Origin of the sequence: Kandleria vitulina DSM 20405 (assembly GCF_000702065.1) — a bacterium.
GTDB classification, from domain to species: domain Bacteria; phylum Bacillota_I; class Bacilli_A; order Erysipelotrichales; family Coprobacillaceae; genus Kandleria; species Kandleria vitulina.
This window is the reverse complement of sequence record NZ_JNKN01000014.1, coordinates 1-49,587: the sequence shown is the minus strand read 5'-3', so window position 1 is coordinate 49,587 and position 49,587 is coordinate 1. Positions and strand designations below refer to the sequence as shown.

Below are 49,587 nucleotides of genomic sequence, written 5' to 3'. Positions count from 1 at the left end.
TAGTTCCACAAACTCTTCTCTAAGAATTTTACTTGTATATCCTTTTATTTGTCGCATAATGCCTGAAGGACTTAATGTTGGAGGACAATTCAAGAACATATAAGAATAGTCCTTATCACATTCGATTGCAATAATTTCAATTTCTAACTCCTTACATTTTATTTTGACCAGTTCTTTAAAGCGTCTTTCTACATTTGATATCAGAAAAATTTTACGCCTGTATCTTGGGCAAAAGACAAAATGGTAGTTTATCAAAGATACCGTTGTGTTCGTATGTCTATATTTATTTTCCATACATATACTATATCATAATATATGTACGCTTCCGTTATCTACATACACTTTTTTTATTTTATTCTATCCATCCCACACCTAAAGGAGTGGGCTTTTCGCACAGTCTTTTGTGAACGCAATGAGTCTTTCTTTATTCATTGATGTACCTCCTTTTTTTATTTTATTATTTTAAAGAAAAAAAGAAAAGCGCATTGCTTTTCCTTTTATAAAGTAGTGATATCTACAAGTGAAACGTCACCTTTGTGTTTACTTTCTAATGAATTGATTAACGCTTGAGCAGTATCTAATGAAGTATAGATTGGAATACCTGCTTCTACCGCAAATCTACGGATGCGGAAACCATCTTTTAAGTTGTCATTTCTTGTTGGGATATCAATGACAAGGTCCACTGTATCAGTAAGCATCAAGTCGAAGATTGTATTGTTCTTATCATTAATGCGATTAACCTTATGACATGGTACATCATGTTCTTTTAAGAAGTTATATGTTCCCTCTGTCGCATATAAGTCATAACCGAACATGTAGTACTGTTTTGCGATTGGCAAGAATTCTTCTTTTGAAGAATCTTTGATTGTACAGATGATATTCTTTTTCTTAGGAAGATCAAGACCTGTACCAATGAAGGCTTTGTACATAGCTTCATCCAAGTCTTCAGATACACCTAATACTTCTCCTGTAGATTTCATTTCAGGGCCAAGAGAGATTTCAGCACCTGTGATTTTTTCAAATGAGAAGACTGGCATCTTTACAGCGATTGTCTTCTTTTCTGGAGCTAATCCATAATCATATCCTAATTCCTTGATTGTATGTCCAATGATAACCTGTGTTGCCACATCTACTAGTGGAATACCTGTTACTTTTGAGATATATGGAATTGTACGTGATGATCTTGGGTTAACTTCAATAACGTAGACTTCATCTTCATAGACAATGAACTGGATGTTCATTAATCCCTTAACCTTTAATGCTTTAGCTAAACGTGTTGAGTAATCTACGATTCTTTCTTTCATCGCTTCACTGATTTTTTGAGGTGGGTAAACTGAAATTGAGTCTCCAGAGTGAACCCCTGCTCTTTCTACGTGTTCCATGATACCTGGAATAAGGATTCCGTTATCATCGCAGATGGCATCTACTTCACATTCTTTTCCAGCTAAGTATTTATCGATAAGGATTGGATGATCCTTGATATCAAATTCTTCTGTGATATGTGTGATGAAACGTTTTACATCCGCATCATTTAAGGCAATTTCCATACCTGATCCACCTAGTACGTACGATGGTCTTACAAGGACTGGATATCCTAATTCATTAGCGACTGATAATGCTTCTTCTACAGTAAAGACTGTTCTTCCTTTTGGACGATCGATATGACATTTTTCAAGGATTTCATCAAAACGTTCTCTATCTTCTGCGGCATCAACTGAATTAGCAGATGTACCTAAGATTGGAACACCCATTGATAATAGATCCTGTGAAAGCTTGATGGCAGTCTGTCCACCAAACTGTACAATGGCACCTTCTGGTTTTTCTAGTTCAATGATTGACTGAACATCTTCAGCTGTTAATGGTTCAAAGTATAATCTATCAGCGATATCGAAGTCAGTTGAAACTGTTTCTGGGTTATTGTTTACAATAATTGTTTCATATCCAGCTTTCTTTAATGCCCATACACAATGTACTGAACAGTAATCAAATTCGATACCCTGTCCAATACGGATTGGACCTGAACCAAAGACGATGATTTTCTTTTTATTATGTGTTGGCTGAATTTCATGTTCTCCTCCATATACACTATAGAAGTATGGAGTTTTAGCATCAAATTCGGCTGCACATGTATCTACTGTCTTGAAGGCTGCTGTAATATTGTTTCCTTTACGTAAGTAGTAGATTTCTTCTGTTGTTTTTCCTGTTAATTCAGCGATAACTAAATCCGGGAATTCTAGACGTTTTGCCTGTTTTAATAATTCAGGTGTTAATTCTTCTTCTTTTAATTTGTTTTCTACTTCAATAAGGTGTTTGATCTTATCGATAAACCACATATCAATCTTTGTGATTGAATGAATTTCCTGCATTGATACGCCTTTTCTTAATGCTTCTGCGATAACGAATAGACGTTTGTCATCTACTTTCTTAAGTTCAGCTCTTAACTCTTCAATAGTTAACTCGGCTAGTTCTTCATGATATAAGTAGTAGACATTCTGTTCAAGCGAACGCAATGCTTTCATAAGTGAACCTTCGAAGTTATTGCAGATGGCCATAACTTCCCCAGTGGCTTTCATCTGTGTACCAAGATTTCTTGATGCATCATAGAATTTATCAAATGGCCACTTTGGAATCTTACATACAATGTAGTCCAATGTTGGTTCGTAAGAAGCGTATGTTTTTCCTGTTACCGCATTGACGATTTCATCTAGTGTATATCCCAAGGCAATCTTAGCTGCTAATTTAGCGATTGGGTATCCTGTTGCTTTTGAAGCTAAGGCACTTGAACGTGATACACGAGGATTTACTTCGATAACACAGTATTCAAATGAATCTGGATTTAAGGCGAACTGTACATTACATCCACCATTGATGTTAAGTGCTGTAATGATATTTAAGGCAGATGTTCTTAACATTTGGTAGTCTTTATCTGATAAAGTCTGAGATGGCGCAACGACGATACTATCTCCGGTATGTACACCAACTGGATCAAGGTTTTCCATGTTACATACAGTGATGCAGTTTCCTGCACCATCACGCATAACTTCGTATTCTACTTCTTTCCATCCGGCAATTGATTTTTCGATAAGACATTCTGTTACTCGTGAAAGTCTTAAACCATTTGAACAGATATCGTGAAGTTCTTTTTCATTATGAGCGATTCCGCCCCCAGTTCCACCTAATGTGTAGGCTGGTCTAACAACAACTGGGTAACCGATTTTATTGGCAAATGCGATAGCGTCATCCACATAGTTGACAACTGTTGAAGGTGCGATTGGCTCATGAATACGTTCCATCAAATTCTTGAATTCAAGACGATCTTCAGCCATCTTGATAGTATCTGTATCAGTACCGATTGTTTCTACATTATGTTCTTCAAGGAACCCTTCATCTGCTAATGCCATTGCGATATTTAAGGCATTCTGTCCTCCAAGTGTAGGAAGAATGCAGTCTGGCTTTTCTTTTAGGATTAACTGTTTTACTACTGGTACAGTTAATGGTTCGATGTAGACATGATCAGCCATATCTCCATCAGTCATGATTGTGGCAGGATTGGAGTTGATCAGTACAACTTCCACTCCTTCTTCTCTTAATGCACGACACGCCTGTGTACCTGCATAGTCGAATTCGGCAGCCTGTCCGATAATGATTGGTCCTGAACCGATAACTAATACTTTCTTTATATCATTTCTTTTAGGCATTTTTAGATCCTCCCATCATTTCAATAAATGTATCAAATAAGTAGTTTGTGTCCACTGGTCCTGCACAAGCTTCTGGATGGAACTGTACAGTCTTAATATTTTCATTTAAGTATTCTAATCCTTCAATTGTGTCATCGTTGACATTCTTGAACCATACTTTTGCTTTAGAAGCATCAATTGAATCTTCCTTGATCACATAGTTGTGGTTCTGTGTTGAAATATACACACGATTTGTATGAAGGTCTTTTACTGGATGGTTAGCCCCATGATGACCATAAACCATCTTTTCAGTAGTAAAGCCATGTGCCAATGCCATTAACTGATGCCCTAGACAGATCGCAAAGATTGGCATTTTTGAATCGATAAGCTTCTTGATTTCTTCAATGATTTCTGTACATTCACTTGGATCCCCTGGCCCATTTGATAATAGGATACCATCATATTTTCCATCAAGGATAGCACTTGCAGGTGTTGATGCTGGTACAACTGTTACATCACATCCACGATTTGCAAGTTCACGTGCGATATTGCGCTTAGCACCAAAGTCATATAATGCCACTTTGTATCCGCCAACTTCTCCTACTCTGTATGGTTCATCACAGCTACATCTTGATACAACACCTGTTACCTTGTATGCCTTAAGCTTTTCGATAACTTCATCGATATCATATTTTTTAGTTGTGATCATTCCGTTCATGCATCCTTTATTTCTAATGATCTTTGTGATTGCACGTGTATCTACTCCTTGGATACCTGGAATGTTATTTTCTATCATGTAGTCATTAAGACTCATATTCATTCTAAAGTTTGAACCTAAACGTGAAAGTTCATTCACCACAAATCCTTCCACGAATGGATGTGCTGATTCCTGATCATCAAGTGGTACACCGTAGTTTCCAATTAATGGATAAGTCATAACGACACTCTGACCAGCATAAGATGGATCTGTCAATACTTCGACATATCCTGTCATAGATGTGTTGAACACAAATTCACTGATGACTTCCTTGACTGCACCAAAGCTTTCACCTTCGAATACATGTCCATCTTCTAGTATTAAATAAGCTTTCATTTTATGCCCCCCTACAAAAAAAGACACATCAATAAATGATATGTCTTAAAATGAAATATTAAAAACAAAAGAAAGGGACGCCTGTGCAATTGTGTATGAAGTAATCATTGTTGTTGTCATGGCCATCACCCTTTCTTTTTTTCATAGTATACTTGAACTGCTCTTAAGAATCAATGATTTTTTATTACTTCTATGCAATTTTATCATTGAATTATTATTTACGGTCCTTATTAGCAGCTTTATAAGAATCATAAAGTTTTGTTACATAGTTTCCTGAGAAACATGACATACATAATGAATCACATTCAGCGTTATCTCTGACTGCTTTCTTTAGTCCTTTTTCTGAAATGAACGCTAATGAATCAGCTTTAATATAATCTCCTAACTCTTCTACATTCATACGATGAGAAATCAATTCTTCTACTGTTGATGTATCTACACCGTAGAAACATGGATACTTGATGGCTGGTGAAGCAATACGTACATGGACTTCAGTTGCCCCTGCTTCTTTTAATAAAGAAACAATACGTCTTGAAGTTGTTCCTCGTACAATTGAGTCATCAATCATGACAACACGTTTTCCTGCCACGATAGAACGTACAGCTGAAAGCTTCATACGTACACCCATTTCACGCAATTCCTGAGTAGGCTGAATGAATGTTCTACCTACATATTTGTTTTTAACAAGACCCATTTCATATGGAATACCACTAGCTTCAGCGTAACCCGTTGCGGCAGAAAGTGATGAATCAGGCACCCCGATTACAACATCCGCATCAGCTGGTGATTCTTCAAATAAGATCTTACCACAGCGTTTTCTTGCAGAATGAACATTGACTCCTTCAATATCAGAATCTGGTCTTGAGAAGTAAATATATTCCATAGCACAGATATTGTCGCTTGCTTCCTGATATTCATTCATATAGAAACAAGATTTAAGTTCACCATTTCTGACTCTTACCACTTCTCCTGGCTTTACATCCCTAATATATTTTGCCCCGACAATATCAAAGGCACATGTTTCAGAACTAAAGACATATGCTCCACTTGGCATCTGTCCAATAGATAATGGTCTAAGACCATAACGGTCTCTTGCGGCATATAATCCGCTATCCAATAAAATCAAGAAGGCAAAAGCTCCATCGATATGTTGCAAAGATTTGCAGACACGGTCAATGAATCGCCCGTGATGACGTTTAATCAAATGTCCTAATACTTCTGTATCACTTGATGAATTAAAGATTGATCCACGATCTTCTAATTCTTTTTTTAATACATTCGCATTAACAAGGTTCCCATTATGGCAGATTCCCATTTCTCCACTCAATGTCTTAAATAAGAAAGGCTGCACATTAAGAATACCTCCCCCACCAGCTGTAGAGTAACGTACATGTCCAATGGCTGCATCACCGCTTAATGCTTCAATCTTATCAGCATCAAAAATTTCAGTGACTAGTCCTTCTCCTTTATGAATGTGAAGATGATTTCTTTTTACAAGAATCCCTGCTGCTTCCTGTCCACGATGCTGCAAAGCATGTAAACCATAATATGTCAATCGCGCCGCGTTCGGATCTCCATAAATTCCAAATACGCCACATTCTTCATGAATTTCAGCTAAATCAGTTATTTTCATTTTCATTATATCCCCCAGTTTTACGAATACATTATATAGGGTAAAAGACATGCACGACAAGACTTTTTAAAAGTATTTTATCAATATGAGAATTCTTTATATTGTAGAAATGAAATATTACCCATAAATAGGGCAAAAAATATAGTCCCAGGGGCGGATAACCCTGGGACTTAAACGAAGAATATATTTATATGAAGCGTGTGAATATTTTGTTGCGGATATATAATTTTTATGGCTATTAATCTTTATCGTAATCTAATGCATCAACACCAGTTGTGTTTGATGAAATACGAACTACATCTTCTACATCGTAGATGAAGATCTTTCCATCTCCCATTTCACCAGTGTATAAAGCTTTCTTAGCCGCATTGACAACTGTTTCTGTTGGGATCTTAGAAATGATAACTTCAACTTTAAGTTTAGGTAATAATTTCATATCTACCTTAGCTCCACGATAGTATGTAGTTGAGCCTTTCTGTAAACCACATCCAGAAACTCGTGTAGCAGTCAAGCCGGCAACACCGATCTTGTTCATTTCATCTTTCAATGCACCAAAACGTTCTGGTTTAGTAACAATAACAACTTTTGTGATCTTGCCATCTTTCTTAGAGTAATCAGTTACTGGGACAGTATCTAATTTAACAGGGGCATAATCTTTTTCATCGTATACTTCACCATTACTTAATTCTGATTCAAAAGCAAAACCAGCATAAGCACTTTCTAGACCATGTTCTAACTTATCAAGACCAATGATTTCTTCTTCAGGTGTAACACGTAAACCAATTGTCTTTTTAATAGCAACGAATGTAATTGTCATAGTGATGGCTGTCCATACACCAATAGCAAGTAATCCAAGAATCTGAACTAATAATAATCTTGTACCTCCTCCATAGAAGAGACCAACAACTTTAGAAGCAGTATTGCATCCAAATAATCCAACACAGATTGTTCCTAAGGCACCGTTAGCAAAGTGAACTGGTACAGCACCTACTGGATCATCAATATGTAATTTGTAGTCTAAGAACCAAGTAAAGAAGCAAACGTTGAATCCTGAAAGGATTCCAATGATGAATGCTCCCATGACATTAACAACATCACAGCCAGCTGTAATAGCAACAAGTCCAGCAAGTGAACCGTTTAATGATAAAGCTACATCTGGTTTACCATACTTTAACCAAGTAAAGATCATGACTGTTACAGTAGCAATTGCTGGAGCAACAGTTGTAGTTGAGAAGATTGTCGCTAACATACGACCATTTGTAGCAGCGGCACCGTTGAATCCATACCATCCAAACCAAAGAATGAATACCCCTAATGCACCAATTGTTAAGTTATGACCAGGAATACCATTTGGAGTCTTGTCTTTGTTGAATTTTCCAATACGAGGACCAAGCAATGATGCACCGATCAAAGCTGTTAAACCACCAGCGTAGTGAATAACTGCACTACCAGCAAAATCATGGAATCCTAATGCTGTTAGGAATCCATCTGGACCCCATACCCAATGCGCTTCGATTGGGTAAACAACCAAACTAATAACGAAACTGTAAATACAATAAGAAATGAATTTTGTTCTTTCTGCCATAGCTCCAGAAACAATTGTTGCAGCTGTAGCACAGAACACTAAGTTGAATACAAATAATGACCAGTCAGTATTTGCAAAATCAAATAGTGGACCTTTTAAAATAGGTAACCACCCAATTAAACCATGTCCGGCATCATTACCACAAAGTAATGCATACCCCACAAATAAGAATGCGACAGTTCCTAAGCAGAAGTCCATCAAGTTTTTCATAATGATGTTCCCCGCGTTTTTCGCACGAGTGAACCCTGCCTCTACCATCGCGAAACCAGCCTGCATGAAGAATACCAATGCAGCACCGATCAAATACCAAATCGCAAATATTTCTTTAAGCATATTTTCTTTCCCCCCCTCTTGGTATGACTACATTATAATAGTTTTTTATCACTTTGCAATAATAAATTATTATATCAATAAATAATTATCTATTATAATTTGTATTTTTACCGATAAAATGGGGATATTTTAATTATAAATTTTTATCATTTTAATAAATATTATTGGTAATATAATAAAAAATTATCACTTATAATAAAAAAAGCGAAGCATTATGCTTCGCTTAATAAAATTATCTCATTGTAGTATAACCCATTAAATAGTCATCAACGCTCTTAGCGCAGCCTCTACCTTCTGTAATTGCCCATACGACAAGAGACTGTCCACGACGTCCATCTCCAGCCGCAAAGATTTTAGTGTCTCCGCACTGATAGTTATCTTTAGCGTCAATTGTATTACGTTTAGTGACATTTAAGTTGAAAGCTTTTGAAACATAGCCATTGATGCCGACAAATCCAGCCGCAATGATCAATAGATCACAATCCAATGTTTTTTCGCTGCCTGGTACTTCTACAATCTTACCTGCTTCAAAGCGTACCTGTACTGTAACGATTTTCTTGATTGCGCCTTTTTCTTCAATAACTTCCTTAACAGTAGTTTCATAGACACGAGGGTCGTGTCCAAAGACTGCAATTGCTTCTTTCTGCCCATAGTCAGTCTTCTTGACATTTGGCCATTCTGGCCATGGATTATCTGCTGTACGTTCTAGTGGTGGTTCTCCCATCATTTCTAGCTGTACAACGCTTTTGGCATGCTGACGGATGGCTGTAGCGACACAGTCATTTCCTGTATCCCCACCACCAACGATAACGACATGTTTACCTTTTGCTTCTGTGTCATCTTTTTTAGCCAATACGTTCTTTGTAGAGGCAGTAAGATAGTCTACGGCGTAATGTACACCTTTTGTCTTTAAAGAGACACCTTTAAGCTTACGTGGTTCTTTTGCACCTACGCATAATACGACTGCATCATAATCAACTAATAATGCTTTTACCTTTACATCTTTACCAACATTAGCTGAAGTAATGAAATGTACGCCTTCTTCTTCCATGATCTTAACACGACGGTCGATGACAGACTTATCAAGTTTCATATTAGGAATACCATACATTAATAATCCCCCAACACGATCTTCTCTTTCATAGACATCGACACTGTGTCCACGATGATTTAATTCATCAGCGCAGGCAAGACCTGAAGGCCCACTTCCGATCACAGCGACTTTCTTTCCGCTTCTCTTGGCAGGGATTCTTGGTTTCATTAACCCAGCTGCATAGGCTGATTCGATAATATAGTTTTCGTTATCATGAATAGTGACACTTTCTCCATCAACACCGTTTAAGCATGCTTTTTCACATAGAGCAGGACATACTCTTGATGTAAATTCTGGGAAATTGTTTGTCTTTAACAGACGAGATAAGGCATGGACAAGATGTCCATGATAGATTTCATCATTCCATTCTGGAATGAGGTTATGTAATGGACATCCGACCACTCTATTTTTTATTGACAAGGCAGACTGACAATATGGTACCCCACAGTCCATACAGCGTGCCGCCTGGTTCTTTCTTTCTTCACTATTTAAAGTTGAATGGAATTCAAAGTAATCTTTGATTCTTTCATCAATATCCCTTTCAGGATTTGCACATCTTTCGTATTCTAAGAAACCAGTTGGTTTTCCCATACTGACACCTACCCTTCTAAGCTTACTTTTTTGTAAGCTTCCATTAAGGCATTTTCATGCGAAATACCCTGTTCTTCAAAATGACCAATTAATTTAACGACCTTGGCATAGTCATTTGGCACAATCTTCTTGAAGTCAGTAATATAGTCATCGAAATGATCAAGAATTTCTTTTGCTTTTGGAGAATTTGTTTCTTTATAGTAGTCCTTAATCAAATCAAGTAATTCCTGTTTATCATATTTTTCTGTTACTTCGTACATTGTAACCATATCTTTATTTAATTTTAAGTAAAGTGTATGATCTTGATCTAATACATAAGCAATACCGCCACTCATACCAGCTGCAAAGTTCTTACCTGTATTACCTAAGATAACAGCTTTACCACCTGTCATATATTCAAGACCGTGGTCTCCGCATCCTTCGCTGACAGCGATAGCACCTGAGTTTCTGACACAGAAACGTTCACCAGCTACCCCTTCAAAGTATGCTTTACCGCTTGTTGCACCATATAAGGCAACGTTACCGATAATGATGTTTTCTGATGGTTCAAAGCTTGAAGATTCATCAGGTGTGATAACGATCTTACCACCTGATAATCCTTTACCTACGCCATCATTGGCATCACCGTGTAAGTTGATTGTTACACCATTTGGCAAGAAGGCACCAAGTGACTGACCTGCTCCACCGTAGGCATTGATCTTATAGAAATCTTCTGGTAATGATTTCTTGTATTTATTAGCAACCACTGAACCGAAATGAGTACCAAATGAACGGTCTGTTGATGTAATGTCTACATCAATAGTTAATGATGACTTGCGTTCAACAGCGTTCTTGAACATTGGAATCAATACTTTTTCATCTGCAGTTGTTTCAAGCTTGAAGTCGTATGCAGATTTAGGATTGAAGTGGTTGATTGAAGATGATGCATATGTATCATCCAATAATTCTTCAAAGTTCATCTGAGCAGCTACATCGTTAGAGAAACGTGGTTCTAAGAAATCAGTATGACCGACCATTTCATCGACAGTCTTGAATCCTAATTCTGCCATGATTTCACGTACTTCTTCTGCGATGAACATCATGAAGTTCATAACGTGTTCAGGTTTACCCTTGAAACGTTTTCTTAATTCTTCATTCTGAGTCGCAACCCCAAATGGACATGTATCTTTTGAGCAGACTCTCATCATCATACATCCCATTGATACTAATGCAGTAGTGGCGAAACCGAATTCTTCTGCACCTAATAATGCAGCGATCACAACGTCACGACCACTCATTAATTTACCATCAGTTTCAACGATGACATGATCTCTTAAGCCATTTTCTACTAATGCCTTATGTGCTTCCGCAACACCCTGTTCCCAAGGTAAACCAGCATGGTGGATAGAACTGATTGGAGCAGCTCCAGTACCTCCATCGTAACCTGAGATAAGGATAACCTGAGCACCAGCTTTAGCAACACCAGAAGCGATAGTTCCTACACCTGCTTCTGATACAAGCTTAACTGAGATTCTAGCTCTCTCATTGACATTCTTTAAGTCGTAGATTAACTGTGCAAGATCTTCAATTGAGTAAATATCATGATGTGGTGGTGGTGAAATTAATGATACACCCGGAGTTGAACATCTTGTCTTAGCAACCCATGGATAAACTTTCTTACCTGGAAGGTGTCCACCTTCACCAGGCTTAGCACCCTGAGCCATTTTGATCTGGATTTCAGAAGCACTATTCAAGTAAGCTGAAGTAACACCGAAACGTCCTGATGCAACCTGTTTGATTGCACTGTTTCTAAGTGTTCCATAACGATCTTCGTCTTCTCCACCTTCACCAGTGTTGCTCTTTGCATGAAGCTTGTTCATGGCAATAGCCATTGTTTCATGCGCTTCTTTAGAAAGTGAACCATAACTCATGGCACCAGTTTTAAATCTCTTAACGATTTCACTAGCACTTTCTACTTCTGTAATTGGGACAGGTTTTCTATTTTTCTTGAATGTAAGCTGAGAACGTAATGTATGAGGACGTTCAGGATCATCAATCATCTTAGTGTAATCCTTGAACTTCTTATAATCACCATTTCTTACAGCTTCCTGTAAAGTTGTGATAGCTTCTGGTGTATAAAGATGATCTTCTTTATCGTCACCGCTTCTTAATGAATGCATACCAATTGAATCAAGTGAAGCATCTACACCTAATCCCATTGGATCGAAGGCATGATCATGTCTTTCAACAACATCTTCTTCGATTTCTTTTAAGTGGATCCCGCCAACTTTAGATACGATACCTGTGAAGTATTCATCGATGACTTCTTGAGATAAGCCAACTGCTTCAAAGATATGTGCTGACTGATATGACTGTAATGTAGAAATACCCATCTTAGCCATAACTTTAACGATACCGCCTAAGATTGCATTATTAAAATCAGCAACTGCAGTATAGTAATCTTTATCTAATGTACCAAGCTTGATTACTTCTTCGATACATTCATGTGCTAAATAGGGATGAATAGCACGAGCACCGAAACCTAATAATGTTGCAAACTGATGAACATCTCTAGGTTCTGCTGATTCAAGAATCAATGATACAGCTGTACGTTTCTTAGTACGTACTAAATGCTGTTCTGCTGAAGATACAGCTAATAATGAAGGAATAGCCACATGGTTTTCATCGATGCCTCTATCACTTAAGATGATGATATTAAAGCCTTCATTGTAGGCTTTATCAATCTTAAGATTTAATGCATCAAGAGCTTTCTTCAATGAAGTGTGTTTATAGTAAAGTAAAGAAATAGTTGTAGTCTTGAAACCTTCCTGGTTTAATTTCTTGATCTTTAATAGATCAACACCAGTTAAGATTGGGTTATTTAATTCAAGAACACGACAGTTGTCGCTCTTTTCCTGAAGAAGGTTACCATCACTTCCGATATAGACTGTTGTGTCAGTAACAATCTTTTCTCTTAGTGAGTCAATTGGTGGGTTTGTAACCTGTGCAAAGAGCTGTTTGAAGTAGTAGAACAATGGCTGATGTTTCTTTGAAAGAATAGCTAATGGAATATCATGTCCCATTGAAGCAGTTGGTTCTTTACCATTCATAGCCATTGGGATAATGCCGTTCTTGACATCTTCATAAGCCCAACCGAAGACCTTATATAATTTATCTCTTTCTTTTTGTGTATGTGATGGCACCTTCTGATTAGGAATCTTAAGATCTCCTAAATGAAGAAGATGACGATCTAGCCATTCACCATAAGGTTTACGTGTAGCATAAGCTGTCTTTAATTCATCATCAGAGATGATACGTTTTTTCATTGTATCAACAAGTAACATCTTACCTGGTTCAAGTCTTGATTTCTTGATGATATGTTTTGGATCAATGTCTAATACACCAACTTCTGATGCAAGAATTAATCTGTGATCATCTGTTAAATAATAACGTGATGGACGAAGTCCGTTACGGTCAAGAGTTGCTCCTAAGATATCACCATCTGTATAAAGGATAGCAGCTGGTCCATCCCATGCTTCCATCATTGTTGCATAGTAATGATAGAAATCTCTCTTCTTAGATGACATGAATCTATTATGTTTCCATGGTTCTGGAATAAGTGTCATCATTGCTAATGGCAAGTCCATGCCATTCATATATAAGAATTCTAATGTGTTATCCAACATGGCAGAATCGGAACCTGTCTTATGGATAACTGGAAGAATCTTATCCATATCTTCAGTAAGATAAGAAGAACTCATAGTTTCTTCTCTCGCTAACATTCTATCAGCGTTACCTCTGATTGTATTGATTTCCCCATTGTGGGCAATCATACGATATGGATGGGCACGTTCCCAAGATGGAACAGTGTTAGTAGAGAAACGTGAATGTACTACAGCGATAGCACTTGTGTAAGATGGATCTCTTAAATCATCATAGAAGGCTCTTAGCTGGGTAACAAGGAACATTCCCTTGTAAACGATTGTTCTTGATGATAAAGAACAGATATAAGTATTTTCAGATGATTGTTCAAATTCTCTTCGTACAACATAAAGCAAACGATCAAATGCAACACCACGTTCTACATCGCTAGGACGTTCAATGAATGCCTGTTCAATAGATGGCATGCAGTTTAAGGCAAGATCACCTAAAATTTCAGGATGAACAGGAACTTTTCTCCATCCTAAGAATTTTAGACCATTCTTTTCTACAATGACTTCGAATCTACGTTTAGCAAAGGTATTTTCTAATGAATCTTCTGGAAGGAAGAACATACCAATACCGTAGTCTCTTTCATCTTTAATTGTGATTGTTGATTTCTTTAATGCTTTTTTGAAGAAGGAATGCGAAATCTGAAGCAATATACCAACGCCATCTCCTACTTTTCCGCTCGCATCTTTACCTGCTCTGTGTTCGAGCTTTTCTACAATGTGTAAGGCATCATCCAATACTTGATAGTCTTTTTTACCATCAATGTTGACGATAGCACCAATACCACAGGCATCGTGATCTTGTAATGTATACTTTCTATTCATCTCTCGTATTCCTTTCTATTTATCTTAATGAGAATAGTAATTCATCATATGTTGGGTAATTTAATGCTTCACTTGGAATCTTAGATTCAGCAGTATCCACTGGTGTTCTTAATAGATTCATATCTTCTAATATAACATCGTGATATAATCTTGCTTTTTCTAATGAATCATCAGTGTTTTCAGCCTTGATGACATCAGCTTCAAGTTTTTCTAAAGCTTCATCAATTGCAACTGAACAAGCATCTAATTCTTTTAATACACGTAATTCATATCCATGAACTGCGCCTAATAATTCTTTTTTCTGTAATAATTCTTTTTCTACACCTTTCATGTATTTAAATAATGAAGGAGTGAAATCACGTTTTACCATATCGATCATAGTTAATGCTTCGATATGAATTGTTTTTGCGTAGTTTTCTAGATAGATTTCATAACGTGAATCAATTTCTTCTTTTGTGAAGATGTGATATTTAGTAAATAAATCTACGTTCTTTGGATCTTTTAGCTGAGGTACAGCATCAGGCAATGATTTTAAGTTATATAAGCCTCTCTTTTCAGCTTCTTCAATCCATGCATCTGTATAACCGTTACCGTTGAATAAGATACGTTTATGTTCATCTAATGTTTTCTTTAATAACTTATAGATTTCTGCTTCCATATCTTCTTCTTTAACATCTTTTAATGTTTCATAGATATCTTCAAGAGTTGAAGCAACAGCAGTGTTTAAGATGATATTTGGATCAGCTACTGATAATGCTGAACCTGGCATTCTGAATTCGAATTTGTTTCCAGTAAATGCGAATGGAGAAGTTCTGTTTCTATCTGTAGTATCTTTTACGAAGTTTGGAAGAACAGTAGCACCAATTGACATTTCAGTCTTTTCAGTAGTTCCTTCAAATGTTTCTGTATCGATAGAATGTAGAACTTTAGCAAGTTCATCACCTACATAAATTGAGACAACTGCTGGTGGTGCTTCGTTGGCACCAAGACGATGATCGTTACCAGCAGAGGCAACAGACACTCTTAATAAATCCTGATAGTTATCTACAGCGGCAATTGTAGCCATTAAGAACACTAGGAATGTGATGTTGTGATATGGATCGTCTCCTGGATCTAACAAGTTAAGTTTTGTGTTCGTTACAATTGACCAGTTATCATGTTTACCTGAACCATTGACACCTTCAAATGGTTTTTCATGTAACAAGCAAGCGAAGTGATGCTTATCTGCTACTTTCTTCATGATTTCCATAGTCAACTGGTTATGATCACAGGCGATATTAGCTGTTTCAAACACAGGTGCTAGCTCATGCTGAGCGGGAGCCACTTCGTTGTGTTTTGTTTTAGCTGGTACGCCAAGTTTCCATAACTCTTCATCAAGATCATGCATAAATGCTGCTACTTTTGGTTTTAACACACCAAAGTAATGATCTTCCATTTCCTGTCCTTTAGGAGCAGGTGCACCAAGCAATGTTCTTCCTGTTAATAATAAATCCTTTCTTTTCTTGTAAAGATCTTTATCAATAAGGAAGTATTCCTGTTCACTACCAATAGTTGTATCGATATGTGTTACATCCTTCTTTCCTAATAAATGCAGCACTTTTACAGCCTGTTCATTTAAGGCATCCATACTTCTTAGTAATGGTGTCTTCTTATCCAAAGCTTCTCCACTATATGAGCAGAATGCTGTTGGAATATAAAGAGACTTATCTTTAATAAATGCTGGAGAAGATGGATCCCATGCAGTATATCCTCTCGCTTCAAATGTTGCTCTTAAACCACCACTTGGGAATGAAGATGCGTCAGGTTCACCTTTCACAAGTTCTTTTCCAGAGAATTCCATAATGATTTCTCCATTTGATCTTGGCGATACAAATGAGTCGTGTTTTTCAGCAGTAACACCAGTCATTGGCTGGAACCAATGAGTATAATGAGTTGCCCCATTTTCAATAGCCCAGTTCTTCATAGCTGCCGCTACTGTATTGGCAACATCTATATCTAAAGATGCACCATACTTAGTCGTTTTATGTAAAGCCTTGTAAACGTCACTTGGTAATCTTTTCTTCATTACCGTGTCGTTGAAAACGAGACTTCCATACATATCAGGTATTGATTTGTCCATGCTTATGCCCCCTCCTAAAGTGATAAGTATTTATCACTCATTAATTTTCTCTCATTATACCTGTATACTACCTCCTGTCAACTATAAATTGAGTTTTTTGTGCATCGATATTGGAATTTACTAAAAAAATAAATATTTGCTTGTTTATAATACAAAAAGACCTCCATCTTTTATAAAATGGAGATCTTTTCATCTTATTTTAACTCGGTGTCCTTTTTTAATAATTTTTTATCATTTTATCATATTTTCTCATTTGCAACTTTTTTCTTACTGGAAATGAACAGAGAAAAGCAATAATGCCTATGATTAGGCCATATTTTCCTTTTAGAAGAAAAATCAAGAGAATAATAATCATCCAGTAGATAAGCTTTGTCTTCCTATTATACTTGTTTAATTCTTCGATAAGATCCACTTCATCTTTCTTGTAAGGCGCTCCTTCAATATAATCTACTGCTTTCTTTACGCCTCCTGAGGATATGAAGTCTTGTCTATATTGCATGGCTGAAGATACAAATTGTGGGTTATGTAAAATCTTCATAGCTGAAGAATGAATATCATCATCAAGCATAATGCCTGCTCCTATCTCTTTTGTACGTCTTGCTACAGCACGCTGCTCTGCAGTCTGTGGACACAATAACATCGGTGTTGCCATATAGAGACTCTCAGACACACTGTTCATGCCACAGTGAGTAATAAACAGATTGGCTCTTGATAAGACTTCCAACTGATTAACAGATGGATAAATATGTACTTTTTCTTTATTGAAATGTAATTGTTCAATAGGAACATTGTTTCCTACTGAGATGATAATGTCTACATCTTCATCTTGAAGACAATCAATACATTTCTGATAAAAATCTAATCGCTCATTAATGATTGTTCCCATTGAAATATAGATCAGAGCTCTTTCATGATGTTTGTCTAATGTATAATGATCAAACAAGGATGGTCCTACAAATTGATAATGTGATGAAAAGCTTTCTGCAAATGGCTGAAATGATTTTGAAGTATAGACCAGGGTATCTGTATGATTATCACTTGATACTAATGAAATTGCATTTTTGACATGGTATCCATACTGCTCTAGCTTTTTTAGTTCCTTTGATACTTTTGGCAAACCAAATATGATATCAGCAACTTCTTTAAATGATTGTTTCATATAACTGCTAGATAATTGATTGAAAGCAAAGGTGGTCGTTGAAACAACGTATGGGATCTTATATTTCATAGCACTTAGCTTTCCCCAAAAACATGCGGAATCGGTTATGATCAGATCTGGCTTTTCTTTCTTGAATTCTTCATTTAGAAAAGAATCCATTTCTATTGTGATATGAATAGATTGAATTGTCATCTCAGTAGTAGAGATATTCTTTAGCTTCTTTTCTTGTTTATTAGTAAGTGAAGATAGAAATCTATCACATGAAATATAGGTAGCTTTTGTACTTTCTATCTTTTCTTTAAAAAGATCAAATGAATAAAATCTTACATGATGACCACGTTCTACAAGTTCACGAGCAATGGGCAACAAGGGATTCGTATGTCCGAATGCTGGAATACAGAAGAATGCAATGTTCTTCATCAGCCTTCACCTTCTTCAAATGCTTTTTCAAACAGTGTCGCAAAAGCACCTTTTGGTGGTATCGCAATGCCTTTCTCTTCATCTCCCAATAGCAACAATGTGTCGCCTGGCTTAATCTGAAATAAATTTCTTGCCTGCTTAGGGATGACAATCTGTCCTTTTTCTCCTACAGTCGCAGTCCATGCGTATTTTCCATTCTTTTTCATATTTATCCCTCCAAAGTATGATTTGTATAACTAATTATACTTTTTATATTTAGAAAAGGCCAGTGATTCTCACTGGTCTAATTTTTTTATTGGATGACGTACAACCGTCTTGCGTTTTTCTTCAGCGACTCTTCTTGCATCGCTTAAATAGATTTCATGATGTCTGCGTTGATCATTTATGTCTAAAACATATTCATCTTTGATGAATTCATGCATCAATGATACGGTCGCAACTTCATCATCATAGGAACCTATGTGCATGCACTGAACACATAGTCCTTCTTCATAGTGAAAGAATTCTACCTTTGAGAAATCCATTTTCTTCTTTTTAGTGGCACTCTCTTTGGCCCACTCTACATCTTCTTTAGTAATAAAGTCTGGTAGACGTATCACTGAGATCCACTGCAATTGATCTTTTTTATTGTAATCCATGCCTTTTATATTTTCCTGCCACCAAAATCCTTCTAATGGTGGAACAACATAATCAAAGTAGCCTTCTATTTGATGATCTGTCTTCTTGCTCATCTTTAAAGTATAAGCTACACCATAAAGAAGCGTAATGGACTGTTTATATTCTCCATCTTCTTTATTGGGATCTCCTTTTCCTCTTACGGCAATATAATTCATTGGTGGTACTTCTACAATACTTGGCTTTTTTTGTGGCATGTAGAATTCTTTATATTCTTTTTTATAGTCAAATGGCATAATGTTCACCTCTTCTTTTATTATAAAGAAACGTGAGTATGAATCCAATTGTATCATTATGCTAATCCATCTAAAACATCTAAATTCACATTATAGTGGTAACTTCTTCCTTTTTTATCACATTCTACATATCCTAATTGCTCAAGCTTTTTTAGTTTAATAATAAGAGTTTTATTTGAAATATTTGATACTTCCCATGCCTGAAGGCAGGGGGAGTGTCAAGTACAAATAAATAACTTATAGAAAAAAATTTCATATTAATAGAGCACCTCGCGTTTCAAATAATTACATAAAACTTTATTTCAAAATCTTCTCCATCAAATAAAACTCACCCATATGCCAATGTGCATGACCTCTTTTTACAAAACCGTTCTTCTCATAAAGATGTCTCGCATAAGGATTAAGTGAAAAGACATCTAATCTAATGGCATCATAGCCCATGTCTTTTGCTTGTTTTTCAATTTGTGATAATACTGTTTTACCAATCCCTTTTCCTTGTCTATTAGGAGATACACATAAGCGATGAAGAACACAATAGTGATCTGTACTCCATTTAAATTGATTATAGTCTTCGTCACATTCTTCATTGATTGAATAAACTGCGAGTAGTTCATCTTCTTCTGCTAGATAGAGATTATTATTCTTTATGTCTTCTTCAAAATCATTCTTATGTGGATAATACTCATTCCATTGATATATACCCTGTTTTCTCATTAATGTTTTTGCATCTTCAATTAGTATACATATACTAGGAAGATCCTGTATTGTTGCTTTTCTATAATTCATATTTATCCTCTTATTCTATGATATTTTATTTATCTTAGTTACATTCCGTAAGTGCTGATTCGAGAGATATTCTTTCTAAATCTTATATGTATATATTTAATCTCCAGCAATGAAAATATTATAATACAACAAAAAGCAATTCAGCTTTCTCACTACTCGTATATTAACATATATCACAGGAAACCATAGAACCTCTATACTAAAAAATAAGCTTTATTATTCATATAGGCATAAAAAATGTCTAGTTTTATTTTAAAGGAGCACATAATCATGAGTGCTCCTTCATAAATTAAATTGTCATTATTTTCTTGTAAGCTTCTACTTCTTTATCTCTGAAGCCACAGAAATAGATATACATTTTTGTATCTTTATGTTCATCAATCCATGACATGACAGCTTGATAAGATACCTGAGCAGCTTCTTCAATTGGATAGCCGTAGACACCTGTAGAAATGCCAGGAAAAGCAATGCTTTTACATTTATTGTCTAAGGCGAGATCTAAACTTTTCAGATAGCACGATCTTAAAAGCTGTGCATCATCACTACTGCCACAATAGATTGGACCTACAGTATGAATAATATAGTGTGCATTTTTAATATTATAAGCAAAAGTAATCTTAGCCTCTCCGCACTCACAGCCATGAAGGCTGCGACATTCTTTTAAGAGCTGAGGGCCTGCTGCGCGATGAATCGCGCCGTCTACGCCCCCGCCTCCTAACAGCGTGCTGTTAGCCGCATTTACGATAGCGTCGACAGGCATGTCGACAACGCTGGCTTTAACGAGTGTTATGGTGGAGAGATGTTGTTGTTTTGTTAAGATGATATCCATGATCTCACTTCCTTGTAAGAATTATATCATAGAAAAAGATTCATAGGTCGTACATTATAAATACCTATCGTGTTTAATTTTATTTCAATTAGTAATTGAAATAATAATGTTATTTGTGTTTCATTAAAAACTATAAAAGAGCACTTTTGAGTGCTCTTTTATGAGTAGATCATCATAATCTTAGTAACATAACCTTTTTTAACGACTACGATCAATCCACAATTCCAATCTCCAGACTTACGGATATCTTTAATAGTACTTGTGATCTTCTTATATTTGATTCTTTGTGTATAGGTAGAATCAAATAATCTTCTTCCATCTGAAGAAACTGATGTTAAATAGTATTTACATTTCTTGCTTACTTTAAACACTTTGTATCTACCGACTTTTTTCATTCTATTAATATTATTTGTCTTACAATACTCAATCGATCTTCCTTTTACGTTTTTAACATACAACTTTCTTCCTTTTTTCTTGAAAGTTGTACAAACTGAAGTATCAGTGGAGTAGTATCCTGATGCTGTTTTAGCATTTGTGTTTTTTGCAGTTAATGTAAATAACATCATCATACATAATGCCATTGTGACAATTTTTAAAGATAGTTTTCTCATATTTCCATTTTCCTTTCTTATAATTGTAGTTTTATAGTCTTATGATTTATTTTTCTTCATCCCTCCCACCAGCAAGCTGTTGTTTGCTTATGTTTACTACAGTCTCATCATATTAAAATAGTGAGACACTAATAGTGTCCCACTAAAATATTAATTAATATTTTGTTTAAGAATAAACCATCATAATTTTTGTAACATATCCTTTTTTACCTTGAAAAGAACCACAAAATCTCCAGAATCCAGATATTTTATCACATATCAAACAGTATTTTTTATGTCAGTAAATGTCAATTTTTCTAACCTTTTTGTATCATAAAGCTTAGTAGTCCCAGAAATAGTTGTATAATACTTACACTTCTTACTTATCTTAAACACTTTAAATCTACCTATATATTTCATGGTATGATGATTATTTTTCTTATAATATTCAATAGAAGATCCTTTTATTGTTTTTACAGACAACTTTTTCTTAAAGGTCATACAGGCAGAAACATAAACAACATAATAACCAGATTTTGTTTTTGCATTAATACTGCTTAATGTCAATGCAAATAAAAGCATTACGATTAACACTATCGTCATTAGCTTTGCAAAATGTTTTTCATAATTATCACTATTTTAATATAATCACACACTTAACTCAGAAGAAGGATTATACTTAAGCTTTCCTTTTCTCAATTTTGCTAAAGTTTTCAAATTTGCATCTTCGTATGTATTCCATACCATTTGTGAATCTTCATATAGATATTCATCTTTATAATACCAATTCTTCGCATCAAAATATCTTTGAATAGAAGGATTCTTAATAAATGAATAACCATGTCTTGCATAGATTTCATTAATAGCAATTCTTAATTGAGTTGGTGTCTTAATTGAAGATAACTGTGAGGCAGTTAAATATTCTGAATCACTATTTTCAAATACATACCCATCAGCATCTCTAATTCTCTCATCTACTGTTTGTCCATTCACTCTTGCTTCATATTTACTTGTGTCATAATTCACTACAAATGATTTTTGTCCAGTTACAGTATAATCATCTTCATCAATATTTATTGTAACAGTAACTTCTTCACCATTTTTCAATCCTGTAGATTTACTATACTTAAAGTATTCATTTTTAATATTATTTATGATTTCTTGAGATTTTGTACCATCGCTATCCGTACGCCAATGAAATTTTGTTTTTGTATAATCAATATCAGCATTGTTTTCATTTACAGTGTATGCTGGTTCAACAGCAGATAAAGTAATATGAATTTTATCATCACTCTTTGTTTTTACAGTTGATGTTAAAGATGAAGATTTAGTTTTAGTAGTGTCACTCTTTTTATTTAGAAAATAAAAGCCACCTGTAAATACACCTACTGCTAATACAAAGCACAATGCTATCAGTAAGGCTTTCTTCGTTTGCTTAGAACTTTCTGGAGAACTATGATTATTAGTATTCTCTTCAGAAATAGTCTCTTCTTTATTTTCTTCCTCTACTGAATCGTTTGTATCATCAAATTCAAATTTCTTATTTGAGTTTTCATCTTCATTTTGAACATTATCATCTATAGCTTCTGATAAATCATTTTCTTCAATTATCTCTTGATCATTATCTTCTTTTTGATCTTCGTCTAACTCAACTTTATCGTTTAATGCAGCACTATCTAAATCGACTTGATCTTCATCCTCGATAGAATTCTTTTCCATCTCTTGATTATCATCAATAACGCTTTCTTCTGATTTGTGATTATCGTCATCATTTAATAGATCTTCAGGTAATTTGTAACCACAATGGCCACAAAATACTGACCCTTCCATTAATGGTTTACCACAATTTGGACAAAATCTCATATTAATTCCTCATTTCATTTAATATATTAATCAGCTTGAAGTATTCCTATTTTCATAATTGTTTTATTTTTGACATATACAGATATTTTTTCATCCATATAAACAGTTCTTTTTAATTGTTTTTTTAATTCATGTCCATCTAACCAATACACATACCCAATTTTCTTTTTATGTTTAAAATATAAAGAAACTTTTTTTAAAAATTTTTTCTTAGAGATTCGTTCTATAAATTTGCCTTTATAAAAACATTTCATATAATACTTCGTTTTCTTATTGATCTTATAACTATATGTCTTTCCAATTCCCACACGATCTGCATCGTCATAACCATCCAAAACACACTCTGCAAGTTTTCTATAATACAATCGATTACCTTTAATCCTTACAAAAGCAACATCCCTATAAAATGTACGTGCATACGTTTTCTTTTGTTGTGTTACTAAAACAGTAAATATCATTAAAATAGCTACAAATACTTTTAATACTCTTTTCATTGTTTCATCTCCTTTATTATTAATCTACTTCGATAACATCTTCCGTAATTTCTGAATTAATATTATGTAAAGAAGATGCTATATCATCATCTCTTTTAATGTATTCATCTTCATTATCTTTCAGCATTGACTTATATGTAGAATAGTTACCAAATGTTTCATTATTTAAATCAGAATTTACATTCGTGATTTCATAGTAGTAATAATCTGTAGAAGTCGTTACTGTGTCATAATAATCTTTTGAAGTATGATTATCTTTAAATACCGCTACAAGTGAATCTTTCTTGTTATATTTCACAAGGTATGTTCCACAATATGAGAATCGATATGTTTCATAGTAATCATTTGTATACTCATTCTTTAGATATGTTAAAGCCTTATCTTTAATTAGTGCGATAGTATCCTTTGGAACTTCTTTTGCTTCTTTGAATCTATGAATAAGATTTTCAACTTTAATCACTTTTGAAGCACTTGTGACATGTAACTTTAATTTATCAGCAGTATCTTTATTGTAAACAGTAGTAACAGTAACACTGTCTCCGTTTTCCAAGTTCTCATCTTTTGAATAGTTATACTCGATACTATTAACAAAATCAGCAATTTCCTTATTGCTTTTATCATATTCAACATTATTAGTCACATCATCAATATAAGCTTCTCCAGATATTCCTTTATATGACAAGTTGATATTCTTAGCTAGATCAATATTGGTATAATTTAAATAATCATCCCATATGTAATAACCAATACCCATTGCCAATAATAATCCTATAACTAAGCAACCAATTGTTTTTTGTTTTCTTGTAAAACTAAGGGTGTCTTTTTTATTAGCGGCATTTGTTTTCTTCAATGAATTCAAAGAAATAGTCTCATATGTTTGTTGCTCTTTCTTATAATAAGTAACAAATAGATAAATAGAGTAAGCGAGAATAACAGCCCCAAACCCTAATGCTAAAATAAGAGAATTTACAGTTTCTTCCGGATTTTTTAAGATATTATAGGCATCCGAGACTAATCCTGATGATATTTTTCCACTAAATACATCTGATAAATCCAACGATAGCAATGATTGAATTGTGCTTATCGTTTTAAAATTAATAATAAGCAATAAAACATTAATACCGCTTAATCCTGCTAATATTGTAGTCTTGATATCTTTATGTTTTCTCGTATTAATAATTGAAAAAAAACAAACATAAAGACAAAGTACCATTGCTATGTAATAACAAGGTGGTATTAATTTTAATGATTGAATAGCTGAAGAAATACTACTCATACTATCAGAAAGAGAGTTAGAAGAAATGGAACCACTAATTCCTTTTAAATAGACAATGATAAATAATAATAAAGCACCTACTATCATCCCACATATTGATAGCTGCTTTACATTGCTAAACTCTCTCACCAACGAAAATTTTTTTGTTTCCTTTTGCTGATCATTATTAATAGACTTGTTTTGCTTTTCTACTTTACTACCGCAGTAGGGGCAAAAATTAGTAGACCCATTAAACTCCTTTCCACACTTCGCACATTTCATAAAAATCACCCTCTCTTTTATTAAAAAATATAATATTCATTTCCTTGATATACAATTAATACTTGCTCTTTAAAGCAAATTTGATTGGTCTTGTTCCCTGATCCACTTCATATGATGCAATACATACATAAACCTTATGACCATTAACATAAAACTGAATCTTATTAGGATGACTAATATAGTTTCTTATACTTGAACCATTTATTCCCTCTTTGAGAAGAGCATTTTTAATACTTACTAAAACACACGCTTTTTTCCCTTTTGTAACATCAAAAAGCTTTAATAATTTTCCTTTCTTATTAAATGTATATCCATAGTAATACCTATTGGCTACTCCTCCAAAGTGAGAATCATTTGTTCGACAAATACTGAAAATAGACTTTGTATTCTTTGTAACTCTAACATTGCTTTTATCCCACCAGTCATACGAGTCTTGTCTAAATTCAGCATTGCTCATTGATTTATTGACTTTAGTCTGATCTCTTTTATCAATTTTCTTTAAGTATGCTCTGATCTTTTTAATTCTCTTTGAGTGTCCTTTTACCAATACTTTTGTATAGTATTTTGTAAAAGTTCTTCCGCGATAATGATACGTATAATCTATCTTTTTATATTTATAAGATAATGCATTCACGTTATTCATAGATAACGTCATCATTAACATAGATAAAATCACAATTAAATATTTCTTCATAAAACACACCTTCCTTAATATGCTCTAATACGCTTCTTAATCTTTGCTGCTGAAACAAATTTTCCTCTAATCTTTCTACTCTTTTTCTTATTAAATGCAGCTTTTAATTTCTTTTTATATGTTTTCTTAGAGACCTTTTTATTATTCCATTCATAATGTTTTAAAGTTGCTTCTTCACTATATGGATACATACCGCCAGTAACTTTAAACTTACCTTTTTTTACAGAAATAATGTAATCAAAGCCAATGAACTTATAAAAATATTGATTATAGATTTTATTCTTACCTGGAATATATCTAAGATCACTTATTAACAAATTAAAATATAGGGTATCGATTTTTTTATTATTACTCGTTACCACAATATCACTTCTTCTATAATCTGTAAGCCAAACATCATTTTCGATAAATAATTCAGGGATTGAATCCTTATTAATATCTAATAATAAATATCTTATTTTTTCAGTTGCATGTGTCTTACGTTTTTCATTTTCAATCTTATTAATAAATTTGATATACTCAGTCTTCCAATGATTACGTTTTGCCTGAACACTAGTCATACTTACTCCCATCATAAATATACAGACAAAACAAATAATTATCCTTTTTAGCATAATTATTTCTCCCTTCTTAAATTTATATTTGTACCCTTAACAAAAGTTTACCATTTTTTGACAGTGCTACCAAATAGTTGCGGTGTTTTTAAAAAAATAATTGAAATTCAAATATTTTATCATTGTCAAAAAACAGTCAAAATATTTTTTGCTACCATATGGTTGTTCTTGAATACCTGCGATTTTCTTGTTTATAATGACTTTAGGAAAGTATGAAAGGGATGAATTAATATGATGAAAAGAAGATTTTTTAGCTTCTTTATAGCAATTGTGATGACATGCTCACTAATAATAATGAATCAAGTGAATAATTCTCAAGCTGCTTCGGGGGTCTATAATAAACTTGAAAGTCTTAAATCAGCGTATCCTAGTGGAAGGTTCTGGAATCACAAGGTTACAAACTCAAGCAATACTGGTGATGCTTTAGTAAAAAACAGGAATGAAAGCTACGCAGACTCTGTTACAACAACTTGTTGCTATTCACATAAGATGTCCAATGTCCCATCACAAAAATACGATTGTAACTACTTTGATGGTGGTATGCAATGTGATGGTTTTGCAAAGAGAATATTCAATAGAGTATTTGGTCAAAGAGTTTCACAACTCGGTAAAAGAACGGATACCGCTAATCTTAGAGTAGGTGATTTCGTAAGATTTAATTTTGGACATTCAGCAATTGTGTATTCTATTAATGGTAATGCAATCAGAGTTGTAGAATGTAATCTAAGTGGATATGGTGCACATAGAAACTGTGAAATAAGATGGAATGGATTTGAAAAAAATTATTATAAAGCTAACATTTCCTATTTTAAACGTGCCAGCAATTATGACTCTATCAATAATACTGATACTACAAAGCCAGTTATTTCTAACGTAAAAATTACAAATATCACTTCTTCAAGCTATACTGTTTCATGTACAGCAACAGATAACGTAGGCATTGATCGCGTACAGTTCCCTACTTGGACTGGAAATAAAGGTCAGGATGATCTTGCTTCATCTTGGTGGACAAATACAAGTGTACGTGGTTCTAAGAACGGTAATACTTATAGTTTCACTGTTTATATTTCTGCTCATAACAATGAACGTGGAAATTATTACACTCATATTTATGCTTATGATAAAGCTGGAAACTATCAAGTTTATGGTTGTCCTATTGTAACGTTACATGAAGCACCTTCTAAATCGACATTATCTGTCAATGCAGGAACAAGTTATGAACCAACTCGCTTTAATTGGACTGCTACAAAGAATACCGGTCATTATGATTTACGTATTTATCTAGGTAAGAATCTTTATAAATATGAACATCATATCAAGAGTACTAACTATTCTATTACATTACCTGAAGGACAATATTCTGCTTTTATTTGCTCTGTGAATTTTGAACATGGAGAAAACTTTACAATGGGCAATTGGGTTAACTTCACTGTTGTCAAAGGTGTCCCTAAACCAAAACCGGTTGTTCCAAAAAAAGTATCTCCACAGACTTATACAATCAATTCTGTAGTTTGGCGTTTTGCAAAAGGTAAGAAAAAATCTATTAGTACAAGATGGAACAAAGTCACTAATGCAAAATATGAAGTCTGGTATAAACTAACTGGAAAGAAAAAATGGTCTAAGAAACGTTGTTCTAAGACAGCTTATACTATCAAAAACTTAAAAAAGAAAAAGAAATACCAAGTAAAAATCCGTGCCTACAATAAGAGTAGTAGCGCATTCTCTTCAACTAAGACCGTTAAGACTAAATAAGACTATAAAAGATCAATCAGTAAAGTAACTACTGATTGATCTTTTTTTATTGGGAATTATTCTTTTTACATTGAATATGTAGATAAATGCAATAGCCTAAAAGAATGAATCCAAAACCGAAAGCAATTGTTAAATCTTTCATCGCTTGCTCTGGATCTTGTATAAATCTACCAGCACTGTTAACTAAAGATGAAGAAATATCACCTTCCATTGCATCTGATAAATCTAATGAATACAATCCTGATATTAATTTTATAGTATTCATACTTCCTAAAAGCAACAGTGAATTGATACCTGTCACTAGAGCTAATATAAATACCTTTATCTCTATTTCCTTAAGTAAATTAACAATCGCAAAAATACAAACAAAACAACATGCAATTAAAGAGATATAGTAGACAACCGGTACAATCTTACATACATTAATAAAAGCTTTCATGCTTTCAAATGTAGATGAAATAGATTCCGTGCTCATAGCATTACTGATTCCAAATACCAAAACAAGGGTTCCCGATAATAGTGCACCTACTATAATACCGATTTTAGATAATAGTTTAACTTGAGTAAATAACTGCACATAGTAATTCTTAAAAAATGGACTTTCCTTAAACTTATCACCAGCGAACCTTATTGTATTATTCTCACTTTGTATTTCATACTTTTCACCACAAAATGGACAAAAGTTCATTTCTATATTAAATGCTTTATCACATTTTTTACAAAGCTTTTTACCATTTCTTCTTAAGAGTTCTTCTCTCATAGCTTGTGTATCTACAAGTTTCTTTACCCTCTCTGCCTTTTGCCCACAATATGGGCAAAAATTCATATCTTTTGCAAACTCTTTACCACATTTTTTGCAATAGTTTTTATGCTCTTCAATTGTTACTGGTTCTCCACATGAAGGGCAAAATTTCATATCCACATCTAATGTTCGACCACACTTTGCACAGCTAGCTTTACTATTCAGCTTTGCTTGTTCGCTTTTTAAATCTTCGTATTTATTAGATACTGTCTTTTGAATAGTCTCTAAATATTTAAAATTAAACTTTTCATACTTGTGAGGCTGATTCAAATAGAAAATGAACATAAGAACAGCAGCAATAAGAAAAAGTATTCCAAAACCTGCTTCTCCTTGAATACCTTGTACTAATCGATCTGGATTTTTTAAAAGTCTATAAGCAGACTCATTAGAAGAAAAGAAATAGAAAGAACTATATAATGATGATAAATCAAGATTCATAATCTGCTTTAATATACTGACTGTTTTTGAATTAATGATCAATACAAAAGCATTCAGTGCACTTAAAGATGATAACACAATATAATCTATTTCTTTTTTTCTAATTGCATTAACTAGTGAAACAACAAAAACATATATGCTTAAATATTTTGACCAATCAAAATATCTTGGTATAGAGCTAATGCTATTGGATGCTGCCTTTAACACTTTAAATGGTTCTGAGATTTCTTCTGTTTCAAGATATGATTGAAATGATGATACTTTGATAAATGACAACGCTAATAATCCACCAGCTACTACGCAAATAGCAGATAATACAGTTTTACTGCAAATAATATTGAGAATACGGTTAAGTGTACCACCATAATTATTATCCATCTCAATATTATCTTGTACTACATGAGACTTTTCTCCACAAAATGGACAGAAGTTTAATTTGTCATCATACGTCTTTCCACATTTTAAGCATTTCATATAATTCACTTCCCTTTTATTATCAATTTAATTATTACCCTTAATAAAAGTTTACCATTTTTTGACAATGCTACCAAACAGTTGCGATTTTTTCCAAAAAAAAGCAGAACATTTCTGTTCCGCTTATCATTATATTAAAACAGAGCTTGGGAAGGGGGGATTAGCTCCGTTTTAAGCAATTTAATTTATGCAGATACTGCAAGTACTTTAGTAACTACACCATTCTTTACTACAAATACAATTCTGAATTCCCAAGAATCGTACTGTCTAGCTTTAATAATAGATGATTTAATATTTGAGAAAGTCGTCTTCTTCATGTATTTCTTATCGTATAAACGATTATATCCTGCAATTGCAGCCCAATAATACTTACACTTTTTACTTAACTTAAACTTCTTTGAATAACCGACATATTTAACTTTTGCCATATTATTTTTTTTATAGTAGGCAATCTTATAATATTTTTTCGTTTTAACAGTCAGTTTGCGTCCGCTCTTCTTAAATGTCTTAACACCTTGATTCAATACTGAATAATATCTTGTAGAAGCAGCATCTACATTATTAACGCATACTGAAAGCATAAAGAGACAAACAATAACCGACATTACTTTTAATAGTTTTCTTTTCATATTATCCCTCATTTCTTATTGATCTTTTAATATGCCATGTCCCTTATCTATTTTTATTTTACTTAAATATGACGTTTCTTTCCATTAAAATTGTGTTTTAGAAAAAAATAATCTTTGAATAATACTTTACATAAGTTAAAAAATAAGTTAAATGATTTTCGAAATTCTCGCATAGATCGATTGTCAAAAAATAGTCAAATAATTTTATGCAACCATATGGTAGTTCTTGCTCCCCTACTTTGTTAATAGTTATAATAACTATAGAAAGGATGATTTTATATGATTAAAAGAAAGATTTTTAGATTATCTATAGTTATAATGATGTTATTCTCTATAACTCTCAATTCAAAAATAATTAGTGTTCATGCAACTTCTAAAACTGCTGATGAGGCTATTAATTGGGTGAAATCAAAGGTTGGACAAAAAGTAGGCACAGGTCAATGTGTAAGTTTAATTTGTTACTATTATGATTTTCTAGGTGTTTCACGTGTTCCTGGTAATGCAAAAGATTATGCAACAAATGCATTACCTAGTGGTTGGTCAAGAATAAAAGGTGCTGTTCCACAAAAGGGAGATATATTAGTTTATTCAGCAGGTCCAGGCGGATCATATGGTCATGTTGCAATTGCTGAATCTGCAAATATCAGTTATCATCAAAACTATAATAATGTGCAAATAGTACAAAAAAAGACTTTTGCATATAATAGCCCGAGCTATATAAATAATTATACACCTTATTGGGGTGTCATCCGTCCTAACTTCTCTTCAGGATCAACAGCTAAACCTTCTATAACAAATGTAAAAGTTACTGCTATATCTAGAGACGGATACACGGTTTCATGTACCGTTACAGGCGGCAATAAAATTAATAGAGTTCAGTTTCCAACTTGGACTGTTTATAAAGGTCAAGATGATTTAGCTTCTAACTGGTCTACAAATACATCAATAAGAGGTTCTCAAAGCGGAAATACTTGGACTTTCCGTGTAAAGGCGTCTGATCATAATAATGAAGAAGGATATTATTCTACACATATTTATGCTTATGATAATGCAGGAAATGTTGCATCATATCAGCCAGGAAGTCCATCTGCATATGTTGATAGAACAAATCCAACGGTATCAAACATTAAAATAAGTAATGTTTCTGAATCAGGGTATACAGTAAGTTGTACAGCTACTGATAGAAGTGGAATTGATCGAGTACAATTTCCTACTTGGACAAGCTATAATTTTCAGGATGATATTCAACCAAATTGGATGACAAATACTTCAGCAAGAGGAACAGTTAATGGCAACACATACAGTTACAGAGTAAATATTACCGATCATAAAAATGAATATGGAAACTACAATACTCACATTTACATCTATGATAAACAGGGAAATTGTACCTCAGCTACTGCTCCATCAACATACATTAATCCGAAAACTACAAAGAAATCTGATGGATGGACATATGCTCCAGTATTACCAACTTATGTAAATAAAAATCAATATACCATTGAGTATTTAAATAAAGAAGAAAAAATCTCGACGAGTTCTCCAGGGGCTAATTGGACTAATGCTGGTCTAGTAAAAACTGAATATGTAAATAGTGGTGGAACATATAGAAGCGATAATAAGCTAACTACATCTGAAACAAGAGTCCAGGTAGGATTTTATTATTTCCATTGGTGTGGGCCAACTGAAGGAATTTATTCAAACTATGAAAAAACAAGTAAATTTAATCATCGTGATGAAATTTCTACAAACATGACAGTCTTTAAAAGAGGAACAGATAATGGGCACGAATACGTATATTTGTATTGGCCTGGTACTACGAACTATGGAAAATGTATTCATGAATGTTGTGGTGACAGTAGCCATACTAGTCCTAGATCTTATGCATGGTACATTGGTTATATTTATCAAAATAAGAAAGCTGTTAATTATTATAAATTTACTAATTCAACAACTTGGTCATCTAATTCAAGTAATGCAATTCAAGTAAGATTTAAATTAAAAACTTCTCCTGTCATCTCATTTTCTAAAAAAAGAGCATCTATTCATGTAGAAAAAATATCAATCAGAAAAACTTCAGCCGGTAAAAAGAAGATCACTATTTCATGGAATAAAGCAAGTAATGCAAAAACATATAAAATTGCATATAAGCTAAAAAAATCAAAATCTTGGAAATACAAAACAACTAAAAAATTATCATTGGTTATCAAAAAACTAAAATCAAAAAAGAAATACCAGATTAAAGTATGTGGTGTTAATGGTAAAGTAAATGGAAACTGGTCAACTATAAAAACAGTTAAAGTAAAATAACACGAAAAAGATATGGGCCCACCCCATATCTTTTTTGTGTTATCTTTTTATGAGAAACAGCAAACCACTTTTGTAGCTACACCGTTCTTAACAACCAAAATGATATAGCACTCACCATAATCATTTTGTGCATCTTTTATAGAGTTTTTTATTTTTTTTAGTGATCCTTTTTTTACTGATTTTGGATTATATAGACGCATATGATTATCTACTTCAGCACTATAATATTTGATTTTCTTACTTAACTTAAATGTCTTTTTCTTACCTTTAGTCTTCCCTGTAAACAAACGATTCTTCTTATAGTAATCAATCGGACTTCTGACTTTTACAGTAAGCTTATTGCCTTTCTTCTTAAATACAGTCGTTTCTGATCCATAGAATCCATAATATACTGTTGTAGTCTTTGCATTAATGTTTGTTATTGCTATAGATATTATTGTAATAAAACATACTGCAATTGATACCAATCTCTTCATAATTCTTCTCCTCTCCTAAAACTCAAATGTAATGATCTTTCTTAATCATATTGTACTAAACTTACATATTTTTATCTAATAATTCAGTATATTCTAAAAAAATTATTCTATTGTTTAAATTACATATTAAAAATATATTTTTGAATGAGTTTAAAGATTAGAAGCTACTAAAAAAGTGGTTTATCAACCACTTTTTAAAGTTTACTATGTTTACGGAAGATAAAGACGGAAATTAAAGCCAAAAGAGAAATAGTAGCAAGGAGAATATACATAACAACATTTGTATCATCTCCTGTTTTTACATTATTATTAACAGATTTATTTGAAGAAACATAAAGAACACCAACAACGGACATATGAGCAAATTTTGCAGTAATTGTTTTATTTGCTAAATCAACAGATTCAGGTTTAACAATTGACCACTCTTCTGTCACTTTATCATAAACAAGAAGGTAGACATTCTTAGACATAAGATTATTAACTTCCCAAGTTATCATCATGTCAGTGTAGAACTTACCACTATCAGATCTGATTTCCTGTAATCTTGTTAATAATTTAAACTGTCCTAATGAATACTTTGTCGTATTATTAATTTTCTTTGAAGAGAATACTTTAGTTAAAGGTACACCCGAATTGATATCCTTGATTGTCGCGAGATTATTTCCTACCCCAGTAAAAGTATTTTTCAATCTAATAGTATCACCGGTAATTTTCTTTCCTCTTGAATAAGCAGAAATAACTCTTCCTCGTCTTTGAATACTATTAGCAGCTGTTACCGGTGTCGCTAGGAATGCAAGAGATAAAAACAAACATATAATTGTTTTGAAATATTTCATTTTTATGACCCCCTTAGTAACTATTTCAATATATCTTTATTTTACCTCTATTTTACTATTTTTTTCAATAGTAAATGAAAGCGTTTTAAAAAATATTTTTTCATTACTTTTTGATTCTTGAATTTATAATCTAAGTGCAACAAAAAAGTAACTCATAGAAAATCCGTTTTATAATGTGCTTGGGAATACAAATCATAAAGGAGGATTATTCTATGAGCCACTATAAACATCTTACACTAATTGAACGTGAATGTATAATGTATTAGGTCTTACTGTTACTGAAATAGCCAATATTTTAAATAGAGATAAATCTACCGTATCACGTGAATTACATAGAAACAGTATCGGTGAAGAATATCTTCCATACATAGCCCAGAAGCTTTATGAGAAAAGGGATCAGGTTTAACTGATCCCTTTAAAGTGGATTACAAGTTATAAACATTATTGTTTTTTCTTAAATTCTAAATACTTATTCAATGCATCCTCATAGGTACTATCTGGATTTTCGTCAAGCCATTTAATAAACTCTTCATCAAAGTTTTCACCAACATATTCTCTAAAGAAATCTCGGTTCTTATCTTCTAGTGTAAAGTTCTCTCCTAGCTTTTCACTGAAGTTGATTTCACTTATATCTGGCTCTTCATCTATGATAGGATCTATACGTCTTCCTGTCTTCAGATAATAGACGATGCGTTTTTCTAAATCTTCTTTTGTACCAATGGTTGATAAACCATGCATTTTGCAAAAGACAATGAGTTCTTTTTCATTTGGTAATTTTCTACGTAGAAATAGAAGATCACCGGTTAAATCCTTTGGCATTGAATGCCCCCTTTTCGTGAAGGACTTTACTTAATGTGATTAGAATTTCATTGTGTATTTCATTAAGACAATAAATATTAATACTGCTAATGAGAGAACTGCTGATAGAGTTAATTTCATTAGTTTTGTTTCATCACCTGTTTTTACAACTTTTATTGTTTTTGTAGGTGTTTCTTCTCCTTGATAAGTATTAGTGATTGTAAATCCATTTTTTGTATCTCCAGTTATTCTAGAAGAATAGTCTTCTACTTCTTCTTCATTAACTGAATAAGTGATTTCTTGTCCTTCTTCATCATACTTATCAAGATTTTCAAATGAGAACTGCCAGTTTAGTTTTTCTGATACAGTTGCACTTTGAACAACTTTTCCATTTGCGAGTAAGTTGACCGTAATTTCTTCTGGTCGTTTACCGCTCTGGTTATCTTTGTCGTTCCATACTTTCTTACCTTCTACAATAGTCTTTCCAGTTTTTGTATTAGTGAAGATAATACCACTTTCAATATCTCCTGTTTTTGATGAAGTATATCCTGCTACTTCTTTTTCTTCTACTGTATAAGTGATTTCTTTTCCATCCTGATATTTTTCAAGATCTTTGAAGGTATACTGCCAATCATTATCTTTTGATAATGTCTTAGTTTCTACTTCTTCTCCATTTGCATAAAGTATAATCTGTACTTCACTGGCTGCTTCACCTTTCCATATCTTAGTAACTGGAATGGATACCTTTCCTGAGATTGTGTTGGTAATTGTAAATCCATTTTCAGCACTGCCAGAAATACCTGTTGTATAGCCATTGATTTCTACTTCTTCAATAGTGTAGTTGACTTCATGACCATCTTTTTCATCATACTTATTGAGTTTCTCAAAAGTACCTTTCCAGTTATCTGATTCAGTAAGTGTCAAAGTCTTTCCACTATCCTTGCCATCTGCAAGTAATTTCACTGTGACAGAGTCAGTTGGTTTTCCTACCCATGTCTTAGTAACTGGAATATCGATTGTTTCAGTGTTTGTGTTCGTGATGATGAATCCACCGTTGCTGTCCTTTGTTACCTTTGAAGAATAGTTTTCAAGCTTATCTTCCTTGACTGTGTATTCAATTTCATTGCCTGATGTATCATATTGACGAACATCCTTGAATTCATCTTTCCAGTTATTATCCGCATTTAATACGACTGTCTTTCCTGTATCTTTTCCATCAGCATACAAATGTACAGTTATTGAATCTGCCTGTTTGCCTATCCATTTCTTTTCTACTGGAATATTGATTTTCAATGGTACATTGGTAACAGTTTGAATAGTAGCTTCTCCATCTTTTACTGTGACACTATACTCCTTTGAATCAAGTTCATAGCCTACCGGCGCAGTTATTTCTTTAATCTTATATTCACCAGCGACAAGCTTTTCAGAGACTGCTTCACCTTGTGCATCAGTTGTAAATTCGTATTCTTTGCCATCTGATACACGTGTAAGCTTGAATTTTGCCCCTGCTAATTTTGATTCATTATCATCCGCATCTACTTTTACAATCTTGATCTTATTGTTAAGATCTCCCTGACCTGTACCTGAAGATGAAGCATCCTTGTATGAGCTAGTTGTATGTTTTGTCTTTTCAGTAGTTTCTAATTCCACATTATTTCTAAGTCTCTTACCTGGTTCATAAGTTGTCTTATATTCAAGACGATACTGTTTGTTTCCTAAGTTGAGATCTTTTAGATTAATAGTGAACTCTGTATCATTGTTTTCAAATGTAACTCTATCGGTTAATGAGATAGGCTCTCCCCAATCAACAACGCCACCATTTTCATGGTATGTGACTTCCCACATCTTAAATGAATCTCGTATGTATTTCATACTACCGATATCATCATTATCTGCAGACAGCCTATCTGTAATAACAACATTTTCTAGATTGTTTTTCATATGATTAATACGCACAATCCATTGTACTGCATTTTCATCTGTATCGATGGCCTGTCCCCATTTAGCTACAAATTCATCATTAATACCAACTGGTCCAGAGACATTGACATTGGTTGTATAAGTGTTAGTACCTACCAATACTTTAAATGTGTTTTCTTCATTATGTGTTACATCAGAGAAAGTCGCTTGAAGGTTTAATGTTCCTTTAATATTTTGATGATTATTTACATAATCAGTAAAAGTCACTTTCACACTTCCACCATTCTTTTCTCCAGGACTGACAACTGCCTTAGCGACAACTGCTCCATCTGGTGACAATACATCAAAATGTGTAGCGCTATGTCCTACTGGGAACTTGAAGTTATCAGGAAGAGTGACATTAAAATAATCGCCTTCCTTGAGATCATCACCATAAGCACTTGCATCCCAAGTCAAGTGAAGTCTTAGCGTTTCATTGTAGGCATAGCTATCTTTTTCTTTCTCATAGTAATCTGTAATGGTAAAATCAGTAATCTTAATATCAGTCTTTTCTGTTGCATCAGCGGCCTTAGCAGCTGTCACATTTCCAATAGTCATCAATATCGCAATAAGTGAAACAAAAATAATTTTCAGCTTCTTATTCATAAATATTTCTCCTATTCTTTTTATTAATATTGCAGATGAATGATCTTTAAGTTGTTTACTCCTCCTTCCAGATTTTCATGCAATAAATGAAAAAAACGCATGAAAGCTGTTTCTTACTTATATATAACACAAGTATTTTGATATTAAAACTGTTTGACTTTCTTATAACCGAACTATTTTTGAAGCAAAAATTTATGTATCAAAATGTGACTTTTGCATAAAAAAGATGGAACATCTACAGATGTTCCATCAGATAATCTTTCTTGTCTTCATTGGATAATTGTTTTGTATTAATGAATTTCTCTTTGTTTTTATCTAGATATTCATTAACATCTTCAATGACACGAGCAGGAACGCCTACTGCAATTGAGCCATCAGGAATGTCTTTTGTGACAATGGATCCTACACCAATGATACAGTTGTTTCCAATGGATACCCCTGGCATAATAACTGCATTGGTACCAATATGGACATTGTCACCTACTTTAATTTTTCCAAAGAGATCGACATTCTTATATTTTCTATATTTATTTCTGATGACCCATACGCCACCATCATGAGTAACAAACTGAACACCCTCATTGATTCTCACATTGTTTCCTAAACTTATTAAATAGGGTTCCATAAAGTTTGCGGAAGGATAGATTTCACAGCCTTCTCCTATGTGAGCTCCTAATGAGCGTAAATACGATATTGGTCTTTTTCTCATTTGATATTTATTGATTATGCCTCTTATCACTCCCATGTATGATCTCCTTTATTATAATATATCATCACCTATATTATACATACTTAACGTCTTACAATAGTAAAATATAAAAAGGCATTATATGGCGACAGTCTTATACAAGTAAAATATATAAATAAATAAAAAAATACCGAATAAATCGGTATTTTTCGTTAAGCGTTAATCTTACTTACTGTTCTTCCTCTAAAGAGTGAATAGTTTGTGATATTAGATTCAATCATAGAAGCATCAGAGATCAATATATGATCTGTAGTCTGTAAGAAGTTTCCATATCCATAAAGATTGTTTCCAATAATACGCACTGACGTGTTTCCATTCCATACTTTTGAAGTGTTTTCATAGTTTGTATGCACTCCTGTTGTAGTGTAGGTATAGGCATAATAATGAACACTTCTGTTTGTAGCTTTATACAATAATGTTAAATCATATACTGCCACAACGTAATCTTTATCTGTAGATGATTTTAGAAGATACATGGAATGATATGTTGGTGTAACCTGCCATGTTGTACTATCAATCAAAGTGACCATCTGTTTCATTTTTTCATCCGCATCACTTTTCATCTTATTCGCAATTGTACTAGAGACCTTGCTGCCATCTTCAAATTTTTCACCTAAGCCTGATATAGTGATTTCTTTTTCTGCATTTGTCACTTTGACTTTGCATTCTTTTGCAAGAGATTCACTATATACAACTGTGACTTTGACTTTATCACCGTTTTTAATGGCCATATTTTTGCTTACTGAATATCTGATGCTATTGACAAATGTCTTTAATTTCTCATTTGATTTATCGTAGTCTACATTATTTCTTACATTGGAACTACTTAAAGTTGCCGTTCCAGATTCACCTGATAACTTTAATGAAACATTCTTGGCAAGATCAATTCTTGTATATCCAATGAAGTTGTTAAATCCCCAATAGACTAAACCAAGTATAAGAACTAATGAAAGAGCAATCGCAATAATGCCTTTGGTAGTCTTATAAAATGGCATATTGCCTTGTGGTGGAATATTTCCCCCATTATTGCTATAGGGATTCTGCTGATCATACTGATAAGCATTGTTCTGCTGAGAATTAGCATTGTAGCTTCCTGCCTGTGAAGCATTATAGCTACCATTAGAATTATTGTTAGAGTTAAACTGATTGTTATCCATACATTTTCCTCCATATCTGATTTTTCAATCATTTTCCATTTTACATGCAGAAAGTCGTATTATCGTAAAAAACAGAGCACCTTAAAAAATAAGCTTTGAATTTAAAAATACCAGCATTATTTTGCTGGTATTTTTAATGCCTATTAAACTGTTGGAATCGTGATTTCTACACGACGGTTTTTCTGCTTTCCTGCAGCGGTCTTGTTAGTAGCAATTGGTTTGCTTTCACCATATCCCTTTGTCGTAATTGTTGCACTTACTCCTTGAGATGCTAAATACTTCTTAACAGAATTTGCTCTATTTTCAGATAATGTCTGGTTGTGTGCTTCGCTCGCATCTGAATCCGTGTGGCCATCAATCTGGAAAGATTTGATGTCCGCCTTCTTTAAAATACCAGCTAAATCATTCAGCACTTTTTGAGCATCCTTGCGGATATTGTACTTATCTACATCAAAAAGTACACCTGCATCCAATGTGATCTTAATAGAATTTGCTTCTACTGCAGGAATGGCTGGAACAACCTTTAACTTAGGAAGCTTGCCATATGCATCTAAAGGATCCGCCTTCACTTTCTTTGTTTCACTTCCTAATGTGATAGTAGCTATTCCTTGTCCATCATTTTTAATGATTAATGATTTACTTGAATCAGTATAAGAACCTGTTCCATCACCATTATTCATGATAACTATATCTCCATGCTTATAGATAGCCTTATCACCTACTACTGTAATTGACTGATCCTTTTCTTCATTCTTGTATGATCCCTCACCAGTACTTGTTACCTGCAAAGAAATCCCATCTTTTTCATTATTGAACTGGCCAGAACCATCACTGATCACCTGCATAGTGATTTTATTTTTTGTATCAGAATACTGACCTGATCCATCTGGTGCCCTTTGAATAGTAACTGTTCCATCAGTGTACTGACCAGCACCGCTGCCATCAGTCTGTACTGACTTCTCATCATCACTATACTGGCCTTCACCATCTTCTCCTGTCTGTACTGTGGCACTACCAGAAGTCACCTGTCCATTCTTAATTCGTACAGGTGTTACAGTAATACCTTCAACAGAAGAAAGAGACTTTGTCATATCAAGAGTAATCTTCGCATCAGTACTTTCAACCAATCCTAAGCCCTTAATCTCAGGAATTGGGATTTCTGGAATCACACCTAACTTATAACCACTGACAATAAACTTATCATCTGCACTCTTAGAGGCAGTCGTACTGCTTGAACTTTTCTTCTTGGAATTACTAGAAGAACTTCCACAAGCCGTTAAAAACAAAAGACAACTAACTACAACTAAAAACATTTTTTTATTCATAGATCATTCTCCTTTTTCATAATGTCCCCACTATAACAAAATATTCTTTGAATATCAACGTAATTTCAATTTATCTAAAAAAGAAATAAATATTGTAATTTACACGTTAATTTCATTGTTTTTAATGACATACAAATAAGCAAAAAAGGACATGTTTCATGTCCTTTATTGAGATTTCAATTTCATTAAAATACGTTTCTTGAAGTTCATTAATTTATTTTCTTTATTGTTGGTAATAAGAACACCAATAAAAATCATGGCGATAGAGACACCTACACAAAATCCCTGAACAAATTCAAATATTGGACTTGGATCTGATGGTTCAATAAATAGTGAAATAAGATAAAACACATCAAGTATTAACGCTAAAATAAACCACACATGAATACGTCTCATATTTTTTATTGTTTCTTCATTCATATAATCCGCAACCTTTAAAACAGTTTCCTCTGTCTCTTTATTCATATGATCTCTTCTCCTTTCACCATCCAAAAGTTCACGAATATCCACTTCATAAAAATCAGCTAACTCTAAAAGAATATCTAAATCTGGCATATTGTTTCCTGTTTCCCAGCGAGAAACACTGCGACGAGAAACACCTACCTGACAAGCAAGCTCTTCTTGTGTAAGTGATTTTTCTTTTCTTAAAGTCTTTAAAAATAACCCAATCTTTTTTTGATCCATTGTTTATCTCCTTTCGCTTATACTTTATCTATTTCTCAATAACAATAACAGGACATATTACACGCATTATAGCATGAGACATCATTGTCTCATACAATAAAAGATGTAGCAGTCTGTGACTGCCACATCTTATTGGTGTTTGATCTTTAGTTTTGAAGAAATGAATGGAAGTACCATATATATCATGAAATAAACAACGATACCGATCGTAAATACGAACAATAAAATATTCAAGAAATATTCATATTTAAATTCCATTATACTTACAACCCATGCAATAAGAATATAGCCAAAATAGAGAATAAGCATAGCTAGGATTTCCTGAGATCTTTTGCTAATTTTTCCATGAGTTGTATTTCTTTGATCTGGATAAACAAATAGTATATCTAAAAAATAATCTTTAAATTTATAGGTTACTTTAGCTACTAATAATGCCAATAAAACGCCTGTCATGTTTAAGATGATATCATCAATGTCTACCATATGACTTGGTATTCTTGTGATAATATTTGTCATCATTTGTGTGAATTCTATTCCTATATCAATAATAAGACAAGTTATAAATACTTTTTTCACGGACATATCTTTTAATATTCTCATGCTATAGGCAAGCGGGAATAAAAAAAGAATGTTTCCAACATTCTGAAAGATTTGATACTACAAGAAGATCTAAGGATAGTTATCTAAAACAATAAGAAAGCTTATTTATAAAGCAATAAAAAATAATTCTTGTATACGATGGAAACTACTATCACATCCTTACACCATCTGTTTTTATCTTTAGATAATTAAAGACTTTACAAAAAAGGAGTTTTATATGTCATAGATTAATAGGCTTGCATTCTATTTTCTATTCTACTAATTATATAATAAGCAATTTGATGCTTCTTGTACCATTTAAAGTAAACGTGACAGTCTTATGACTGTCACGTTTTATCTCATACTGAATTTATTTAATTCTTCCATCATAGCTTTTCTATTTTTGTACATCTGTTTCCAGCTCGCAATAATTCTCATAACTGTATCTTCACTTTGATCTAATGTCTTTAGTCTTTCAAGTTGTTCTATTAATTCCACATATCGATCTCTACCTCGTACTAGATAAGCCATACGGTTTAATGTATCTTCATATATGTTCATAACTTCATCATGATAATTCTTCTGTAAGATTGATGCATATTCATTAATAAGAGAAAAATCTTCTGAATCTTTAATAACCTTGATAAGACGTTCATACAGTTTCTCTTCTGCGTATAGATGTGCTATTCCTGAATAATCATGAAGATCTAAGAATATATCTTCTCTTATATCTATCCACTCTTCAGGAGAATACTGATTCTTTAATTCCTTATAATACCTAATATCTCCGGCAGTATATTTCGTAATAAGATCATATAATTCTTTCTTATAAGCTTCTTTGTTAGATTGTGATAAGAAGATTTCTTTTTTCATATCACTATATTCTATTAAACTTAATTTATCATCTTTTTCTAAGTTCATACATTCATCTAATAATGGCAGTAAATGGTCATAAACCTTTAACTCTTTACAATAGTGAAGGAATTCATCTCTTATTTTCTTAATATCCCAATATGTTCTACAGAACTTTTCAATCTCATCTATTGAGACATGGCATTCTTCAATAATATGTATATAGGTAATAGTCCATTTAAGATAATATAAAAAGTTAGAATGAAAACGATTTAATGCTGGTGGAAATGTTGCGACCTTTTGTTTAAGAAATTCAGCTTTTCTATAAAGATATTCATCTTCATAGAAATTATTAAATACTATATCATATAGAAAATCTTCTGCTTCATCACGTGCATCATCTAATTCTTGAATTGCCCATGTAAATATACTATCTTTTAGATCTTCATCCGCAACTTCGATGATTTTTTCAAGATATTCTAATAACTCATCATATATAAAGAAGTCAGTATCATCTCTAAAAATAATCGCATATATTTTTTCATATATGTATTTTATAAAAGAGAAAGCTTCATCATAATGTTTATACTCTATTAATTTGAAAGCATCATCAACAGTGAATTCTGTTTCCTCAACGAATTCTGGCATGTAATAATCTTGAATTTGATCATCATAACTAGAATAATGTTCAAACACTTCATTAAAGCGTTCTATATATGGCTTTATACTTATATGTTTTTCATAATATCCTGTTAGAATATAAAAATTATTTTGTAGTCTGGAATCATTTAGTAGTATTTGTGCAAGGTAATCTTTTATTGTATGGTCATCTACTTCATCAAGATACTTGCGTATATCATTATAATTGTCTTCTTTCAAATGGCCTTTGCTATAGTGAAATAAGACTGCTGCCATGTGTTTACAGTTATAACCTCTTTTGGCATATGGACAGTTACATTCCATATCTTTTATTTTATTATTATCTAAATAAATATTAACTTTATAAACATTTTCTCCTATAACAGTAGAAGAAATTTGATCATCAGATATTTCCAAATTATTTACACGACCTTTTAAATAATAATCATAACCTCTCCCTAGAATCTGAGGAGCAAATAGTTTTTTCCAATCCATACTTTTCTCCTTTCGCCTTATACATTAGTTTACTAGAGAGAGTAAATATTGTCTAATAAAGCTAATAATTTAAGTTCATAACTATTTATAGAAATCAAAGTATTTTTCTAAACATTTGATGTAATCAAATTACTTAGTAGTTCTTCCGCAAATGATGGATCGTTAAGTTTATAAGCAAGTTCAAGTTTATCCTGGTATCCAAAGAACGAACTATTGCTTAGCCAAATTATCTTTTTATCTATAATGACTAGATTGGATGGATGTAATGTATGTCTTAAATGAACTCCTAGTGAGTGTAAATATGAAATAATTTCTTTTGTTAGTTCTATATCAGTAAAAAGGTGAACATGAATTCCTTTCATAACCAACCCTTCTATCATTTTATAGTATGATTTAATTCTGGAAAGATAGATAGTATTACAAGAAATGACGATTTCATTATGAGCAGCACATATATTATTGATCATGTTTTTCTGATATTCTTCATATTCATAAAGATAACGTTCAAGTGAAATGATTTTATTATTGTTAATTTGAATATCATATCCTTCACTTCTATAGACCTTTAATCTATTCTGATACATTCGTTTTAACATTTCTACATGTCGATCTACATAGTCATAGACTTTAATGACTTCTTTTCCTTCATGATTACGATGAAGTCTACCTATATACTGACTTGTTCTCCCTTTCCATGAGAATGGAGACGCCATGAACATTGTTTCTAGACTTGGTAGATCAAATCCTTCTCCTATCAACTTGTAGGAAGCAAGAAGAATATAGTTTTCATCTTTTAATCGATTAACTGTTTCGATGATTCTATTTTTCTCTCTTACTTTTGTTTTACCTGTTAATAAGAATGAATTTATTGTAATATGTTTTATCCGTTCATAAAGGTAATCCAAGTGTTCAATACGATCTGATAATACAATGATATTTCTTGATTTATTGTATTCATGGATAACATCTTGAATAATTTCATTGTTTCTTTTTTGATTGTTTACTAGTTTTTTTACAATATTAGTAAAGTCATGATCTTCATCGAGATAAGTAAATGTGGTATATCTAGGAATGAGAATCTGTTTGAAATGCCTTAATGTTTTAATGACTTCAAACGGTACTTCGCTTACGATTCTTCCTAGATACATGCTTACAATTTTATCTAGTCCATCTTGTCTTTCAGGTGTTGCGGTAAAGGAATAAATGTTTTTTGCAGGAATATTCTTTAATGTTTCTCTGTATGTCGTACTTGCACTATGATGTCCTTCATCAATTATGACTAATCCATATCTTTCAAATATCTCTTTGTCTTTTAAATGACTTAATGATTGCACTAAAGCAATATCAATATTGCCAAACATTTTCTTTTTTGATCCGGAATATTCTCCAATAAACTGATTTCTTTTTTTGTCTTTATCAGGATAATCAAGGAAGTCATTGATTCTCTTTTTCCATTGTTTGGCAAGTTCTGTATTACCTAAAATTATCAATGTAGAAACTTTTAGTTGAGCAACGATGTTTAATGCCATCACGGTCTTACCAGACCCAGTAGGCGCTTTAATAACGCCTATAGAATGCTTCAAAGCATTCGTGATGGCTTCTTGTTGATAGGAATAAAGTTTTCCAATAAAAGAAACGTCAATAGGATGTCCTATAGAGATATGATCATCATAAATAATATTTGTATGTTCTTCTATAATTTCATCTAACGCTCTTGGAAGATAAATATAATTTTCAGTTTCTTCATACTCACTAAGAATGGCACTAACTCCATTTCCTTTCCACAAAGGTTCATGATTTCTTTGTTTTCTAAAGTATTCAGGGTTCCACATAGAAGATATTTTTCTTAAAAATTGAATTGTATGAGAACTAAGTCCTTTCTTTTCTATTTTGAGAATACCTGTTCTCTTGATATGTATTGTATTAAGATTATTTGTATCGATATCAAGATTTTCTAAGGTCATTTCTTTGTTTTGATTAATATAGTTCTCAATAGTCTTTGTAAATATTTTTTTGATTGTACTTAAATAGTAGAATTGTTTAGTAATCTTCTGATTATATTCGTTAATAAAAACAGCATTACCTTTCATGAGAGCATCAAATGCAAAAGGCAAGGCAATAAGATTTCCAAACCCTCCCTCGGGCATTGTATCCTGAGCAGGAAATAAGCGATCATATGATTCATAAGTGATATCTTTATTAATCCTCATCGCTTCATTAAGAAGAGTACGTCCAAACATTCTAGCCATATATGCGGGGATCGGTTCTTGAAAGAAAAACCATAGATGCCCACCATTACCAGAAAACGAACGCTCCATGGCGCTATCGATACCATAGCGTTTGGCCAGTCGATAGACTGAAAGCATGGCACTGAACCAATCGTCTTCATCAAAGTCAATGGCAAGGAGGAAACAAGTATTATCCTTCAACAATGGATACAAGCCTATTCTTTTATGAGATGTTGATATATGATCCAATAGAACGAAATCTGTTAATGATGAAAAATTTTGATTACTACATTTACGACACCACTTGCTGCCATTCTTTTTTCTTTTACATAATCTACCGCTTATTCTATTTTTGCAGGCTGGAAAAAATGTTTCTTTATAGTTTAAAGCATAAACATCTTCTCTTCCTTTAAAGAGATTTTTATAGATTCTTAGTTTATCTTCTTTATGATAGAATGGAATTTCTTCTGTATTAATAAGATTATGTTCTATAAGTATTCTTTTATATTTCTCATTTTCTCTTTTTAATTTTCTATTTTCTTCTTGCAAGCGTTCTATCTGATTCATCTATTTCATCTCCTTCTTTATTTATTATATCTTTAAAAAAAACCAATCTTTTTTTGATCCATTGTTTATCTCCTTTCGCTTATACTTTATCTATTTCTCAATAACAAAAACAGGACATATTACACGCATTATAGCATGAGACATCATTGTCTCATACAATAAAAGATGTAGCAGTCTGTGACTGCCACATCTTATTGGTGTTTGATCTTTAGTTTTGAAGAAATGAATGGAAGTACCATATATATCATGAAATAAACAACGATACCGATCGTAAATACGAACAATAAAATATTCAAGAAATATTCATATTTAAATTCCATTATACTTACAACCCATGCAATAAGAATATAGCCAAAATAGAGAATAAGCATAGCTAGGATTTCCTGAGATCTTTTGCTAATTTTTCCATGAGTTATATTTTGATGATCTGGATAAACAAATAGTATATCTAAGAAATAATCTTTAAATTTATAGGTTACTTTAGCTACTAATAATGCCAATACAACGCCTGTCATGTTTAAGATGATATCATCAATGTTTACCCAATGACTTGGTATTCTTGTGATAATATTTGTCATCATTTGTATGAATTCAATTCCTACATTAATAATAAGACAAGTAATAAATACTTTTTTTGCGGACATATCTTTTAATATTCTCATGCTATAGGCAAGCGGGAATAATAAAAGAATACTTCCTATAATCTGAATAGTTGGATATTCCCATGTCCCTGCTCCTTCATACGTTGATCTTATTGAAAAGAATGGTATGAATTGAAAAAATGAATATCCCCTACTCTCTTTGATTATATCTTGTAACATCTCTCCTGTTGCAACTTTAAAGCCAAAAATTGCAGTATTAAACAAGATAAGAAAATAATAAGTCATAATTGCTTTAGTAAATAGTGAATACTTTGCTATTCCTTTCTTCTTGCGATAGAAATGAATAGCAGTGACGATTATCATCAAAAAAACATAACAGTTAAAAATACCTTCAATCGATGAAATTCCAATTAATCTGTACATAATAGTTTTTCTTAGTTGTTACAAATAGCTAACAAAAACCTAAAATACTTTCTCTTTGTAACATGCTCCTTTCCCAATATTTTTTTATTATATATATCTATTATAATATATAATTATAAAATTTGATATATTTATCGAATTGAAAATAAAAAATAGTGCTATTTCACTTTAATTTTTTGTTTTGAAGAAAAAAATTGAGGTGCAATAAATATCAAGAAATAAAGAATGATAATGATTGTAAATGCTAATAAGACCATCAACAAGAAAGGTTTAGATATAAAATCCATTATACTTATAACCCACGCAATAAAAAGATAACCACAATAGATGATAAGCATTGTTAAGAATATCTGAGATCTTTTGCTGATTTTTCCATGAGTTGTATTTCTTTGATCTGGATAAACAAATAGTATATCTAAGAAATAATCTTTAAATTTATAGGTTACTTTAGCTACTAATAATGCCAATACAACACCTGTCATATTTAAGATGATATCATCAATGTCTACCATATGACTTGGTATTCTTGTGATAATATTTGTCATCATTTGTATGAATTCTATTCCTATATCAACAATAAGACAAGTTATAAATACTTTTTTTGCGGACATATCTTTTAATATTCTCATGCTATAGGCAAGCGGGAATAGTAAAAGAATGTTTCCAACATTCTGAATAACCGCAAATTCCCACAATTGCGGTTCAATAAATGCTGTTTTGATTGAATAAAAAGGTATGAATTGGAAAAATGAATATCCCCTACTCTCTTTGATTATTTCTTGTAACATCTCTCCTGTTGCAACTTCAAAGCCAAGAATAGCGGTATCAATCAATAAAAGAAAATAGAAAGTCAGAATTGCTTTAGTAAATAGTGAATACTTTGCTTTCCCTTTCTTCTTACGATAGAAATGAATAGCAGTAACAAATATCATTACGAAAATAAAATAGATGAAAACATCCACAATAGGGATTTTAATTAACATGTGCATTATACTTTTTTAGTTGTTACAAATAGCCAACAAAACTAAAAGACTTTCTCTTTGTAACATTATCCTTTCATAATATTTTTCTATTATATATAGTTTAATATAAATTATTATGAAATTTAATATATTTATCGAATTAAAAATAAAAACATGGCAGTCTTAGACTGTCATATCTTTATTAGTCTTGATAATCATCCGGAAAACATAATCCAAAATTTGTATGTCTCTCTAATGAATGTAAATCTTTCTGAATGTAGTCCCATGATTCTCTATAGTCTGATTTCACTACAAAATCTGACTCTTGTATAAACTTTATAAATGCGGGAATATTCTTAGAATACTTCTTTGCGAATTGATAAGCATCCTCTTCTTTTTCATCATCCGTAGAGTTTAACTTATTGTACAGAGCGTGGTCTAAATTACATGACATTTGACACTCCACACGACTAAAGTCGTGGGATTCTTGCTTCAACCACTACTGCGTTCCTAACAAGTCACCTTGTCGGCTCGTCTTACACAATGTCCACAAGCGTAAATTTCCGTATGTCCTACGGTATTTTTATATGTTAGGCTACCGAAAGCCCTTTGTTCAAGATATTTATACTCGCATTAGTGTCTCTATCGTGCCTTGTGTGGCATTTAGGGCACTCCCATTCTCTAACAGAGAGGTTCTTTACAAGTGGATTT

The 49,587-nt window shown here is 32.9% G+C and carries 39 protein-coding genes; 3 read left to right on the top strand and 36 right to left on the bottom strand.

The window, feature by feature from the left end; translation table 11 throughout:
- The 20 genes from tnpA to T513_RS0104920 form a co-directional block, all read right to left on the bottom strand.
- A partial coding sequence (gene tnpA, locus T513_RS11960; RefSeq protein WP_080703111.1) for an IS200/IS605 family transposase occupies positions 1 to 294 on the bottom strand: 294 nt, incomplete at its 3' end.
- Between the two features lie 203 nt (positions 295 to 497).
- Positions 498 to 3,698: a carbamoyl-phosphate synthase large subunit gene (gene carB, locus T513_RS0105010; RefSeq protein WP_031589239.1), complete on the bottom strand. Its 3,201-nt coding sequence runs from the start codon at positions 3,696 to 3,698 to the stop codon at positions 498 to 500.
- Positions 3,691 to 4,770 carry a carbamoyl phosphate synthase small subunit gene (locus tag T513_RS0105005; protein ID WP_031589238.1) on the bottom strand — a complete coding sequence of 360 codons (1,080 nt, stop codon included), beginning with the start codon at positions 4,768 to 4,770 and terminating at the stop codon, positions 3,691 to 3,693. The genes carB and T513_RS0105005 overlap by 8 nt, the downstream gene beginning before the upstream one ends.
- A 214-nt stretch (positions 4,771 to 4,984) precedes the next feature.
- Positions 4,985 to 6,409, bottom strand: a complete 1,425-nt coding sequence (gene purF, locus T513_RS0105000) for an amidophosphoribosyltransferase (RefSeq protein WP_031589237.1) — start codon at positions 6,407 to 6,409, stop codon at positions 4,985 to 4,987.
- 232 nt (positions 6,410 to 6,641) lie between these two features.
- Positions 6,642 to 8,321: an ammonium transporter gene (locus T513_RS0104995; RefSeq protein ID WP_031589236.1), complete on the bottom strand. Its 1,680-nt coding sequence runs from the start codon at positions 8,319 to 8,321 to the stop codon at positions 6,642 to 6,644.
- 232 nt (positions 8,322 to 8,553) lie between these two features.
- Positions 8,554 to 10,005 (bottom strand): glutamate synthase subunit beta, encoded by a 1,452-nt coding sequence (locus T513_RS0104990; RefSeq protein WP_031589235.1) that lies wholly within the window; start codon positions 10,003 to 10,005, stop codon positions 8,554 to 8,556.
- An 8-nt stretch (positions 10,006 to 10,013) separates the two neighbouring features.
- Positions 10,014 to 14,519, bottom strand: coding sequence for a glutamate synthase large subunit (gene gltB, locus T513_RS0104985; RefSeq protein ID WP_031589234.1), 4,506 nt, complete (start codon positions 14,517 to 14,519; stop codon positions 10,014 to 10,016).
- A gap of 19 nt (positions 14,520 to 14,538) precedes the next feature.
- Complete coding sequence (locus T513_RS0104980; protein ID WP_029071153.1) at positions 14,539 to 16,638, bottom strand: glutamine synthetase III family protein; 2,100 nt, start codon at positions 16,636 to 16,638, stop codon at positions 14,539 to 14,541.
- Between the two features lie 217 nt (positions 16,639 to 16,855).
- Positions 16,856 to 18,217 carry a macrolide family glycosyltransferase gene (locus T513_RS0104975; RefSeq protein ID WP_031589232.1) on the bottom strand — a complete coding sequence of 454 codons (1,362 nt, stop codon included), beginning with the start codon at positions 18,215 to 18,217 and terminating at the stop codon, positions 16,856 to 16,858.
- Positions 18,217 to 18,423, bottom strand: coding sequence for an AbrB/MazE/SpoVT family DNA-binding domain-containing protein (locus T513_RS0104970; protein ID WP_031589230.1), 207 nt, complete (start codon positions 18,421 to 18,423; stop codon positions 18,217 to 18,219). Before T513_RS0104970 ends, T513_RS0104975 begins: the two co-directional genes overlap by 1 nt.
- Positions 18,424 to 18,492: 69 nt before the next feature.
- Entirely contained in the window at positions 18,493 to 19,128 is a 636-nt protein-coding gene (locus T513_RS0104965; protein WP_031589229.1) for a GyrI-like domain-containing protein, read from the bottom strand.
- A 297-nt stretch (positions 19,129 to 19,425) separates the two neighbouring features.
- Positions 19,426 to 19,914, bottom strand: coding sequence for a GNAT family N-acetyltransferase (locus tag T513_RS0104960; protein WP_031589228.1), 489 nt, complete (start codon positions 19,912 to 19,914; stop codon positions 19,426 to 19,428).
- A gap of 289 nt (positions 19,915 to 20,203) precedes the next feature.
- Positions 20,204 to 20,743 (bottom strand): O-acetyl-ADP-ribose deacetylase, encoded by a 540-nt coding sequence (locus T513_RS0104955; protein ID WP_031589227.1) that lies wholly within the window; start codon positions 20,741 to 20,743, stop codon positions 20,204 to 20,206.
- 158 nt (positions 20,744 to 20,901) lie between these two features.
- Positions 20,902 to 21,354 carry a hypothetical protein gene (locus T513_RS0104950; protein ID WP_031589226.1) on the bottom strand — a complete coding sequence of 151 codons (453 nt, stop codon included), beginning with the start codon at positions 21,352 to 21,354 and terminating at the stop codon, positions 20,902 to 20,904.
- A gap of 258 nt (positions 21,355 to 21,612) precedes the next feature.
- Positions 21,613 to 21,936, bottom strand: coding sequence for a hypothetical protein (locus T513_RS0104945; protein ID WP_155266071.1), 324 nt, complete (start codon positions 21,934 to 21,936; stop codon positions 21,613 to 21,615).
- Between the two features lie 45 nt (positions 21,937 to 21,981).
- Positions 21,982 to 23,196, bottom strand: coding sequence for a YARHG domain-containing protein (locus tag T513_RS0104940; protein ID WP_031589224.1), 1,215 nt, complete (start codon positions 23,194 to 23,196; stop codon positions 21,982 to 21,984).
- A 26-nt stretch (positions 23,197 to 23,222) separates the two neighbouring features.
- Positions 23,223 to 23,690 carry a hypothetical protein gene (locus tag T513_RS0104935; RefSeq protein ID WP_031589223.1) on the bottom strand — a complete coding sequence of 156 codons (468 nt, stop codon included), beginning with the start codon at positions 23,688 to 23,690 and terminating at the stop codon, positions 23,223 to 23,225.
- Between the two features lie 19 nt (positions 23,691 to 23,709).
- The gene (locus tag T513_RS0104930) at positions 23,710 to 25,227 is read right to left on the bottom strand and encodes a TFIIB-type zinc ribbon-containing protein (protein WP_031589221.1); all 1,518 of its coding nucleotides are present in this window, start codon (positions 25,225 to 25,227) and stop codon (positions 23,710 to 23,712) included.
- Positions 25,228 to 25,282: 55 nt separating this feature from the next.
- Positions 25,283 to 25,921 carry a hypothetical protein gene (locus tag T513_RS0104925; RefSeq protein ID WP_031589220.1) on the bottom strand — a complete coding sequence of 213 codons (639 nt, stop codon included), beginning with the start codon at positions 25,919 to 25,921 and terminating at the stop codon, positions 25,283 to 25,285.
- Positions 25,922 to 25,935: 14 nt separating this feature from the next.
- Positions 25,936 to 26,535 (bottom strand): hypothetical protein, encoded by a 600-nt coding sequence (locus tag T513_RS0104920; protein ID WP_155266070.1) that lies wholly within the window; start codon positions 26,533 to 26,535, stop codon positions 25,936 to 25,938.
- A gap of 231 nt (positions 26,536 to 26,766) precedes the next feature.
- On the opposite strand from T513_RS0104920, the gene T513_RS0104915 reads away from it, so the two are divergent.
- Positions 26,767 to 28,287 (top strand): GBS Bsp-like repeat-containing protein, encoded by a 1,521-nt coding sequence (locus T513_RS0104915; protein ID WP_031589217.1) that lies wholly within the window; start codon positions 26,767 to 26,769, stop codon positions 28,285 to 28,287.
- A 46-nt stretch (positions 28,288 to 28,333) separates the two neighbouring features.
- Here T513_RS0104915 and T513_RS0104910 read toward each other — a convergent pair whose 3' ends face one another.
- Together T513_RS0104910 and T513_RS0104905 are read right to left on the bottom strand one after the other, a co-directional pair.
- Positions 28,334 to 30,001 (bottom strand): zinc ribbon domain-containing protein, encoded by a 1,668-nt coding sequence (locus T513_RS0104910; RefSeq protein WP_031589216.1) that lies wholly within the window; start codon positions 29,999 to 30,001, stop codon positions 28,334 to 28,336.
- Positions 30,002 to 30,186: 185 nt separating this feature from the next.
- Positions 30,187 to 30,630 (bottom strand): hypothetical protein, encoded by a 444-nt coding sequence (locus tag T513_RS0104905; protein WP_031589215.1) that lies wholly within the window; start codon positions 30,628 to 30,630, stop codon positions 30,187 to 30,189.
- 279 nt (positions 30,631 to 30,909) lie between these two features.
- On the opposite strand from T513_RS0104905, the gene T513_RS0104900 reads away from it, so the two are divergent.
- Positions 30,910 to 32,940, top strand: coding sequence for a GBS Bsp-like repeat-containing protein (locus T513_RS0104900; protein ID WP_031589213.1), 2,031 nt, complete (start codon positions 30,910 to 30,912; stop codon positions 32,938 to 32,940).
- Between the two features lie 47 nt (positions 32,941 to 32,987).
- On the opposite strand, the gene T513_RS0104895 is transcribed toward T513_RS0104900, so the two are convergent.
- Both T513_RS0104895 and T513_RS0104890 read right to left on the bottom strand, forming a co-directional pair.
- Complete coding sequence (locus T513_RS0104895) at positions 32,988 to 33,416, bottom strand: hypothetical protein (RefSeq protein ID WP_031589212.1); 429 nt, start codon at positions 33,414 to 33,416, stop codon at positions 32,988 to 32,990.
- Between the two features lie 194 nt (positions 33,417 to 33,610).
- Positions 33,611 to 34,252: a hypothetical protein gene (locus T513_RS0104890; RefSeq protein WP_031589211.1), complete on the bottom strand. Its 642-nt coding sequence runs from the start codon at positions 34,250 to 34,252 to the stop codon at positions 33,611 to 33,613.
- Positions 34,253 to 34,502: 250 nt separating this feature from the next.
- On the opposite strand from T513_RS0104890, the gene T513_RS11955 reads away from it, so the two are divergent.
- Positions 34,503 to 34,658, top strand: coding sequence for a helix-turn-helix domain-containing protein (locus tag T513_RS11955; protein ID WP_080703115.1), 156 nt, complete (start codon positions 34,503 to 34,505; stop codon positions 34,656 to 34,658).
- A gap of 35 nt (positions 34,659 to 34,693) precedes the next feature.
- On the opposite strand, the gene T513_RS0104885 is transcribed toward T513_RS11955, so the two are convergent.
- The 12 genes from T513_RS0104885 to T513_RS11950 all read right to left on the bottom strand — a co-directional run.
- The gene (locus T513_RS0104885; RefSeq protein ID WP_031589210.1) at positions 34,694 to 35,071 is read right to left on the bottom strand and encodes an SAP domain-containing protein; all 378 of its coding nucleotides are present in this window, start codon (positions 35,069 to 35,071) and stop codon (positions 34,694 to 34,696) included.
- Between the two features lie 39 nt (positions 35,072 to 35,110).
- Entirely contained in the window at positions 35,111 to 37,615 is a 2,505-nt protein-coding gene (locus T513_RS0104880; protein ID WP_051654399.1) for a Cna B-type domain-containing protein, read from the bottom strand.
- A 235-nt stretch (positions 37,616 to 37,850) separates the two neighbouring features.
- Positions 37,851 to 38,360: an acyltransferase gene (locus T513_RS0104875; protein ID WP_051654398.1), complete on the bottom strand. Its 510-nt coding sequence runs from the start codon at positions 38,358 to 38,360 to the stop codon at positions 37,851 to 37,853.
- Between the two features lie 155 nt (positions 38,361 to 38,515).
- Positions 38,516 to 39,520, bottom strand: coding sequence for a hypothetical protein (locus T513_RS0104870; protein ID WP_031589205.1), 1,005 nt, complete (start codon positions 39,518 to 39,520; stop codon positions 38,516 to 38,518).
- 143 nt (positions 39,521 to 39,663) lie between these two features.
- The gene (locus T513_RS0104865; RefSeq protein WP_031589204.1) at positions 39,664 to 40,845 is read right to left on the bottom strand and encodes an OmpA family protein; all 1,182 of its coding nucleotides are present in this window, start codon (positions 40,843 to 40,845) and stop codon (positions 39,664 to 39,666) included.
- Positions 40,846 to 41,010: 165 nt separating this feature from the next.
- Positions 41,011 to 41,529: a helix-turn-helix domain-containing protein gene (locus tag T513_RS0104860; RefSeq protein WP_031589203.1), complete on the bottom strand. Its 519-nt coding sequence runs from the start codon at positions 41,527 to 41,529 to the stop codon at positions 41,011 to 41,013.
- Between the two features lie 129 nt (positions 41,530 to 41,658).
- The gene (locus T513_RS0104855) at positions 41,659 to 42,180 is read right to left on the bottom strand and encodes a VanZ family protein (protein ID WP_338010439.1); all 522 of its coding nucleotides are present in this window, start codon (positions 42,178 to 42,180) and stop codon (positions 41,659 to 41,661) included.
- A gap of 282 nt (positions 42,181 to 42,462) precedes the next feature.
- Positions 42,463 to 44,094: an SWIM zinc finger family protein gene (locus T513_RS0104850; protein WP_031589201.1), complete on the bottom strand. Its 1,632-nt coding sequence runs from the start codon at positions 44,092 to 44,094 to the stop codon at positions 42,463 to 42,465.
- A gap of 107 nt (positions 44,095 to 44,201) precedes the next feature.
- Positions 44,202 to 46,889, bottom strand: coding sequence for a TOTE conflict system archaeo-eukaryotic primase domain-containing protein (locus T513_RS0104845; RefSeq protein WP_031589200.1), 2,688 nt, complete (start codon positions 46,887 to 46,889; stop codon positions 44,202 to 44,204).
- Between the two features lie 191 nt (positions 46,890 to 47,080).
- Entirely contained in the window at positions 47,081 to 47,914 is an 834-nt protein-coding gene (locus tag T513_RS0104840; protein WP_031589199.1) for a VanZ family protein, read from the bottom strand.
- Positions 47,915 to 48,072: 158 nt separating this feature from the next.
- The gene (locus T513_RS0104835) at positions 48,073 to 48,897 is read right to left on the bottom strand and encodes a VanZ family protein (protein WP_031589198.1); all 825 of its coding nucleotides are present in this window, start codon (positions 48,895 to 48,897) and stop codon (positions 48,073 to 48,075) included.
- Positions 48,898 to 49,466: 569 nt separating this feature from the next.
- A partial coding sequence (locus T513_RS11950) for a zinc ribbon domain-containing protein (protein ID WP_155266069.1) occupies positions 49,467 to 49,587 on the bottom strand: 121 nt, incomplete at its 5' end.

Bases quoted from the DNA above. Each gene is read 5' to 3' on its own strand.
- T513_RS0104875 (WP_051654398.1), bottom strand. From the start codon at position 38,360: ATGGGAGTGATAAGAGGCATAATCAATAAATATCAAATGAGAAAAAGA.
- T513_RS0104910 (WP_031589216.1), bottom strand. From the start codon at position 30,001: ATGAAATGCTTAAAATGTGGAAAGACGTATGATGACAAATTAAACTTC.
- gltB (WP_031589234.1), bottom strand. From the start codon at position 14,519: ATGAATAGAAAGTATACATTACAAGATCACGATGCCTGTGGTATTGGT.
- T513_RS0104935 (WP_031589223.1), bottom strand. From the start codon at position 23,690: ATGAAAAGAGTATTAAAAGTATTTGTAGCTATTTTAATGATATTTACT.
- T513_RS0104835 (WP_031589198.1), bottom strand. From the start codon at position 48,897: ATGTTAATTAAAATCCCTATTGTGGATGTTTTCATCTATTTTATTTTC.
- T513_RS0104880 (WP_051654399.1), bottom strand. From the start codon at position 37,615: ATGAATAAGAAGCTGAAAATTATTTTTGTTTCACTTATTGCGATATTG.
- T513_RS0104865 (WP_031589204.1), bottom strand. From the start codon at position 40,845: ATGAATAAAAAAATGTTTTTAGTTGTAGTTAGTTGTCTTTTGTTTTTA.
- T513_RS0104940 (WP_031589224.1), bottom strand. From the start codon at position 23,196: ATGAGATTTTGTCCAAATTGTGGTAAACCATTAATGGAAGGGTCAGTA.
- T513_RS0104950 (WP_031589226.1), bottom strand. From the start codon at position 21,354: ATGAGAAAACTATCTTTAAAAATTGTCACAATGGCATTATGTATGATG.
- T513_RS0104890 (WP_031589211.1), bottom strand. From the start codon at position 34,252: ATGAAATATTTCAAAACAATTATATGTTTGTTTTTATCTCTTGCATTC.
- T513_RS0104850 (WP_031589201.1), bottom strand. From the start codon at position 44,094: ATGGATTGGAAAAAACTATTTGCTCCTCAGATTCTAGGGAGAGGTTAT.
- T513_RS0104920 (WP_155266070.1), bottom strand. From the start codon at position 26,535: ATGCTAAAAAGGATAATTATTTGTTTTGTCTGTATATTTATGATGGGA.
- carB (WP_031589239.1), bottom strand. From the start codon at position 3,698: ATGCCTAAAAGAAATGATATAAAGAAAGTATTAGTTATCGGTTCAGGA.
- purF (WP_031589237.1), bottom strand. From the start codon at position 6,409: ATGAAAATGAAAATAACTGATTTAGCTGAAATTCATGAAGAATGTGGC.
- T513_RS0104925 (WP_031589220.1), bottom strand. From the start codon at position 25,921: ATGAAGAAATATTTAATTGTGATTTTATCTATGTTAATGATGACGTTA.
- T513_RS0104970 (WP_031589230.1), bottom strand. From the start codon at position 18,423: ATGAAAAAGAATGGAAAATACGCATGGACTGCGACTGTAGGAGAAAAA.
- T513_RS0104965 (WP_031589229.1), bottom strand. From the start codon at position 19,128: ATGCCATTTGACTATAAAAAAGAATATAAAGAATTCTACATGCCACAA.
- T513_RS0104955 (WP_031589227.1), bottom strand. From the start codon at position 20,743: ATGGATATCATCTTAACAAAACAACAACATCTCTCCACCATAACACTC.
- T513_RS0104905 (WP_031589215.1), bottom strand. From the start codon at position 30,630: ATGAAAAGAAAACTATTAAAAGTAATGTCGGTTATTGTTTGTCTCTTT.
- T513_RS0104840 (WP_031589199.1), bottom strand. From the start codon at position 47,914: ATGTACAGATTAATTGGAATTTCATCGATTGAAGGTATTTTTAACTGT.
- T513_RS0104960 (WP_031589228.1), bottom strand. From the start codon at position 19,914: ATGAATTATAGAAAAGCAACAATACAGGATCTTCCTAGTATATGTATA.
- T513_RS0104900 (WP_031589213.1), top strand. From the start codon at position 30,910: ATGATTAAAAGAAAGATTTTTAGATTATCTATAGTTATAATGATGTTA.
- T513_RS0104870 (WP_031589205.1), bottom strand. From the start codon at position 39,520: ATGGATAACAATCAGTTTAACTCTAACAATAATTCTAATGGTAGCTAT.
- T513_RS0104860 (WP_031589203.1), bottom strand. From the start codon at position 41,529: ATGGATCAAAAAAAGATTGGGTTATTTTTAAAGACTTTAAGAAAAGAA.
- T513_RS0104995 (WP_031589236.1), bottom strand. From the start codon at position 8,321: ATGCTTAAAGAAATATTTGCGATTTGGTATTTGATCGGTGCTGCATTG.
- T513_RS0104930 (WP_031589221.1), bottom strand. From the start codon at position 25,227: ATGAAATGTGCGAAGTGTGGAAAGGAGTTTAATGGGTCTACTAATTTT.
- T513_RS0104915 (WP_031589217.1), top strand. From the start codon at position 26,767: ATGATGAAAAGAAGATTTTTTAGCTTCTTTATAGCAATTGTGATGACA.
- T513_RS0104980 (WP_029071153.1), bottom strand. From the start codon at position 16,638: ATGGACAAATCAATACCTGATATGTATGGAAGTCTCGTTTTCAACGAC.
- T513_RS0104845 (WP_031589200.1), bottom strand. From the start codon at position 46,889: ATGAATCAGATAGAACGCTTGCAAGAAGAAAATAGAAAATTAAAAAGA.
- T513_RS0105005 (WP_031589238.1), bottom strand. From the start codon at position 4,770: ATGAAAGCTTATTTAATACTAGAAGATGGACATGTATTCGAAGGTGAA.
- T513_RS0104945 (WP_155266071.1), bottom strand. From the start codon at position 21,936: ATGACGATAGTGTTAATCGTAATGCTTTTATTTGCATTGACATTAAGC.
- T513_RS0104885 (WP_031589210.1), bottom strand. From the start codon at position 35,071: ATGCCAAAGGATTTAACCGGTGATCTTCTATTTCTACGTAGAAAATTA.
- T513_RS0104990 (WP_031589235.1), bottom strand. From the start codon at position 10,005: ATGGGAAAACCAACTGGTTTCTTAGAATACGAAAGATGTGCAAATCCT.
- T513_RS0104895 (WP_031589212.1), bottom strand. From the start codon at position 33,416: ATGAAGAGATTGGTATCAATTGCAGTATGTTTTATTACAATAATATCT.
- T513_RS11955 (WP_080703115.1), top strand. From the start codon at position 34,503: ATGTATAATGTATTAGGTCTTACTGTTACTGAAATAGCCAATATTTTA.
- T513_RS0104975 (WP_031589232.1), bottom strand. From the start codon at position 18,217: ATGAAGAACATTGCATTCTTCTGTATTCCAGCATTCGGACATACGAAT.